Annotated in this window: 50 protein-coding genes, 1 tRNA gene, 1 other RNA gene and 1 riboswitch (1 of these 53 only partly in view); of the genes, 26 read left to right on the forward strand and 26 right to left on the reverse strand. The window is 60.4% G+C overall.

Translation table 11 applies throughout. The features are described from left to right. Positions 1 to 203: 203 nt before the first annotated feature. From CDA63_RS14580 to CDA63_RS14595, 4 genes are all read right to left on the reverse strand, one after another. The gene (locus CDA63_RS14580) at positions 204 to 746 is read right to left on the reverse strand and encodes a YfiT family bacillithiol transferase (protein WP_088465197.1); all 543 of its coding nucleotides are present in this window, start codon (positions 744 to 746) and stop codon (positions 204 to 206) included. Between the two features lie 131 nt (positions 747 to 877). Next, positions 878 to 1,498 carry a bifunctional nuclease family protein gene (locus CDA63_RS14585; protein WP_088465198.1) on the reverse strand — a complete coding sequence of 207 codons (621 nt, stop codon included), beginning with the start codon at positions 1,496 to 1,498 and terminating at the stop codon, positions 878 to 880. A gap of 112 nt (positions 1,499 to 1,610) precedes the next feature. Continuing rightward, a complete protein-coding gene (locus tag CDA63_RS14590; protein WP_088465199.1) occupies positions 1,611 to 2,588 on the reverse strand; it encodes an electron transfer flavoprotein subunit alpha/FixB family protein in 978 nt (325 codons plus the stop codon). 114 nt (positions 2,589 to 2,702) lie between these two features. Continuing rightward, a complete protein-coding gene (locus CDA63_RS14595; protein WP_088465200.1) occupies positions 2,703 to 3,443 on the reverse strand; it encodes an electron transfer flavoprotein subunit beta/FixA family protein in 741 nt (246 codons plus the stop codon). A 72-nt stretch (positions 3,444 to 3,515) separates the two neighbouring features. On the opposite strand from CDA63_RS14595, the gene CDA63_RS14600 reads away from it, so the two are divergent. Then, positions 3,516 to 3,854 (forward strand): tetratricopeptide repeat protein, encoded by a 339-nt coding sequence (locus CDA63_RS14600; RefSeq protein ID WP_088465201.1) that lies wholly within the window; start codon positions 3,516 to 3,518, stop codon positions 3,852 to 3,854. Between the two features lie 199 nt (positions 3,855 to 4,053). Here the strand turns inward: CDA63_RS14600 and CDA63_RS14605 are convergent, their stop codons facing one another. After that, positions 4,054 to 4,935 (reverse strand): alpha/beta hydrolase, encoded by an 882-nt coding sequence (locus CDA63_RS14605; RefSeq protein WP_088465202.1) that lies wholly within the window; start codon positions 4,933 to 4,935, stop codon positions 4,054 to 4,056. Between the two features lie 62 nt (positions 4,936 to 4,997). Between CDA63_RS14605 and CDA63_RS14610 the strand changes: the two genes are divergently transcribed. From CDA63_RS14610 to CDA63_RS14620, 3 genes are all read left to right on the forward strand, one after another. Next, a complete protein-coding gene (locus CDA63_RS14610; protein WP_088465203.1) occupies positions 4,998 to 5,897 on the forward strand; it encodes a DUF5996 family protein in 900 nt (299 codons plus the stop codon). A gap of 114 nt (positions 5,898 to 6,011) precedes the next feature. Then, positions 6,012 to 8,480 carry a M1 family aminopeptidase gene (locus tag CDA63_RS14615; protein ID WP_088465204.1) on the forward strand — a complete coding sequence of 823 codons (2,469 nt, stop codon included), beginning with the start codon at positions 6,012 to 6,014 and terminating at the stop codon, positions 8,478 to 8,480. A 228-nt stretch (positions 8,481 to 8,708) separates the two neighbouring features. Next, positions 8,709 to 9,572 carry a transporter gene (locus CDA63_RS14620; RefSeq protein ID WP_165768308.1) on the forward strand — a complete coding sequence of 288 codons (864 nt, stop codon included), beginning with the start codon at positions 8,709 to 8,711 and terminating at the stop codon, positions 9,570 to 9,572. A gap of 209 nt (positions 9,573 to 9,781) precedes the next feature. Here CDA63_RS14620 and CDA63_RS14625 read toward each other — a convergent pair whose 3' ends face one another. Further along, positions 9,782 to 11,122: a M20/M25/M40 family metallo-hydrolase gene (locus CDA63_RS14625; RefSeq protein WP_088465206.1), complete on the reverse strand. Its 1,341-nt coding sequence runs from the start codon at positions 11,120 to 11,122 to the stop codon at positions 9,782 to 9,784. Positions 11,123 to 11,222: 100 nt separating this feature from the next. Here CDA63_RS14625 and CDA63_RS20910 point away from each other — a divergent pair, with 100 nt between their 5' ends. Beyond that, on the forward strand, positions 11,223 to 11,681 hold the full coding sequence (locus tag CDA63_RS20910; RefSeq protein WP_165768309.1) for an META domain-containing protein: 459 nt from the start codon (positions 11,223 to 11,225) through the stop codon (positions 11,679 to 11,681). A gap of 39 nt (positions 11,682 to 11,720) precedes the next feature. Here CDA63_RS20910 and CDA63_RS14635 read toward each other — a convergent pair whose 3' ends face one another. The 3 genes from CDA63_RS14635 to CDA63_RS14645 form a co-directional block, all read right to left on the reverse strand. Then, positions 11,721 to 12,449: a hypothetical protein gene (locus CDA63_RS14635; protein ID WP_088465207.1), complete on the reverse strand. Its 729-nt coding sequence runs from the start codon at positions 12,447 to 12,449 to the stop codon at positions 11,721 to 11,723. Positions 12,450 to 12,625: 176 nt separating this feature from the next. Next, positions 12,626 to 13,579 (reverse strand): hypothetical protein, encoded by a 954-nt coding sequence (locus tag CDA63_RS14640; protein WP_088465208.1) that lies wholly within the window; start codon positions 13,577 to 13,579, stop codon positions 12,626 to 12,628. 214 nt (positions 13,580 to 13,793) lie between these two features. Further along, positions 13,794 to 17,243, reverse strand: coding sequence for a pyruvate carboxylase (locus CDA63_RS14645; protein WP_088465209.1), 3,450 nt, complete (start codon positions 17,241 to 17,243; stop codon positions 13,794 to 13,796). Positions 17,244 to 17,499: 256 nt separating this feature from the next. On the opposite strand from CDA63_RS14645, the gene CDA63_RS14650 reads away from it, so the two are divergent. From CDA63_RS14650 to CDA63_RS14675, 5 genes are all read left to right on the forward strand, one after another. Then, positions 17,500 to 18,213, forward strand: a complete 714-nt coding sequence (locus CDA63_RS14650; protein ID WP_088465210.1) for an SDR family NAD(P)-dependent oxidoreductase — start codon at positions 17,500 to 17,502, stop codon at positions 18,211 to 18,213. Between the two features lie 119 nt (positions 18,214 to 18,332). Next, positions 18,333 to 19,652, forward strand: a complete 1,320-nt coding sequence (locus CDA63_RS14655; protein WP_088465211.1) for a cryptochrome/photolyase family protein — start codon at positions 18,333 to 18,335, stop codon at positions 19,650 to 19,652. Positions 19,653 to 19,689: 37 nt separating this feature from the next. After that, positions 19,690 to 20,370: a TetR family transcriptional regulator C-terminal domain-containing protein gene (locus CDA63_RS14660; RefSeq protein WP_088465212.1), complete on the forward strand. Its 681-nt coding sequence runs from the start codon at positions 19,690 to 19,692 to the stop codon at positions 20,368 to 20,370. 374 nt (positions 20,371 to 20,744) lie between these two features. After that, entirely contained in the window at positions 20,745 to 20,942 is a 198-nt protein-coding gene (locus CDA63_RS14665; RefSeq protein WP_262490665.1) for a transposase, read from the forward strand. 696 nt (positions 20,943 to 21,638) lie between these two features. Then, positions 21,639 to 21,920: an Rpo12/RPC10 RNA polymerase subunit family protein gene (locus CDA63_RS14675; protein ID WP_206780463.1), complete on the forward strand. Its 282-nt coding sequence runs from the start codon at positions 21,639 to 21,641 to the stop codon at positions 21,918 to 21,920. Between the two features lie 145 nt (positions 21,921 to 22,065). On the opposite strand, the gene ffh is transcribed toward CDA63_RS14675, so the two are convergent. Continuing rightward, the gene (gene ffh, locus CDA63_RS14680) at positions 22,066 to 23,415 is read right to left on the reverse strand and encodes a signal recognition particle protein (RefSeq protein ID WP_088465216.1); all 1,350 of its coding nucleotides are present in this window, start codon (positions 23,413 to 23,415) and stop codon (positions 22,066 to 22,068) included. Positions 23,416 to 23,606: 191 nt separating this feature from the next. Between ffh and CDA63_RS14685 the strand changes: the two genes are divergently transcribed. Continuing rightward, entirely contained in the window at positions 23,607 to 24,932 is a 1,326-nt protein-coding gene (locus CDA63_RS14685) for a glycosyltransferase family 4 protein (RefSeq protein ID WP_242434683.1), read from the forward strand. A gap of 167 nt (positions 24,933 to 25,099) precedes the next feature. On the opposite strand, the gene CDA63_RS14690 is transcribed toward CDA63_RS14685, so the two are convergent. Then, complete coding sequence (locus CDA63_RS14690; RefSeq protein ID WP_088465217.1) at positions 25,100 to 26,926, reverse strand: hypothetical protein; 1,827 nt, start codon at positions 26,924 to 26,926, stop codon at positions 25,100 to 25,102. Positions 26,927 to 27,140: 214 nt separating this feature from the next. Here CDA63_RS14690 and pseB point away from each other — a divergent pair, with 214 nt between their 5' ends. From pseB to CDA63_RS14740, 10 genes are all read left to right on the forward strand, one after another. Beyond that, positions 27,141 to 28,160, forward strand: a complete 1,020-nt coding sequence (gene pseB, locus CDA63_RS14695; protein ID WP_088465218.1) for a UDP-N-acetylglucosamine 4,6-dehydratase (inverting) — start codon at positions 27,141 to 27,143, stop codon at positions 28,158 to 28,160. 159 nt (positions 28,161 to 28,319) lie between these two features. Then, positions 28,320 to 29,510 (forward strand): UDP-4-amino-4,6-dideoxy-N-acetyl-beta-L-altrosamine transaminase, encoded by a 1,191-nt coding sequence (gene pseC / locus CDA63_RS14700; protein WP_088465219.1) that lies wholly within the window; start codon positions 28,320 to 28,322, stop codon positions 29,508 to 29,510. Beyond that, positions 29,507 to 30,232, forward strand: a complete 726-nt coding sequence (locus tag CDA63_RS14705; RefSeq protein ID WP_088465220.1) for a cytidylyltransferase domain-containing protein — start codon at positions 29,507 to 29,509, stop codon at positions 30,230 to 30,232. The genes pseC and CDA63_RS14705 overlap by 4 nt, the downstream gene beginning before the upstream one ends. 51 nt (positions 30,233 to 30,283) lie before the next feature. Beyond that, positions 30,284 to 30,805 (forward strand): hypothetical protein, encoded by a 522-nt coding sequence (locus tag CDA63_RS14710; RefSeq protein ID WP_088465221.1) that lies wholly within the window; start codon positions 30,284 to 30,286, stop codon positions 30,803 to 30,805. Positions 30,806 to 30,815: 10 nt separating this feature from the next. Beyond that, positions 30,816 to 32,297, forward strand: a complete 1,482-nt coding sequence (gene pseG, locus CDA63_RS14715; protein WP_088465222.1) for a UDP-2,4-diacetamido-2,4,6-trideoxy-beta-L-altropyranose hydrolase — start codon at positions 30,816 to 30,818, stop codon at positions 32,295 to 32,297. Between the two features lie 33 nt (positions 32,298 to 32,330). Next, positions 32,331 to 33,041, forward strand: coding sequence for a DUF4328 domain-containing protein (locus CDA63_RS14720; protein WP_088465223.1), 711 nt, complete (start codon positions 32,331 to 32,333; stop codon positions 33,039 to 33,041). A 36-nt stretch (positions 33,042 to 33,077) separates the two neighbouring features. Beyond that, positions 33,078 to 34,118, forward strand: a complete 1,041-nt coding sequence (gene pseI, locus CDA63_RS14725) for a pseudaminic acid synthase (protein WP_088465224.1) — start codon at positions 33,078 to 33,080, stop codon at positions 34,116 to 34,118. Positions 34,119 to 34,311: 193 nt separating this feature from the next. After that, positions 34,312 to 35,664: a glycosyltransferase family protein gene (locus CDA63_RS14730; protein ID WP_242434684.1), complete on the forward strand. Its 1,353-nt coding sequence runs from the start codon at positions 34,312 to 34,314 to the stop codon at positions 35,662 to 35,664. Positions 35,665 to 35,708: 44 nt separating this feature from the next. After that, a complete protein-coding gene (locus tag CDA63_RS14735) occupies positions 35,709 to 37,085 on the forward strand; it encodes a DUF7033 domain-containing protein (protein WP_088465225.1) in 1,377 nt (458 codons plus the stop codon). Between the two features lie 133 nt (positions 37,086 to 37,218). Continuing rightward, positions 37,219 to 38,700 (forward strand): lipopolysaccharide biosynthesis protein, encoded by a 1,482-nt coding sequence (locus tag CDA63_RS14740; RefSeq protein WP_165768311.1) that lies wholly within the window; start codon positions 37,219 to 37,221, stop codon positions 38,698 to 38,700. Positions 38,701 to 38,830: 130 nt separating this feature from the next. On the opposite strand, the gene CDA63_RS14745 is transcribed toward CDA63_RS14740, so the two are convergent. The 3 genes from CDA63_RS14745 to CDA63_RS14755 form a co-directional block, all read right to left on the reverse strand. Beyond that, positions 38,831 to 40,297, reverse strand: coding sequence for an amino acid permease (locus tag CDA63_RS14745; RefSeq protein WP_088465227.1), 1,467 nt, complete (start codon positions 40,295 to 40,297; stop codon positions 38,831 to 38,833). 99 nt (positions 40,298 to 40,396) lie between these two features. Beyond that, positions 40,397 to 41,416: an LLM class flavin-dependent oxidoreductase gene (locus tag CDA63_RS14750; protein WP_088465228.1), complete on the reverse strand. Its 1,020-nt coding sequence runs from the start codon at positions 41,414 to 41,416 to the stop codon at positions 40,397 to 40,399. 55 nt (positions 41,417 to 41,471) lie between these two features. After that, positions 41,472 to 42,473: an ATP-grasp domain-containing protein gene (locus tag CDA63_RS14755; protein ID WP_088465229.1), complete on the reverse strand. Its 1,002-nt coding sequence runs from the start codon at positions 42,471 to 42,473 to the stop codon at positions 41,472 to 41,474. A gap of 416 nt (positions 42,474 to 42,889) precedes the next feature. Then, a riboswitch (SAM riboswitch) is annotated at positions 42,890 to 42,982 on the reverse strand. A 352-nt stretch (positions 42,983 to 43,334) separates the two neighbouring features. On the opposite strand from CDA63_RS14755, the gene CDA63_RS14760 reads away from it, so the two are divergent. After that, the gene (locus tag CDA63_RS14760; protein ID WP_088465230.1) at positions 43,335 to 43,802 is read left to right on the forward strand and encodes a DUF4890 domain-containing protein; all 468 of its coding nucleotides are present in this window, start codon (positions 43,335 to 43,337) and stop codon (positions 43,800 to 43,802) included. A gap of 99 nt (positions 43,803 to 43,901) precedes the next feature. Here the strand turns inward: CDA63_RS14760 and CDA63_RS14765 are convergent, their stop codons facing one another. Genes CDA63_RS14765 through CDA63_RS14775 form a run of 3 tightly spaced genes read right to left on the reverse strand, consistent with a single transcriptional unit; the run spans position 43,902 to position 46,197 of the window. Further along, positions 43,902 to 44,642 carry an EcsC family protein gene (locus tag CDA63_RS14765; protein ID WP_088465231.1) on the reverse strand — a complete coding sequence of 247 codons (741 nt, stop codon included), beginning with the start codon at positions 44,640 to 44,642 and terminating at the stop codon, positions 43,902 to 43,904. A gap of 41 nt (positions 44,643 to 44,683) precedes the next feature. Then, on the reverse strand, positions 44,684 to 45,157 hold the full coding sequence (locus CDA63_RS14770; RefSeq protein ID WP_088465232.1) for a hypothetical protein: 474 nt from the start codon (positions 45,155 to 45,157) through the stop codon (positions 44,684 to 44,686). Between the two features lie 14 nt (positions 45,158 to 45,171). Continuing rightward, positions 45,172 to 46,197, reverse strand: a complete 1,026-nt coding sequence (locus tag CDA63_RS14775) for a Gfo/Idh/MocA family protein (protein WP_242434685.1) — start codon at positions 46,195 to 46,197, stop codon at positions 45,172 to 45,174. Positions 46,198 to 46,345: 148 nt separating this feature from the next. Here CDA63_RS14775 and CDA63_RS14780 point away from each other — a divergent pair, with 148 nt between their 5' ends. After that, positions 46,346 to 47,068: a M48 family metallopeptidase gene (locus CDA63_RS14780; RefSeq protein WP_088465234.1), complete on the forward strand. Its 723-nt coding sequence runs from the start codon at positions 46,346 to 46,348 to the stop codon at positions 47,066 to 47,068. 232 nt (positions 47,069 to 47,300) lie between these two features. On the opposite strand, the gene CDA63_RS14785 is transcribed toward CDA63_RS14780, so the two are convergent. Beyond that, positions 47,301 to 48,110 (reverse strand): M48 family metalloprotease, encoded by an 810-nt coding sequence (locus CDA63_RS14785; RefSeq protein ID WP_088465235.1) that lies wholly within the window; start codon positions 48,108 to 48,110, stop codon positions 47,301 to 47,303. Between the two features lie 66 nt (positions 48,111 to 48,176). After that, positions 48,177 to 49,337 (reverse strand): DegT/DnrJ/EryC1/StrS family aminotransferase, encoded by a 1,161-nt coding sequence (locus tag CDA63_RS14790; protein WP_242434686.1) that lies wholly within the window; start codon positions 49,335 to 49,337, stop codon positions 48,177 to 48,179. A 179-nt stretch (positions 49,338 to 49,516) separates the two neighbouring features. Here CDA63_RS14790 and CDA63_RS14795 point away from each other — a divergent pair, with 179 nt between their 5' ends. Next, positions 49,517 to 50,410 carry a DUF6565 domain-containing protein gene (locus CDA63_RS14795; RefSeq protein ID WP_088465237.1) on the forward strand — a complete coding sequence of 298 codons (894 nt, stop codon included), beginning with the start codon at positions 49,517 to 49,519 and terminating at the stop codon, positions 50,408 to 50,410. A gap of 72 nt (positions 50,411 to 50,482) precedes the next feature. Here CDA63_RS14795 and CDA63_RS14800 read toward each other — a convergent pair whose 3' ends face one another. The 5 genes from CDA63_RS14800 to ffs form a co-directional block, all read right to left on the reverse strand. Then, a complete protein-coding gene (locus tag CDA63_RS14800) occupies positions 50,483 to 51,373 on the reverse strand; it encodes a glycosyltransferase family 2 protein (protein WP_088465238.1) in 891 nt (296 codons plus the stop codon). Positions 51,374 to 51,505: 132 nt separating this feature from the next. Then, the gene (locus tag CDA63_RS14805) at positions 51,506 to 52,195 is read right to left on the reverse strand and encodes a cell division ATP-binding protein FtsE (RefSeq protein WP_088465239.1); all 690 of its coding nucleotides are present in this window, start codon (positions 52,193 to 52,195) and stop codon (positions 51,506 to 51,508) included. Between the two features lie 71 nt (positions 52,196 to 52,266). Further along, entirely contained in the window at positions 52,267 to 52,470 is a 204-nt protein-coding gene (locus tag CDA63_RS14810) for a fructose-6-phosphate aldolase (protein ID WP_088465240.1), read from the reverse strand. Between the two features lie 91 nt (positions 52,471 to 52,561). Continuing rightward, on the reverse strand, positions 52,562 to 53,218 hold the full coding sequence (gene fsa / locus CDA63_RS14815) for a fructose-6-phosphate aldolase (protein ID WP_088465241.1): 657 nt from the start codon (positions 53,216 to 53,218) through the stop codon (positions 52,562 to 52,564). Between the two features lie 245 nt (positions 53,219 to 53,463). Continuing rightward, positions 53,464 to 53,560, reverse strand: an RNA gene (ffs, locus tag CDA63_RS14820) — signal recognition particle sRNA small type. Between the two features lie 527 nt (positions 53,561 to 54,087). Between ffs and guaA the strand changes: the two genes are divergently transcribed. Then, positions 54,088 to 55,620 carry a glutamine-hydrolyzing GMP synthase gene (guaA, locus tag CDA63_RS14825; RefSeq protein ID WP_088465242.1) on the forward strand — a complete coding sequence of 511 codons (1,533 nt, stop codon included), beginning with the start codon at positions 54,088 to 54,090 and terminating at the stop codon, positions 55,618 to 55,620. A gap of 159 nt (positions 55,621 to 55,779) precedes the next feature. On the opposite strand, the gene CDA63_RS14830 is transcribed toward guaA, so the two are convergent. Then, positions 55,780 to 55,861: transfer RNA gene (locus CDA63_RS14830), tRNA-Leu, on the reverse strand. 259 nt (positions 55,862 to 56,120) lie between these two features. Between CDA63_RS14830 and CDA63_RS14835 the strand changes: the two genes are divergently transcribed. Next, complete coding sequence (locus CDA63_RS14835) at positions 56,121 to 56,624, forward strand: low affinity iron permease family protein (RefSeq protein WP_088465243.1); 504 nt, start codon at positions 56,121 to 56,123, stop codon at positions 56,622 to 56,624. 53 nt (positions 56,625 to 56,677) lie between these two features. Here CDA63_RS14835 and CDA63_RS14840 read toward each other — a convergent pair whose 3' ends face one another. Further along, positions 56,678 to 56,913: the 3' portion of a Dps family protein gene (locus tag CDA63_RS14840; protein WP_242434687.1), read on the reverse strand. It continues 400 nt past the right edge of the window; 236 of the gene's 636 nt are visible here — the last part of the coding sequence; its start codon lies beyond the right edge, outside the window — the gene reads right to left on this strand; its stop codon occupies positions 56,678 to 56,680.

The raw sequence follows: 56,913 nt of genomic DNA on the forward strand, positions 1-56,913 counted from the left end.
GCGTCAGACCAGCCAGGTGCTCGGCCAGGTAAGTGCCGGTGTAATTGACGTGGCTGCTGAGCAGAAATTGGCCGTAAAGCTGCACCGTGACTTTCATGCCTTTTTACTTCAATTTAACCCTTTTGCGTAAGTCCTAGACAAATTAGCTACGCGGTCCTTCCAATACGTTGTCGTACCGCCACACCACCACCACTCATTCACGGTTACCAGCCTTCGCGGCGTCGCAGTTCTGTGAGGTGGGCTAGGTGGTGGCGGCTGTGCCAGGAGTAAAGTACCAGGGTTTGGTCGAGGGTGAATGTTTTGCCGGTGCCCGGGTGGAAGAATGTGCGCTGCCACTGCGCGTCACTCAAGTTGCGCAGCAGTTGTACCCACCGGATATGCAGGGCCTCCAGCAGCGCCAACGATACGGCCGGGGGCGTGGTAGCATCGGGCAACTCGGCCCAGGCGGCTTCATCGTAGGGTTTGATAGTGGGGTTGTCCTCGGTGAGGGCAAATTTGAAGCGCGCGTAAGCGTTCAGGTGCGAGTCGGGCAAATGGTGCACGAGTTGGCGCACGGTCCAGCCTCCAGGACGGTAGGGCGTATCGAGTTGGGCAGCCGAAAGTCCGGTTATGGCCGCCCGCACCTGATCGGGCAAGGTGGCTAAGTGGGCCATGTAGGCCGTGCGGCTTCCCCGGTCGAGGGGCTCGTCGGGCAGTACGGGCTGCCCAATGGGGTAGCGCAGATCGGGTGTAGTAGATTCGGGCATGGAATAGAATTTAAGCCAAAATGGAGGCGGGCAGCAAGGTACGTCGCAAACCAAAACCCCGGCCGGGCACAGGGCCCAGCCGGGGTTTTGGTTTGGTGAAGAAAGCTAGCAGCTAAAATCTCATCAGAGTTCTAACCGTCGCGCTTGTTGAGTTCATCGCGAATTTTGGCGGCTTTCTCATAATCTTCGCGTTCCAGTGCCTGGGCCAGCATTTTGGTCAGTTCATCGAGCGAAACCTGGCCGCTGGGGTCGCGGGGCTCCGGCGTGGGCCGGGGCTGATCGGAGTCGGTATCGTCATCATCATCCTCGTCGTCGTCCGCATCGTCCGCGTTTTCATCAAGGTCGGAAAGAATGATTCCGGCCTCGCTCAGCACGCTTTCAACCGTGAAGATGGACACCCCGAACCGCAGGCCGATGGCAATGGCATCCGACGGGCGCGCATCGAGCTCGAAGGTGCTGGCCCCATCGGAGCACACAATTTTGGAGTAGAACACGCCTTCTTTGAGGTCGGAAATTACCACTTCCAGTACCACTACGTGCACCTGCTCAGCAAACGAGCGGAACAGGTCGTGGGTTAGGGGCCGGTTCGGGCTGATTTTTTCAATCTGGATGGCAATACTCTGCGCCTCGAACATGCCGATGATAATGGGCAGGCGGCGGTTGCCGGTCTTCTCGCCCAAAATAAGCGCGAAGGAACCCGACTGCGACTGGCTGGACGAAAGGCCCAGAATTTCGAGCGGTATTTTTTTCACAAGCGGATTCTTGGAGAATGTACTAATGTGTTAAATGCGAAAATGGGTTGATGCGCTGAATAGCAGAAGATAATTCGATTTCCGCGTTCGGCGCATCAACCCATTTACTACATTAGTTTAATTCCTTTACGGCCTGGGTCAGCTTGGGCAGCACGTCGAACACGTCGCCCACGATGCCGTAATCAGCAGCCTTGAAGAAGGGAGCCTCAGGGTCTTTGTTGATGACCACGATGACCTTGCTGGAGTTCACGCCGGCCAAGTGCTGGATGGCACCCGAAATGCCGCAGGCGATGTACAGGTTCGGCGACACCGTGATACCGGTCTGGCCTACGTGCTCGTGGTGAGGGCGCCAATCGACGTCGGACACTGGCTTGGAGCAGGCCGTAGCCGCGCCCAGCGCCTTGGCCAAGTCTTCGATGAGGTTCCAGTTCTCGGGGCCTTTCATGCCGCGGCCACCCGAAACAACGAGGTCGGCCTCGGGCAGCAGTACGCCGCCGGCCTGGTCCTGCATCACTACTTCCTTGGGCGCGTCGGCGAAATCGGCGTCCGTAAGTTGGGCCGAGAACGACTCCACTTGGGCCGTCTTGCCTTCCTCATGCAACGCCTCAATGGAGTTTTTCTTAACGGCAATGATCTTCCGGTCACCCTCCAGCATCACGTCGGCAAAGGCTTTACCCGAGAACACACCGCGCTTCACCACGAACGAGCCGCCCTCCGTCTGGGGTAGGGCTACTACGTTGGTAGCGAGGCTCGCTTCTAGGCGAATCGAGAGGCGCGAGCCCACGGCCGCACCAATGTTGGAGTTGGCCAGCACGATGAGCTTGGAATCTTCTTTCTGCGCGGCGGTGGCAATCAGCTTGGTGTAGGCACCGTTCACGAACTCCTTCAGGCGGGGCTCCGAATCGTAGAGCACCTTCGTGATGCCCTGCTCGCCGAGCTTGGCCAAGTTGGCTTCGGTGGCCTCGCCCACGGCTACGGCCGTAGCCGTGGTACCCAGCATCTGGGCCACCTGGCTACCGTAAGAAGCCACTTCCAGCGAGGACTTCTTTACCTCGCCGCCGTCACATTCAACAACTACTAATACAGACATTTTTTCAGATATGAGATGTGAGAAATGAGATGTGAGACCTTTGGCAGAAACGAAGTAAATACAGACCCGGCAGTATGGGGTCTCACTTCTCGCCTCTCGGTACTCACTTCTGCATTAAATTACCTTGGCCTCGTTACGAAGCAGCTTAATCAGTTCACCGGCATTTTCGGCCGGAATGAGCTTAACGCCCTGCTTGGCAGGTGGTAGCGCGAAGGTTTCCACCTCAGTGCGGGGAGCATCGGTGGTGGGCTCCACTACTTTCAAGGGCTTGGTGCGGGCCGTCATGATGCCGCGCATGTTGGGGATGCGGGGCTCGCACATCGGCTGCTGGCAGGAAGCCACGAAAGGCGTATTCACCTCCACGATTTCCTTACCGCCTTCGATTTCACGCTCCAATGTGGCCGTGTTGCCGCTCATGTCGAGCTTCATGGCCGGGGCTACGGTCGGGATACTGAGCAACTCGCCCACCATGCCGTGCACCTGAAAACCGTTGTAGTCGATGCTTTCCTTGCCCATTAGAATAACGTCGTAGCCACCTTCTTTGGCTACGCTGGCAATCTGCTTAGCCACGAAAAACGCGTCTTTAGGATGGGCGTTGATGCGGATAGCATCGTCGGCACCAATGGCCAGGGCCTTGCGGATATTGGGCTCGGTATCGGCTTCGCCGACGTTGAGCACCGTAACGGTGCCGGCGCCCTGGGCCTCTTTGAGCTCAATGGCGCGGGTGAGGGCGTACTCATCCCAAGGGTTAATAACGAACTGCACCCCGGCCTTATTAAACTCCTTATTATCGGGCGTGAAGGTGATTTTGGTGGTCGTGTCGGGTACGTTGCTGATGCAAACGAGAAACTTCATCTACCGCTGCTTATATGGAAGAAACTAAAGAAAGTGTCAAATTTGGGCGAAGATACTCAAAACTCCTGCCCTATGGAAACCGCGCCCAGCCGTTTACAACAACTCCTGGCCTTCTACGAAGACGACCCTACTGACGCGTTTACCATTTACGCGCTGGCCACCGAATACCGCGAAACAGAACCCGAAACAGCCATGCGCTACTACCGGATACTGCTTGACCAACACCCGGATTATGTGGGTACGTACTATCATGCCGGCAAGATGCTCCAGCACCTTCAAAAGCCAGATGAAGCCGAAAAAGTTTATCAAAAAGGCCTCCGCGTAGCCCGTAAAGACGGCCAAATGCACGCCGCCAGCGAAATCCAGCAAGCCCTAAATCAACTGTTGGGCTTGGATTACGAGGACGATTGATTGGTATTTAATTGATTGGTGATTTAAGTAAGCATATCGCGCCGAGTACAGCCGCTACGGCGACGACGCTGAGTTGTAGCCAGAGCAGCAACTAGAGCCGGTACTGGTGGGCTAGGGTGGCAGAATTATGAAAGAAGGGGTAAGTTGCCCGGCAGTTTGCCAAACGTCCTGTCCCTTCTTCTTTGGAAGACGCTGGTTACTACTTTACCGCTACGCCCCCGGCTTCCAGCACTTTCTGAAAGAACAGCAGATGATACGGCAGCGCGTTCTGCCAGTATTCCCAGGTGTGGGCGCCGGGCCGCTCGGTGTAGTCGTGGGGCGTGTGGTTGTAGACGAGGCGGCGGTGGACTTCGCGGTTGATGTCGATGAGGAAATCGTCCACGCCGCAGTCAATAATAAGGGGCAACCTGTTGCCGTAGAGCGCATCGGTCATGTTGACCACTGAGTTCGTGCTGTACACATTGGGCGCGGGGCCTTCCGGGCCGAGGATGGGGTTGAACCGGCTCTGGCGCTGCTGGGCTTCCTGGGGGTTGAGCTTACGGTTGGTGATGCTCAGGTCTAGCGCCCCGCTCATGCTGCCGGCTGCCGCAAACAGCTCCGGGTGCCGCCCCGAGAGGTACAGCGCCCCGTGCCCGCCCATCGAAAGGCCCGTAATGACACGGCCTTCCTTGCGGGCCACGGTGCGGTAGGTCTGGTCTATTTTGCCGATGACGTCCTGTGTGATGTAGGTTTCGAACTGGCTGACCTTGTTCACCGGCGAGTCGAGGTAGAAGCTGAACGTTTCGCCCTCGGGCGTTACAATCAGCAGGTTGTACTGGTCGGCGAGGCGGTGGAGCAGGGTTTTGTCGGGCGTTTTGCTGGTCCAGTCGGCGAAGTGGCCGTAGGCGCCGTGCAGCAGGTAGAGCACCGGGTAGCGGGCCTTTTTGTTTTTGGCGTAGGAGGCCGGCACCACCACGGCCGCCCGGTAAGTGCGCTGCATAGCGGCGCTCGGAATGTCGAGCGTATCGACGCGGGCGGCCTGGGCCAGCGGGGCGGCCGACAGGCTCAGTAGCAGTAGCACCAGAAGGCGGAGAGTTTTCATACTTTCAGGAACGGTTTGTCTTTTGCCGGAAAGTACGGATTCCTTCCTAACCCCTCCTGCCCATGCCTACGCCTACGCCCGCTTCCGCCTGGCCCGCTTTGCCCCTGGCCGACTGGGCCGACACCTTCGCCACCCTGCACATGTGGACCCAGGTGGTGGGCAAAATCCGGCTGGCCTGCACGCCCCTCATCAACCAGTTCTGGAACGTGCCGCTCTACGTCTCGGCCCGGGGCCTGACTACCTCGGCCATGCCCCACGGGCACCGCAGCTTCGAAATCGAGTTTGACTTTGTTGACCACCAACTGCATATAAGGTGCTCCGATGGGGCCAGCCGCCAGTTAGTGTTGCGGCCGCGCTCCGTGGCCGCGTTTTACCGAGAAGTGTTGGGCCTACTCTCGGAACTGGGCATCGAGGTGAAAATCTGGCCGGTGCCGGTGGAAGTGGAGCACCCCATTCCGTTTGCCCAGGACGAGCAGCACGCCAGCTACGACCCGAAGGCCGCCCACCGGTTCTGGCGCGCCCTCACCTTAATGACGCCGGTGCTGGAGCAGTTCCGGGCTGGTTTCGTAGGCAAGTGCAGCCCGGTGCACTTCTTCTGGGGCTCGTTCGATCTGGCCGTTACGCGCTTTTCGGGCCGCCCCGCCCCCGTAAAGCCCGAGGCGGACTTTATCACGCAGGAAGCCTACTCCCAGGAAGTCATCAGCCACGGATTCTGGCCGGGTGGCAACGGGCAGGAGGCGGCCTTTTACGCCTACTGCGTACCGGCCCCCGCGGGCTTTGCCGAAGCCACAGTGCAGCCGGAGGAAGCATTTTATAGCACCGAACTGAGCGAATTCCTGCTGCCTTACGAAGCCGTTCGGACTGCCCCCGACCCGGCCGCCGCCCTGCGTGCATTCCTGACCAGCACCTACGAAGCCGGAGCTACTCTCGCCGGCTGGGACCGGGAGGCCCTGGAACGGTAACTTGGCGGGGCAACCCTGGCGGCGGTTCGTGCATCCTTACCCCACACCGACAGCGTTGCTTTCCCGAAAAGTTTGCAACTAGCACCCTGAATTTCCCCTCCTCCTTTATTCCTTATGACCAACGCCCTGTTACTCGGCCTCGGCCTGCTGGGGGCCGCGCCGGCCTTCGCCCAGAACGCGCCCACCCGCCCCGATTCGGTAGCCACCCTCCCCTACCGCGCCTCCCGCACCAAAACCAACGACTTGGTGCATACCAAGCTCGATGTACGTTTCGATTACGCTAAGCGCCAACTATTGGGCAAGGAGTGGATTACGCTTCAGCCCCACGGCTACCCCACCGACTCGCTGCGCCTCGATGCCAAAGGCATGGACATCAAATCGGTGACGATGCTGGACAAGGACGTGGCGAAAACCCTCACGTTTGGCTACGACGGTGAGCAGCTCAATATTAAACTCGACAAAACCTATGCCCCGGGCCAGGCCTACACGGTTTACCTGGAGTACGTGGCCAAGCCCGACGAGCTGAAGGTCAAGGGCAGCGCCGCCATCACTGATGCCAAGGGTCTGTATTTCATCAACCCCGACAGCAGTGTGGCCGGCAAGCCCCGCCAGATCTGGACCCAGGGCGAGACGGAGGCTTCATCGGCTTGGTTCCCAACCATCGACTCGCCCAACCAGAAAACGACCCAGGAAATTGCCATGACCGTGCCCGCGCGCTACGTGACGCTGAGCAACGGCCGCCTGGATACGCAGAAAAACAACGCCGACGGCACCCGCACCGACACCTGGAAGATGGAGCTGCCTCACTCGCCTTACCTGTTTATGATGGCGGTGGGCGACTTCAAAATCACGAAGGAAACCTGGCGCGGCAAGGAGGTTAACTATTACCTCGAACCCAAGTACGCGCCCTTCGCCAAGCAGATCTTCGGCAATACGCCCGAAATGCTGGAGTTCTTTTCCACTAAGCTCGGGGTGGAATATCCGTGGAATAAATACTCGCAGATTGTGGTGCGCGACTACGTGAGCGGGGCCATGGAAAACACCTCGGCCACGCTGCACGGCGAGTTTCTGCAGAAGGACGCCCGTGAGGCGCTGGACGCCGAGTACGACCGGGGCGAGTCGGTAATTGCCCACGAGCTGTTTCACCAATGGTTTGGCGACTACGTGACGGCCGAAAGCTGGAGCAACCTGACGGTGAACGAGTCGTTTGCCGACTTCTCGGAGGCGCTCTGGGCTGAGCACAAGTACGGCCAGGAGGCCGGCGACGCCCACGCTTACCAGAACATGCGCAACTACCTGCGCAGCCCCCGCGACGCCCAGAAAAACCTGGTGCGCTTCCACTACGCCGACAAGGAGGACATGTTTGATTTGGTCAGCTACCAGAAGGGCGGCCAGATCCTGAACATGCTGCGTAATTACCTCGGCGAGGAAGTCTTCTTCAAGGGTCTGCAGAAATACCTCACCGACAACAAGTTCAACAACGGCGAAGCCCACCAGCTGCGCCTGGCCATGGAAGCCGTGTCGGGCCAGGATTTGAACTGGTTCTTCAACCAGTGGTACTTCGGCGCGGGCCACCCCGTCGTGACTATCGACTACAACTACGACCAGCTCAACAAGCAGCAGCTCGTGACCATCAAGCAGACCCAGCCCGGCCAGGTATTCGAGCTACCGATGGCCATCGACGTGTACCAGAATGGTAAGCCCGTCCGCCACCGCGTAACCATGACCCAGGCCACCCAGACGTTCCGGCTGCCCGCTGCCAGCAAGCCTGAGCTGGTGAACGTGGACGCCGATAAGGTGCTGCTCTGGCAGAAAAAGGACAACAAGCCCTTCTCAGAATTCGCCTACCAGTACCGGACCGCCCCGCGTTACGTGGACCGACGTGAGGCCGTGGCCGCCGCCGCCCAGCTGCCCACCGATGCCGCCGCCCGCCAGTTGCTGCTCACGGCCCTGAGCGACAAGAGCGAACTGATGCGCCGCGCAGCCCTCTCGTCGCTCAAGCTCGATGACAAATCGGTGGCTAAGTCGGCTTCCTTGGTTATCCGCAAGCAGTTGGCCCAGGAGAAGAACAATAACAATCGGGCGGCCCTGCTCCAGGCCTTGGCCGTCATCAACGACAAAAAGGATGAAAAGACGTTTGTAAAAGCGCTTAACAGCCAGTCGTACGCGGTGCAGGGCGCCGCCCTCGAAGGATTGGCTGCTGTGCAGCCAAAGCAGGCTTTGGCCCGGGCCAAAGCCCTGGAACCTGGGGCCAAGGGCGACATATCGGCCGCCATTGCCAACGTGTATGCCACGGCCGGCGACGCCAGCACCTGGCCCTACGTGCGCGACCAGTTCGACGCCGCCGGTCCCCAGGGCAAGTTCCAGATGCTGGAGAGCTTGGTGGGTTTAATGGCCCGCCTCGACGACGCTACAGTGTTGCGCGAAGGCGTGGACCGGCTCCAGAAAACGGCCATCCAGTACAAGCAGTACGGTGCGGCTCAGCCTATCCTCGGGATGCTCGAAAAGGTAAAACAGAGCAAGCCTGCCGACCAGCAAGCCACGGTGCAGGCCGCTGAAGACGCCATTAAGGCCGCTCTGTAAACTGTTAGCTGTTAGCTGTTAGCTGTTAGCTGTTAGCTGTTAGCTGTTAGCTGAAGAACGTCATTGCGAGTGCAGCGAAGAATCTCGCGTGCTAATCGTTGGAGTAATCCTTAACGACAGCACGCGAGATTCTTCGCTGCACTCGCAATGACGTTCTTTCGTTGGCCACTGTTCCCCCTACCAGTACCGAAACTGAACTTTTCCGGGATACCGAACGTCGTGGCAGCCATGCGTACGACCACTCTGCTGACTGCCGGGGCGCTGCTACTCGCTGCTGCCCCCACCCGCACCCTGGCCCAATCTGCCGCCGCCGATGCCGCTAATTCCAACGGCGAGTCGCCCTTCGTGCGCCTCATCCGCCCCGACCGGCCCGGGCAAACCATCACCACCAACATGCTATACCCTGGCCAGTTTCAGCTCGAAACTGGCCTGACGAGCTTCGATGCGGGTAGCAGCGTGGGCTACGCGGGCCGCACGGCCTGGGGCAATACGCTGCGGATAGGCTTTTTCAACCACATTGAATTGCGCGCTACCCAGCAGTACCTGCTGAGTCCGGTGAGCCGGCCGGTGCTCGGGTCCGAGGGCCGGCCGACGGCATTTGCCGGGCCGGCCGGCTTCGCGCCTCTGAACGTAGGCGCCAAGTTTCTGGCCTCCACCGTCCAGAATGCCCGCTCGCAAGTAGTGGTGCTGCTGGATATGAACTTGGGCAACGGCGACGCCAGTTTTGGCGCTAAGCAGTTGGAACCCGGTGGCCGGGTGCTAGTGTCGCAGCAGCTGGGCCAGCGGTTCGGGCTCGAAGGCAACTTCGGTTTCCGCCAGCAGGGCTTCAAGGCCGAAGGCACCAAGCAGGGCCGCTACCTCACCACGCTGGCCCTCAATGGCCCGTTGGGCCCCGGCACCCACCTCGGTTTTCTGGCCGAGACTTACGCCACCTGGCAGCGCCAGCAGGGCTGGCTCCCGGGCCTCACCTCCGGCCTCTACTACCGCCCCCTGCCTGGCCTGCGCTTCGATGTAACCGCCGGCCACGGTCTTACGCCCGCTGCGGGCGGCTTCAACGTCGGGGCCGGCATCAGCGCCCGGCTAGGAAAATAGTGGCTTCGGGTGAATGAGTGCCGATTTGGTTGTGGATTGGAGCCGCAACGGTTTTCAATCCAGCAGTCAAGCTCCAAATAATCACGAAGGCCCTGATGTATGCACGTCAGGGCCTTTTGAATGAGCGAAAGTTGAGAAGAGATTAACCGAGCTTCCTTGCGGTTACGCTGTCCTCCTGACGACGACGACGACGGCACCACTGCACGGAGCTACTGCTTTACGGTTTCGGGCGCAATGCGGGCGGGGGTTTGCTTGCCGCTGATGATGGGGGCGGCCGCCCGGCCGATGGCCGTGATAACGGCCGTCATGTTGGGCAGGTCGAGGCTCTCCACTTCATCATCGACGGAATGGTAGCGTTTGTCGGTCGGAATCTGGTCGGTGCTGATGGTGTGGGCCGGCACGCCCAGGCGGGCCAGCGTAGCATTGTCGGAGCGGTAGAACAGGTTCTGCCCGGGATACGGGTCGGGCTCGAAGCGGAAGATGGAGCCCTTGGCATTCTGCTGAAGCATGGCCCCGAAATCCGATTTATCGAAGCCCGTAATGAAGGCGGTGTTTGGGCCAAACTTCGCCTGCTTGCCAATCATTTCAATGTTGAACATCGCCACTACTTCCTGCGGGTTGAGCTGACGCGAGAAGTGCCGGGCCCCGAAGCCCCCGATTTCCTCGGCCGCGAAGGCCACGAACACCAGCGGCCGGGCGTTGTCGTGCTGCTTCTGGAAATACTCGGCCAGCGCCACCACGGCCGTCGTGCCACTGGCATCGTCGTCGGCTCCGTTGGCGATGGAGTCGCCGGCCACGGCGGGCAGGATCCCGATATGGTCGTAATGGCCGCTGAACACGACCTGCTCCTTGGCCCGGGCCTCCTCCAGGCCCGGTAGCATCCCCACCACGTTGCGCAGCTCCACGGTCCGGATGGTGGTGGTAGCGGCCACCTGAAATTTAAGCGGCACGGCCGGGGCGCGACCCAACACCAGCAGCGTGGTGAAGGGCGCCGGCTTATCGGCGCGCAGGCCGCCTCGCTTTACCACGCCGGCCACCCGCTTGAACATAGCCGCCTGGGCCGAATCGACGAACACAATGGTGTTGGCCTGGGGGTCGAGCAACGGCCGGATTTCCCGCATCAGGTTGTCTTTAGGCCCAATGGAAACCACCCGGGCAGCAGGCTCATCGAACTGCGTCCAGTTGAGGTGGGGCTGCCCCGAGATAAGCACGAACCGCTCGGGCTTGAGTGGGGCACCATTGAGAGCAACGAATGCGGCAGCCGTACGGGCTTCGTAGGCCGGAAAAGACTGGGTGAAATCGACCAGCCCGGGCAGGGGCTGCAGACCAATGCGCCGGAATTCAGCGGCCAGGAAATCGGCCGCTTTCACGCTGCCGGGTTGCCCCGAAGCCCGGCCCTGCATATCGTCGGCGGCCAGCGTGCGCACAATCCGCTCGACGGTGGCAGTGGCCACGCCGGGTTCGGTGGGCTGCTTGATAAGCTTTTTCTGCGCAAAGGCCGAACTAGCTGCCAGCAAGAGGAAGAGAACGAAGGAGGGAATTTTTCGCATAGCGCAAAATAACCCTTTTGTGCTGGATTTAGTGCAACTTTTCCAGCCAGTTTCGTTTAAGACGCACACCTATTTTTCCGCCTCCGGTAGCATTTCCCTCATGCGTCGTTTTTTCCCCTTGTTCCTGCTGCTGGCGGCCTGCCAAGCCTCCGCGCCCGCCGAGAATTCAGTGGGCGCGGTAGTCATCGCCGCGCCAGATACTATAGCCCCCCAACCTGACCTGCTAGGGCCGCAGTGGCAGCTGTTCCAGCTCGGCTGGCAACCCATTACCTTGTCGGGCCGTCAGCCGGTGTATCTGCAACTGAGCGCCACCGAAAGCCAGGTTACTGGCCACGCTGGCTGCAACCGTTTTCGGGGCACCTTCGAGCAGGCCGCCGCCGATAGCCTCCGCTTCGGCCCGCTGCTAACCACCCGCATGAGCTGCCCCGAACAACCAGCTGAAGGCAGATTCCTGGCCGCCTTGGAAGCCACCCGCTCCTACCAGGTAGTTGCCGATACGCTCCGACTCTACGGGGCTACAGGCAGCATTCCGCTGGCCGAACTACTGCGGCGCCAGTAGAAGCTTAGGTTGCTGTTACGGGCACGAATTATCGGGGTTCTACCGGGCGTCCACGGTATCCAGCACTGCCCCCCACTCTACGTCGGTTCGCGCCCGCGCAACGGCGGGTGCCGCCTTAAGGGCAGCGGCCAGTTCGGGGGCGGCGGCCTCCAGCATTTTTAGCGTCAGCTTCAAGGGCACCAGCTTCTGGTCGGGACGCAACAGGAAGTACTGGTCTTTGTCCTCAATTTCGTCGTAACGCTGATCAGTATTGTAGGCTTGCTGGAAATTGGCTTTGGTGATGGACTTGGCGTAGCGTTTGAGCAGCGTGTAGCGCCCCTCATGCAGCACTTCCACGTACTCGGCCCGTTGCTGGTAAATCGGCGCCTCGGCAAACCGACGGAAACGGCGGGTGCGCGCCGCAGCGAGGGACGTTGCGGGCTGGTCGAGGTCGAAGCTCACCACTAATTGGTCGCTGAGTTGCAGCGAGTCGTTGGGCCGGTTGAGCGGTTTCATCAGTAGGTGCCGGTTCAGTACATCGTACTTGAGCGGCATGGGTGCCAGCACAACGTTGTTGCGCAGGTGAAGGCGGGCCATCAGCCAGCGGTCATCGGCGTAGGGCGAGCCTTTCAATCCTTCGGTGTTGCCAGTAGGAACTACCGTCGGCAAACCCTGCACCAGTGCGTTCAGGTTGGCCTGGGCGGCCGCGCCCGAAAACCCGGGCGGCGCCTGCTGGGCCTGCGCGGCTCTAACTCCCAGAATGGCAACGAGTAGCAGTTGCTTACGCATAACAATCAAGTTAATGTATTGAAATTCGAAAGTACTGGTTTTCAGTTAACTCCCTGCCAATCAATCTACCTTCATGCAACATCCGGCCATCGGCCTGCTGGTGCAGGTTAATGGCCGGATGTTGCACGAAGGTGCTAGGCTGAACTTGTTCGGCGCTGCCTACGCACCAGCTGTGTCTACTTGCCGCGGGCGCAGTCGGCGAAATCCTTGAGATTGTTCTTGCCGATGTTCTGCCCTCCCCCGATGCCGGCGACGCGCACCATGTTGGGTTTCGACATGGCCAGCATCGTTCCGTCTTTGGCATCCATGGCCACCTGCACCATAATGCTTTCGGTGGCTGGCAGCAGCCGGATGCAGGCGTAGCGCGCGTCGCCGCTGCTTACAGCCTCCTCAATTTTACTACGCGGCACCACCTCGTACGGGAAAGGGTACGACTGCTTGATATCGGCGGCGGTCAGCTTGCCTTTGATGTCCTCCTCGTCAATGAGCAGGATTTTCTTGCGCAGCAGCTTGCCGTTCTGCGCTATTTCGGCCCGGATATTGGACCCGGCCCGCCCCTTGGAACGGGCATCGAGGTACTGCTGCAGATTGTGAATGCTGAAAATAAGGTCGCTGGTGTAGATCGGACCCGGGGCCAGCAGCATCTGAGCTACCCGGTCTTTGTCGCCCTTGCCCACCAGGTACACCGCCATAGCCGATACCTTTTCCGCGTTATGATAATATCTAGCCTGCGCTCCAGTAGTAGGCGTGCCGGCTACGTGGTTGCGCGGCCCGGTCAGGTACACCTCCTGGTGCTGGAGTACGCCACGGGCAGCACCCTTGGCTTTGCGCAAGGCCTCCAACTCCGACTCCGGGCGAAATTCTACGCTCGGCGAGAACTTCCATAGCTTGGTGGCCAATTCCTGAATCTGGGTGTTGTAATCGGCGATGTAGCTTTTGTAGTCAGCCAGTTCCTCCGGCTTCTTAGCCAGCTTTTTTAGGGTGCCGGGGTCTTCGTCGCGTAGCAATACCACGAGCGGCTGGCTTTTCACCTGAGCTACTTGCTTAGGGTTGCCTAGCCCCAGTTGGGCCCACGCACCATTCAGGCTCAATAGCAGCGCCAGGGCCAGAAAGAATAGTTTTTTGGTCATAAAAAAGAGATTGATATGAAGCTGCAACCTACGTCTTCGCGACAGCATATTTTCAGCCCTTTATATATATGTACTATAAATTATTTGAGATACTATTGCTCCATTTATTCTCACCCGACTGGATAGCGAGTATGTATTTCAGCCAAGCGAAAAAGCGGAAGCCCGCGCCTGTAAGGCCCAGCCTTCCGCTTTAGTTTCGCAGCACCTGCTACCGCTAGCCGAGCGTGAGCACTAAGTCGTCGGCGTTTACCAGCGTGCCCTCGGCCAGGTTTACGGTGCCGATGGTCGTGTCGTCGGGGGCAGTGATGGTGGTTTCCATCTTCATGGCTTCGATGATGAACAGGGGCGTGTTTTTGCGCACCTGCTCGCCGCTTTTCACCAGCACCCGGCTCAACAAACCCTGCAGCGGCGCACCCAGCTGGCGGGGGTTAGCCTTATCGGCCTTGGTGTTCATAATCCGCTTCACCTCCACCGAATTGTCACGGATTTTGAGGTTGCGGGTCTGACCGTTGAGGGAGAAAAATAACGTCCGATTGCCGTCCTTATCGACTGGCCCGATGCTTTGCAGGCCCACGATGATGCTCTTGCCGCGGGCAATTTCGATGAGCGTTTCCTCGCCCGACTTCAGCCCGTAGTAGAACACCGGCGTCGATACCACCGACACGTCGCCGTAATCCTGGCGGAAAGCCCAGTACTGCTCGAACACTTTGGGGTAGAGCAGCCACGAAAGCACGTCGGTAAACTTACCTTCGGTTTCAAACTTCTCCTGGAAATTGCGCTGCTCCTGCTCGAAATCAATCGGGGCCAAGTGCTCGTTGGGCCGGTCGGTAAAGGGTACTTCATCTTTAAGGATGATACGCTGCACGTCTTTGGGCCAGCCGCCTTCGGGCTGCCCGATTTCGCCCCGGAACAACTGGCGCACCGACTCGGGGAAGCTCAGCGACTCGCCCTTTTCGAGCACGTCGCGGGTCGTGAGGTCGTTGGATACCAGATACAGCGCCATGTCGCCGACCACCTTCGAGGAGGGCGTCACCTTCACGATGTCGCCGAAGAGCTGGTTGACGTCGGCGAAGGTCGTTTTCACGGTTTCGAACTTATCGAGCAAACCCAGCGCGGCCGCCTGGGGGCGCAGGTTGGAGTACTGCCCACCCGGAATCTCGTGCTGGAACACCTCCGAAGTGCCCGCTTTCAGGCCCGACTCAAACGGGTAATAGTACTCGCGCACGGCCTCCCAGTAGGTCGAGAATTCGTTGAGCGACTTCTGGTCGTACTCGCGGTGGCGGGGCTGGCCGCGCAGCATTTCCACCACCGAGTTGAAGTTGGGCTGCGAGGTGAGGCCCGAGAGCGAGCCAAGGGCCACGTCGATTACATCAACGCCCGCTTCTACCGCTTTAAGATAAGTAGCGGGTTGCAGGCTGCTCGTGTCGTGGGTGTGCAGGTGAATGGGCAGGCTGATGGTGTCGCGCAGGGCCGTAATGAGCTCCTGGGCGGCGTAGGGCTTGAGCAGGCCAGCCATGTCCTTGATGCAGAGGATGTGCGCCCCGGCGTCCTCAATCTGGCGGGCCAGGCGCAGGTAATACTCCAGGTTGTATTTCTGGTGGCGGCTTACGTCGAGCAAATCGCCGGTGTAGCAGATGCTGGCTTCGGCGAGGCGGTCGGTCTTGGTGCGCACGAAGTTGATGCAGGCCTCCATGCCCGGCATCCAGTTCAGCGAATCGAAAATGCGGAACACGTCGATGCCCGTTTCGGCCGCCTGCTGCACAAACCGCTCGGTCAGGTTGTCGGGGTAGGCTTTGTAGCCCACGCCGTTGGCCCCCCGAATCAGCATCTGGAGCAGAATATTGGGCACGGCGGCGCGCAGCTTGGCCAGCCGCTCCCAGGGGTCTTCGTGCAGGAAGCGTAAGGCTACATCGAACGTGGCACCGCCCCAGCATTCGAGCGAGAAGGTTTGGGGGTGCTGGTGCGCGTAGCGGTTAGCCACTTTCAGCATGTCGGTGGTACGCATGCGGGTAGCCAGCAAACTCTGGTGGGCGTCGCGCAGCGTGGTATCGGTGTAGTGGATCTGGGGGTCGGCCCGCAGCCACTTGGCGAAGCCCTCGGGGCCCAGCTCCATCAGTTTCTGCTTGGTGCCGGCCGGGGGCGGGTTGGTGGGGTCGTAGTCGGGCAGCAGAGGCTTGCGCAGCTCCTTTTTAGGGTCCACGTTGCCGGCCACGTCGGGGTGGCCGTTCACAATCACGTCGCCCAGAAACCGCAGCATCCGGGTGGCCCGGTCGCGGCGCTGCTCGAAACGGAACAGCTCGGGGTGGTCTTTGATGAAGTCAACTGTGGCCTCGCCGGCCATGAAAACGGGGTGGGCAATGATGTTCTGCAGAAACTGGATGTTGGTGCTCACCCCGCGCACCCGGAACTCGTCCAGGGTCCGGGCCATTTTCTGGGCCGCATCGGCCAAGGAGGAAGAGTGGGCCGACACCTTCACGAGCAGCGAGTCGAAAAACGGCGACACCCGCACGCCGCTGTACACCGAACCCTGGTCGAGGCGGATACCGAAACCACCCGCCGAGCGGTAGGCCGTAATGGTGCCGTAATCAGGTTTAAAGTCGAGCTCAGGGTTTTCGGTGGTGATACGGCACTGGATGGCGTATCCGTTTTTCATGGGCGTCACGTCGGGCCCCAGGTTGATTTCGGGGTCGGTGAGCCGGTAGCCGGCTGCCACGTGGAGCTGGGTTTTAATCAGGTCGATGCCCGTAATCATCTCCGTGACGGTGTGCTCGACCTGGATGCGCGGGTTCACCTCGATGAAGTAGATGCGGTCGAGCTCGGGGTTCACTAGAAACTCGACCGTGCCCACGTTATTATACTCCACCGACCGGCCCAGCTTAAGCGCGTACTCGTAGAGCCGCTCGCGCATATCGGCCGTCAGGTGCAGGGAGGGCGCTACTTCCACCACTTTCTGGTAGCGGCGCTGCACCGAGCAGTCGCGCTCGTAGAGGTGGGTGAGGCCGCCGTAGTTGTCGGCTACCAGCTGCACCTCGATGTGCTTGGGGTTCTCCACGAACTTCTCCAGAAACACCGTATCGTCGCCAAACGCCTTCAGCGCCTCGTTGCGGGCCTCGAAGAAGCCGCGCTCCAGCTGCTCATCGTCGCGGATGACGCGCATGCCACGCCCGCCGCCGCCGCTGGCCGCCTTGAGCATCACGGGGTAGCCGATGCGGTGGGCCTCGGTCAGAGCCACGTCGAGGTCGGTCAGATCGGCTTCGCTGCTCTCGATGATGGGCACGCCGCAGGCCACGGCCACGCGCTTGGCGGCTACCTTGTCGCCGAGCGCCTCCATCACTTCAGGTCGGGGCCCCACGAAAATAATGCCTTCCTCACGGCAGCGTCGGGCCAGGGTGGCATTTTCACTCAGGAAGCCATAGCCCGGATGAATGGCGTCGACGTCGTTTTCCTTGGCCGTACGAATCAGGCCCTCAATGTCGAGGTAGGGTTTGAGCGGGTCGTCGTCGCGGCCCACCTGGTAGGCTTCGTCGGCCTTGTAACGGTGCAGCGAGTACCGGTCTTCGTAGGTATAGATGGCCACGGTGCGGATGCCCAGCTCGGTGGCAGCGCGGAGCACGCGGATGGCAATTTCGCCGCGGTTAGCGACCAGCAGTCTGCGAATATTCATCGGGAAACGGGAGAAGGAGGGAAAGGTGCTGCAAGCTACGGAACGGCTGGCAAAGGGTTAGCGAATTTTTGCTAGAGCGCCTATTTTCGCCGCGAGAATCGATTAGGTCTGAGCAAGCTATCAGTTTTCCTGATTGATAAATTATAGGCTCAAGATATCACAGCAGCCAACATGTCGGGGCCGATTTGAAAAACCTTACCTGCGCGGGCAGGTTCTCCAGAAACGCCTATCACTCCCCCCTACTTTACCCCCACGCATGGAATTTGCCGACAAAAACATCCTCCTCATCGGAGCCTCCTCGGGTATCGGTCTGGCTACGGCCCAGCTGATGAGCAAGCTCAACGCCCACCTCTATACGGCCTCGCGCACCCACTCGCCCGAGCTGGCCGAGCTTAACACCAAATTTATCGAACTCGACGTGACCCAGCCCCTGGGCACAGCCCTCGACGGCCTGCCCGAGGTGCTGCACGGCGTGGTCTACTGCCCTGGCTCCATCAAGCTGCGCCCCTTCGAGCGGATTCCGGTAGCCGATTTCCAGGCCGATTTCCAGCTCAATGTGCTGGGGGCGGTGCAGGTGCTGCAGGCCTGCATGAAACGGCTCAAAAAAGCCAATGGCGCTTCGGTAGTGCTTTTCAGCACGGTGGCCGCCGATACGGGCATGTCCTTCCACGCCAGCATCGCCACGGCCAAGGCCGCCGTAGAGGGCCTCACCCGTGCGCTGGCCGCCGAGTACGCCGGCAGCAATATCCGCGTCAACTGCGTGGCCCCTTCCCTTACTGATACGCCCCTGGCCGCCGCGTTGCTCAACAGCCCCGAAAAGCAGGAGGCCGGCGCCAAGCGTCACCCCTTGCAGCGCATCGGTCAGCCCCAGGATCTGGCCTACATGACGTCTTTTTTGCTCTCCGACCACAGCTCCTTCATCACCGGCCAGGTTATGCCCGTCGATGGCGGCATGGGCCGGCTGAAGTAAGCGTTTGGCAGCTATTTGTCGAACTTCTGCGGTTGAACCACGTGCTTAGCTGAGCGCCGGGGATAGTAACCCCATTCTTCCCAACATCCGGCGCTCATCCAAGCCCTCACGACTCTCCTATGAAAATCGTTCTGTTCTGGCACCGGCGCGACCTGCGGACCCACGACAACGCGGGCCTGGCAGCGGCCCTGCAAAGCGGCCATCCGGTGGTGCCGCTGTTCATCTACGACCGTGAAATTCTAGATCTGCTGCCCACTCGCCACGATGCGCGCGTCACGTTCATCTACGACCAAGTGGAGCGGCTGGGCGCTGCAACCACAGCGGCCGGCGGTAGCTTTCTGGCCTTTTACGGCCGGCCACTAGATGTTTTCGAGCAGCTGCTGACTCAGCACGAGGTGGCTGCCATCTACACCAACGAGGACTACGAACCCTACGCCGCCGAGCGCGACGGAGCGATGGCAGCGCTGGCCCAACGGCACGGAGCCGGATTTCACGCACTCAAAGACCAGGTGATATTTGCCAAAAGCGAGCTGCTAGGCAAGTCGGGCAAGCCGGCGCGCACCTTCGGCTCCTACCGCAAGGCTTGGCTGGAGAAGGTGCAGGACGCGGACTTGCAGGCGCATCCGTCGGCCGAACTGTTTACGGCCGCAAACCTGGCTTTTCTGCCCGACACCCCGGCCCGGCCCACGCTGGCCGAGATGGGTTTCGAGCGGCACGAACAGTTCGTGCCCGCCGCCGAGCTGCCCGCCGAAAGTTTGGTGCGCGACTACCACAATACGCGCAACCGGCCGGGCCTTGTCAACAGCAGCACCCGCCGCTCGGTACACCTGCGCTTCGGCACGCTGAGCGTGCGCGAACTCATGCGCCAGGCCCAGGAGCTCAATCCCAAGCTGCTGGCCGAGCTCATCTGGCGCGACTACTTCATGATGCTGCTCTGGCACTACCCCGGCACGGCCACCGAGAGCTTCGACCCGCGCCTGCGCCAAGTGCCCTACCGCAATAATGAGGACGAATTTGCGGCCTGGTGCGCGGGCCAAACTGGTTATCCGCTCGTTGATGCCGGTATGCGCGAGCTTAACGCCACCGGCTACCTGCCCAACCGCGCCCGCATCGCCACGGCCGGCTTCCTGGTGAAGCACCTACTAATAGACTGGCGCTGGGGCGACCGGTATTTCGCCGATACCCTGCTCGACTACGACATGAGCCAGAACGTAGGCAACTGGCAGTGGATGGCCGGCACCGGCGTAGTAGCCGCTCCCTGGTTCCGGGTCTACAGCCCGCAAAGTCAGCTCGAAACCTACGACCCCGACCTAACCTACGTGAAGCAGTGGGTGCCCGAATACGGCACCGCCGCCTACCCCGCCCCCATCGTCGACCACAAATTCGCCCGGCAGCGGGCCATCGATACGCTACGCGCCGCCTACCGGGCGGAGGTTTAGCACGAAACACTGCACGAAACCCCGTTGTTATAGCCCTATGAAGCAGCCCACTACCGCCGCGCCCGAAGCGGCCACCCCCAAAATTCGCATCAAGCAGGCTTATTTCGATTACGTGCTCAAGAAGGGGCACCCACCGATGTCGGTCTATAAGCTCACCCAGAAGCTGGGCCTGCCCGAGCAGGAGTTCTACCGGGTATATGCCAACTTCGACGCCATCGACCGCGAAATATGGGCGGATTTCGGCCGCGAGGCCCGCGAAACGGCTGCCCGCGAGCCTGTCTGGGAGCAATATGGGGCCCGCGAGAAGCTGCTGGGCTTCTATTACACGCTTATCGAAATCCTGAAGCGAAACCGCAGCTACGCCCTACAAAGCCTACGCCACTCCTTTGAGCGCCGCCCCATGCCCGGCCTCACGCCCCGCGTACTCGACGATTTCCGCCAGGATTTTGAGGAGTTCGTAGGGGAGATTCTGCGCGAGGGCCGCCGCACCGAGGAAGTAGCCGACCGCCGCCTCATCCAGGATGGTTACCCGCGTTTCTTCTGGCAGCAACTGTTGTTCGTGCTCGGCTTCTTTGCCAAAGACGACACCATCGACTTCGAACGCACCGATGCCGCCATCGAAAAGGCCGTCACGCTCAGCTTCGACCTCGTGGGCCGCAACACGCTGGACTCGGCCGTAGATTTCGTAAGGTTTCTGCTGCACAGCCGGCGGCGGTAGATTATCATTTGCCAGTTTCTAGTTACTAGAGCTTTTTCTACACTTTTGATGGAATTTGGGGTGTGGTAATCCATCGCAATTACCCCAACGATGTAAAGGAGGAAGAGTGGGCTTTTGCCGCCTAGTATCTGACGCTGATGAGCGAATCGGCTCCTTAATAAGCGTATCCGTTGCTCACTTTATTCAACACCTTGCGCTACCTGGCCCACACTGGCTGCCCCTAGCGGTACCTCTTCCATGGTCTGCGCCCTTGATCCACGATCTACCAACAGTGGACACGCGGGTGCGATGCGCAGTTTTTTGAGGCTATTGTGCATGAATTGAACGAGTTGCAGCCCATGTTATTGGGTAGAGCCCCGACGCCAACCACCATTATGCTCGATGGGCCTATGCTGCAAAACACCCCCAAAAGTGGGCAGCGGACAGGCTATAACGGAGCCAGAAAGCACAAGGACAGCAAGGCATACATTGCCGTCGATATGCTGGGCCATCTGCTGAGCGTATTGTTCACCCCAGCCAACGAGCAGGAGCGGGCCCAGGTCGGGGACGGTGCCGACATGTGCAGGAAATAATGGACCAAAGTGTGCTGGGCTTTGGCGATAAAGACTACACGGACGAGGCAACCGAATATGCCGCTGCGATTCATGCGATTCATGATACTGGTCTACAGGTAATTAATAAGCCAGAGGGGCAAACCGGGTTTGTGTTCCTGCTCCAACGCTATGTAGTGGAACGTAGTTTTGCTTAGCTCAGTCGTTCTCGCCGCCTGGGCCGCAATTACGAATACCTGAGTAACACCTTGTAGCAGCTCCACTTTCTCTACTTTGACTGTATTAGGCTCATCAAGCATGCGACAAGTAAATAACGGGCTCTAGACCAACTTAGACTGAGGTGGCCCGACAGAAGCAACGAAGAAGTACTGGGAATTAAAGTCCCATAAAATCGGCAACGTGGCAACAGATGACAAAGTATTTGGCGGTTCGTTTGCTTACTGAATCGGGCTTTGCATATAGGTGTATAATTTTGAAGGCATTGCACAACAGGAAGATCTGCCAACAGAATATTCTACAAAGCCAGCCGGAGTACTATCGACTTAGGAGCTAATTGGTATATTTTACTGTTGGATTGAATATTTTTATAAATAGTTGCGTTATGTCGGGGCCTAGTTATCGGTTTCCGACGAATTAGCCCTGTATTATGAACGAGTTGCGGCCGGTTGCTTATACCTGTTTTAGCCGTTGCAGCTTTCCTTTTTAGCACCTGCTTTCATGTCTGTTCCACTGCCTCTTCATCGCCATTGGCTTTGTCTCGAATGCCACCGCGAATTTAATTTGCCCACCACCAACGTACTACCCGACGTGTTGCGCTGCCCTCACTGCCAGGGCCTGACGGTGTACCGCAGCCTCAACACGGCCCGAGCGCTATCCGAAGGCTGGCCCATGCAGGCCGTGTTGGCGCTGATTTCGGCCGGCACTGGTCTGTTGCGCCCCGAACAGCCCCCGTACGCTATGGAACCGTCCCAAATCCGGTGCCTGACTGCGGCAGCATAAGGGTCTGCCGTATCCCTGATTCCCCTTAATGGGTGCTCCCCGTAGCATAGGTCGATTAAAAATCAGAAAAGCCACCTCAATTGAGGTGGCTTTTCTGATTTTCAATCGACCTATAAAATTCGTCCAATCCGAGCTAATCCGGGATCTAGCGAAGCGGGCCTTTCATGCCCATCATTTTGGCCATCTGGGCCATGCCGCCCTTGGTGCTGCTCATTTTGTTCATGGTGCGCATCACTTTGCGCATATCCTCGAACTGCTTCATGAGGGCATTTACCTGCTGGATATCGGTGCCGGAGCCCAGGGCCAAACGGCGACGGCGTGAGCCGTTGAGCAACTCGGGCTGGGCCCGCTCTTTGGGCGTCATGCTCTTGATGATGGCCTCAATAGGCTTGAAGGCGTTGTCGTCGATTTCTACATCCTTCATGGCCTTACCCATGCCCGGAATCATGCCCACCAAGTCCTTTAGGTTGCCCATCTTCTTGATCTGCTCCAACTGGGAGAGGAAGTCGTCGAAGTTGAACTGGTTTTTGCGGATCTTCTGGTTGATGCGCTTGGCTTCCTCCTCGTCGAACTGCATCTGCGCCCGCTCCACCAGCGAAATCACGTCGCCCATGCCCAGGATGCGCTGGGCCATGCGGTCGGGGTAGAACAGGTCGAGGGCTTCCATCTTCTCGCCCGTCGAGATGAACTTGATGGGCTTTTCTACCACGGCCCGGATGCTCAGAGCAGCACCACCGCGCGAGTCTCCGTCGAGCTTGGTAAGCACTACGCCGTCGAAGTTGAGGCGGTCGTTGAAGGTTTTGGCCGTGTTCACGGCGTCCTGGCCCGTCATCGAGTCCACCACGAACAGGGTTTCGCTCGGGTTCACGGCCCGCTTCACCTGCTCGATTTCGGCCATCATCTGCTCATCGACGGCCAGGCGGCCGGCGGTGTCGATGATGACAACCTTCTTGTTATTTTTGCGGGCAAACTCGATGGCATTGCGCGAAATGTCCACCGGGTTCTTGTTCTCGGGCTCCGAGTACACGTCCACGCCCACCTGCTCGGCCAGCACTTTCAGCTGGTCGATGGCGGCAGGGCGGTACACGTCGCAGGCCACGAGCAGCACGTTGCGGCCCTGCTTTTTAAGGTGGGCGGCCAGCTTGCCAGCGAAGGTAGTTTTACCCGAGCCCTGCAGGCCCGAGAGCAGAATCACGGCCGGATCACCCTTCACCTGGATGTCCTGCTTTTCGCCGCCCATGAGCTGGGTAAGCTCATCATAGACGATTTTGGTCATCAGCTGACCCGGCGACACGGCCACGAGCACGTCGCGGCCCATGGCCTCATCCTTAATTTTATCGGTGACTTCCTTGGCCACCTTGTAGTTCACGTCGGCGTCCACGAGGGCCCGGCGAATTTCCTTCACCGTGGCGGCGACGTTGATTTCGGTGATGCTGCCCTGGCCTTTGAGGGTTTTAAAGGCTTTGTCGAGCTTGGTGGAGAGATTATCGAACATGAATCGCTGATTTGCGCTGGTTGAATCGCTGATTTACGTTGATTAACCGTGATTTCGCTGATTATGACGGTCTGACGTCTGCAATCAGCGAAATCACGGTTAATCAACGTAAATCAGCGATTCAAAAGTAACCAGAAAAGCCCGAAAGGCCGCCAGCGCGTACCTTCGCTGCGCTGTTATTTCCCTGTTCCGTGCCCGAATCTACCGCCCGTCCGCTCCGCCTGCTCGTTATCACCTATTACTGGCCGCCTTCGGGGGGCGCAGGCGTGCAACGCAGCCTCAAATTCGTGAAGCACCTGCCCGAGTTCGGAATCGAGCCCACCGTGCTTACCGTGGATGCGGCGCAGGCGGCGTATCCGGTGCTCGACGAGAGCCTGGCGGCCGATATACCGGCCGGCGTGCGCGTCATCCGCACCGGCACCTTCGAGCCCTTCGACAGCTACAAGCGCCTTACGGGCCGCCAGCAGGTGCCCTACGGCGGGTTCGTGGGCGAAAGCAAGACGAGCCGGGTGCAGCAACTGTTCAAGTTCGTGCGCGGCAACCTGTTCATTCCCGATGCGCGGCGGGGTTGGAACCGCTATGTGCTAGAGGCCGTGGCCAAATTGGTGGCCGCCGGCGAGCAGTTCGACGCCGTGCTCACCAGCTCGCCCCCCCACTCCACCCAGCTCATCGGCCTGGAGCTCAAAAAACGCTACAGCCTGCGCTGGCTGGCCGATTTGCGCGACCCCTGGACCGATATTTATTACTACCAGGACCTCAACCACACGCCCCCGGCCCGCTGGCTCGATGCCCGCTACGAGCGGCAGGTGCTGGAACAGGCCGACGTGGTGCTGGTAACCAGCCCCCACACCAAGCGGATTTTCGCGGGGAAATCGACTAAAATTGACCCAGCCAAAATCGAAGTACTGCCTAACGGCTACGATGAAGCCGACTTTCGGGAGCCTAGCCAGCCGCCCCAGGATGCGCTGGTGGTCACGCATACCGGCACCATTTCGGAAACCTACCGCATCGACCAGTTTCTGGGCGCGGCCGCCGAATGCGCCCGCCGCCACCCCGACGTGCCGCTGCGGCTGCGCTTCGTGGGCAAGGTTTCCGACGGCATCCGCCAGCAGGTGGCCGCGGCCGGACTAGCCGAGCGCACCGAGTTCGTACCCTTCGTGCCCCACGCCGAATCGGTGGGTTACCTGCTGCGCAGCACGGCTTTGCTACTGGCCCTGCCCGACGTGGCCAACAACCGGGGTATTCTGCCGGGCAAGGTATTCGAGTATCTGGCCGCCAACAAACCCATTCTGTGCGTGGGCCCCGTGGGCTCGGATGCCGACCTGCTGTTGCGCGAAACCGGCGCCGGCCGCACACTACCCCCCGATGCCACCGCCGACCTGCTCGACGCCTTCGAGGGCCTGGTAGCCCGCTGGCGCATCAACCCCAACCTCGACCTACCCGGCCCCCGCCCGACCCGCTACTCCCGCCGCGCCTTAACGGAACGGCTGGCGGGGCTAGTTGCGGTGAATCAGTGATTCGGTGAATGAGCGAATGGCAGTGGAAAACACGGTCGTGCTGAGCGCAGCGGAGCGGAGTTGAAGCATCTCTACCACTTCGTTGCCAAACTAACCAGTTGACAGGATTAACGCTGCGGTAGAGATGCTTCGAATCCGCTCAGCATGACACCGTTTTGTTCACTCCCTCACCGCTCCAGTAGCCCGCGCAACTTGGCCGGCACCAACCCCCAGGCGCGGGCCTTCAAATCCGTCCACGACGAATGAGCAAGCTGCTGCCCCTGCCACTCGCCGATGGCCTGGGCCAGGCGCTGGGCCAGGGTGCGGTAGTGCTGGCGGTGGTAGTGGCGCAGGTTATTACTGACGTCGGCGGGCGTTTGCACAAAGTCGCGCACATCGAGCAGGAAGCAGTTTTCGGCCGATGCCACGAACTCGGCCAAGGCGTGGTTCATGGTTTCGTGGCGCTGCCGGGCCCCGGTTTCGCCCGAACCGGGCACTTCTATTTCGGCCCCGTTGAGCAGGAAAATGGGCACGGTGGCCGGCACCTGGGCCCGCAGCCAGCGCAGGTTCTGCTTAAATTCAGCGGGCGAAATCTGGCCTTCGTGCTCGAAATCCTCCGCGAAGCGGCGCAGGAAGACTTCATCCAGCCCCTGAAACCGGCGCTGGGCGTAGCGGGCAGCCTGGGCGGCGGGCGGTTGGGCCGTGAGGTCTTGGTAGGCGCCGAAGGGCACACGGCGGCCGGTAGCCCGCTCGCGGTAGAGGTTCTGGGTGAAATCCATCAGGGGGCTGTACACCAGCACGTCGTAATCGGGCCGCCAAAGATGCGTTTCGAAGGCTTCGCGGCCTAAAAAGGGCAGTCGGGCAGCCAGACGCTGCTGCTCTGCGGCGGGCCACTCGCGGGTGGCCCGCAACAGGGCCGTATGCTCCAGGTGGACCGGAATCTGGTGCTCGTTGTTGAAGTTAAACTCCTCGGCTACGCGCAGGTCGAAGGCCTGCAGAAAGGGCGTGAGTTGGCCCAGGTCGCAGCCGCCTTTCAGCAGCACCCGGAGTTGGCTAGTTGCCGATACGACTTCGGGCTCTGGGGCGGCGGAAGCTGCCTGCAGGGTAATCCAGTCGGGTTTCTCCGCTTGATTTAATGCTGTGGCCACGTCGCCCTGCACTTCCAGCTCCGGAAAACCAAGGTGCGCGTAGGTGAACTGCTCGATGCCCAGGTGCAGGATGCGGCAGGAAAACACGAACTGTTCCAGGCGGTTTTCGGCCGAGTTCAGGCAGTAGATTCCTACCAGCCCGTAGTCGCCGAACCGGTCCTGGACCCGCACGGTACCCCAGCGGCGGGCCGGGTCGTGTAGGCTGGCGTCCAACTCGGGTAGCGTAGTGCGGCGCTTGGTGAAATTGAGCTGGTTGGAGCGGTTGATGAGTTCTTCGAGCCGGCCCGCGTCGGGCAGTACGGCCGCCAGCCCTTCGCGCAGCTCAATGCGCACCTGGGCATCGCGCAGGAAGGCCAGGTTGTCGTTGTACGCGGTGCGGGCCTGCTGCTGGCGCTCCAGCAAGCGGTACTGTTCGAGACGCGCAAACGTAAGGTCGGGCTTGCCAGCAGCCTGCAGCAGCGGGGCCAGGTAGGGCAGGTCGGCGGGGTCGGCCACCTGCAGCTCAGGGTTGTAGAACTGCGCCTCGGCCCGGTTGATGGGGTTATCGTCGAGGAACAGGGCGTTAGGGGCCCGCAGCTGCATCTGTTCCAGCAGCTCCCTGATAACCGGCCCTTTCGGCTGCCAGCTGATGCGCGCAAACACGAACAGCTCCCAGATGCCCAGTTCCCGCAGCTTCGCCTCAGCGGGGGCAAAATCGTTCTTGCTGACGATGGTATGCACGATACCGCGGGCGGCCGTGTCGCGCACCAGTTGCAGGTTTTCGGCCAGCGCCTCCACTGCGCCTTCCGAGAGCGTACCCCGCCAAAACGTGTCGTCGAGGTCCCAGATGACGAGCTTGATGGGGTGGGGAAAAGCGCTGGTGGACATGGCAAAGGGTAAATCAGCTGTCATCCTGCACAGCGCGAAGGACCTGTGCAGAGGCTATAGCCTTTGATTGACTTCTGCAAAGGTCCTTCGCGCTGTGCAGGATGACAGGTTTGGGCGTGGCACAAAACTACGCAACCTGCCGCCGGAATGCCTACTTTTGCCCTCCCCCGCCCTTCCCGACGGCTCCTGTCACCTTTTCTCCTTCTCACCCGCAATGGCTCTCGACCTCAATCATAAATCCATTCTGGTAACCGGCGGTACCGGCTCATTCGGCAAGCAATTCGTCGAAACCGTGTTCAAGCTCTACCCGCAGGTCAAGCGCCTGGTGGTGTACTCGCGCGATGAGCTCAAGCAGTACGAGATGTCGCAGATATTCCCGCACAGCGAGTTCCCAGCCATCCGTTATTTCATCGGTGATGTGCGCGACGCCGACCGGCTCAAGCGGGCCTGCGAGGGCATCGACATTATTGTGCATGCCGCTGCCCTTAAACAGGTGCCCGCCGCCGAGTACAATCCGATGGAATGCATCAAAACCAACATTTTCGGGGCCGAAAACGTGATTAACGCCGCCCTCGACTGCGGTATAACCGATGTCGTAGCGCTGAGCACCGACAAGGCCGCCGCCCCCATCAACCTCTACGGTGCCACCAAGCTCTGCTCCGATAAGCTGTTTGTGGCTGCCAACAATATGAAGGGCTCGCGCGATTTGCGCTTTTCGGTGGTGCGCTACGGAAACGTAATTGGCTCGCGGGGCTCGGTAGTACCGTTTTTCCTGCAACGCCGCGAGTCGGGCGTACTGCCCATTACCCATCCCGACATGACGCGCTTTCATATCTCGCTCGATGAGGGCGTGGATTTGGTGCTTTATGCGCTGGAGCACAGCTGGGGCGGCGAGATATTCGTGCCCAAAATTCCGAGCTACAAAATCACGGAAGTAGCCGAGGCCATCGGCCCCGACTGCCAGCAGGAAATCGTGGGCATCCGCCCTGGCGAGAAGTTGCACGAGGAGATGATTACCGAAACCGACGCCCTCAGCACCGTCGAGTTGGACAAATATTACGTTATCCTGCCCTTCACCCCGCGCTGGGACGTGGATGAGTTCATCCGTCACTTCCACGGCCGCCGCGTGGAGGCCGGCTTCCACTACGATTCCAGCAACAACACCGACTGGCTCACGGCCGAGCAGATACGCGAGGAAATCCGCCAGCACGTCGACGCAGGGTTTGTAGTGTAGGGGCTCGCCCCCGCTCGCCGCGAAAACAATGCGTTGCGGGCCTCTAGCTACCGGGCGAGGGGTCCGTTTAATGGCGGGCGGGGGCAAGCCCCGCCACTACAGTGCACCCCGCCACTTGAGTTAGCCAAACAACTACTCCGCCGCCATACTTTTGGGTTTATGAACGCCTCTGATTTCCAGCCCACCCGCCCCATCGCCTACGGTCGTCAGCACATCACCGAGGCCGACGAGCTGGCCGTGCTCACGGCCCTGCGCTCCGATTATCTCACGCAGGGGCCACTGGTGGCGGAGTTTGAAGAGAAATTCGCGGCTTACGTAGGGGCCGACTACGCCGTGGCCGTGAGCAACGGCACGGCGGCGCTGCACCTGTGCGCGCTGGCGCTGGGCGTGCAACCCGGCCAGCGCGTCATCACCACTCCCATCACCTTTGCCGCCTCGGCCAATTGCGTGCGCTACTGCGGCGGCGAGGTCCACTTCGTCGACATCGACCCTGCCACGGCCCTGATTGACCTCGCGGCCGTGCGCCGGCTGCTCGAAAGCCACTCCAAAGGTTATTTCCACGGCCTGATTCCGGTGGATTTCGCGGGCCTGCCCGTGAACCTGGAGCAGGCGCGGCAGCTCTGCGACGAGTTTGGTCTGTGGCTGCTCGAAGACAGCTGCCACGCACCCGGCGGCTCGTTTATCGACCAGCAAGGACAGTCGCAGAACTGCGGCAACGGGCAGTTTGCCGATCTGGCTATTTTCAGCTTTCACCCCGTCAAGCACATTGCAACCGGCGAGGGCGGCATGATCACCACTAACCGCCGCGACCTGTACGAGCACCTGCTGCGCCTGCGCACCCACGGCATTACCAAAGACCCCACCCAACTCAGTCGCCCCGACGAAGGCGGCTGGTACATGGAAATGCAGGAACTGGGCTACAACTACCGCCTGCCCGATATGCTTTGCGCCCTGGGCATCAGCCAACTCACCCGTGCCGATGCGGGCTTGGCCCGCCGCCGTATGCTGGCCGCCCACTACGACGCGGCCTTTGCCGAAATGCCCGCCGTGCAGCCCTTGGCCGGTGCGTTGGGCCACGCCTACCATTTGTATGTGATTCAGGTAGAAGACCGCCGGGGCCTGTACGAGGCGTTGCGCGAGAAGCAGATTTTTACGCAGGTACACTACATTCCGGTGCATCGTATGCCTTATTACCAGGGCCTGGGCTGGCTGGAGGGTGACTTTCCGCTGGCTGAAGCCTACTACGACCACTGCCTGAGCATCCCGCTGTTTCCGAGCCTGACCGATGAGGAGCAGCAGTATGTGATTGATTGCATCCAGGAGTTCGTTTTGCCGAACGAGGTGCTGTGAAAAAGGTCGGCATCATTTCCCAGGCCCGCATGACCAGCACCCGCCTGCCCGGCAAAGTGCTACGGCCGGTTGGCGGCCGGCCATTGCTCGACTATCACGTAGCCCGGCTGCAAGCCAGCGGACTTCCCCTATACCTGGCCACCACCACTAACGCCACCGACGACCCACTGGCCGCCTTCGGTGCGGCCCACCAACTGCCCGTCTGGCGCGGCCCCGAAGACGATGTACTAGCCCGCTACCACCAGTGCGCCGCCGCCCACGCCCTCGACGTTATCGTGCGCGTCACCTCCGACTGCCCGCTGCTTGATGGTTCGCTGCTGGCAGCGGCCGTAGCGCAGTACCTGGCCGCCGACAACCCGCGCCTGTACCTTTCCAACGTGCTGGAGCGCACCTACCCACGCGGCTTCGACTTTGAAATATTCTCGCGGGAGCTGCTCAACGAAGCCTTTCAGCACGCCACTACCGCCTCCGACCGGGAGCACGTGACGCCTTACATCCACCAGAACCGCTCGGGCCAGGTACAGTTTGCCCACGTAACCCGCCCCACCGACCGCAGCGCCTACCGCCTCACGGTAGATACCGCCGAGGACTTCGAGCTGATTCGGCGGCTGCTGGAGGAGTATCAGGCCGATACACTGGGAGCCGAGGAGCTGATTACGCTACTTGAGGAACGTCCGGAACTAGCGGCGCTTAACGCGCATATCGAGCAGAAGAAGCTGTAGAGTTAAATTACGTTTATCATCTGTTCCAGAAGTCTTATAATACACTGTCGCATGCGTCAACAGAAGCGCGTAACACGCCATCTTTTTTATTTCACTAAGCTGAAGGCTTGGGATACCATTACGATTACAGCATACCTATTTTTATCGCTACTACTTTGGCAATATTCTAAAATAAGTGAATACAGTGAAGCAGGAGATGCTATTTTCTGTTACGGAATTTTCACCCAACTATTCCTTTATTTCATGAATTATAAATCACTTCGCAATGCCTCCGTGTATTTTTTCTGGGTTTTGGTAGGCTTTATACACTTCGTAGTGTATTTCTACTTAAAGGACAATCCAGCACTACAGATAGCCAACAAACATCCTGTAACTATATTAAGAAATACTATTTTTCTTTTGCTATTATTTCAAATTTTGCGTTTTATCAGCCTAAAATTCCAAGCAATGGAATTGGTAGCCGTGGGCCGAGGGCCGATTGACGCATTTGATGGAAGGAAAATAACTATAATAGATTCAATATCTACTATTTTTTATTCGGCATCTACGATAATATTATCACTCATTGATTAGCGAAAGTCCCATGCGCCTCCTCCTCCGAGCCGATGGAAACGCCCGCATTGGCCTGGGCCACGTGATGCGCCTGCTGGCGCTGGCCGAAATCCTGCGGCCCGATTTCGCGGAGCAGGTTTTCCTTATTCGCGAACCCGATGATGCCTTAGCGAAACAGTTGGCGGTGGCGGGCGTGGCGGTGCTGGCCCTGCCCATTCGCACCCTGCCCGAAGAAGCCGCCGACCTCGCCGCCCGCGTGCTCCGGCCCACCGACGTGCTGGTGCTCGACGGCTACGATTTCCGCTACGATTACCAGAACACCATGCGCGGGGCCGTGCACCGCCTCATCTGCCTTGACGATTTGCACGCCTTCCCGCTGGCCGCCGACCTGGTGCTCAACCCCGCTGGCGGCCCCACGGCGGCCGATTACGAGCTACGCCAGCCCGGGGCCCGTCTGCTTAGCGGCCCCGCCTACGCCCCGCTGCGGGCCGCGTTCCGCGAGGCTGATCCGGGCGAAGATGCCGCGGCGGCCCCCGACCCGTTTACCGTGTTCGTGTGCCTGGGCGGTGCCGACCCTACCCACCAGACCCGGCGCGTGGCCACCGAGCTGCTAGCCCTACCGATGGTGGCGCAGGTGCATGCGGTAGTCGGCAGCGCCTACCAGGGCTGGGAGGCGCTGCACGCCTGGGCCGCCGGCCAGCCCAACCTCTCGCTGCACCGCCACCTGGGCGCTGCGGAGCTGGCCGCGCTTATGCGCCGCTGCGGCGCGGCCGTGTGTTCGGCCAGCACTATCAGCTACGAGTACTGTGCGGCCGGCGGCGGCCTGCTGCTGCTGCTGCCCACCGCCGAAAACCAGCACGACCTCGACCACTACCTGCGCGCCGCCGGCCTGGCCCGGCCCTTCACCGCGGCCCCCAACATCCTCACCTCGCCCGAAGTCGGCCGGTTGGCCGCGCAGTTGCGGGCCGCCCAGCGCCGGGTGTTCGACGGGCAGGCCCCAATGCGCCTGCGCCAAGAGCTGCGGGCCCTGCTGCTGCCCCCGCCGCCTTTTGCCCTGCGCCCTGCCACGGCCACCGACTCGGCCCAACTGCTGGCCTGGACCAACGAGCCGGCCGTGCGACGGTTTTCTTTCAATGCTGAGCCCGTGGCCGAAGCCGACCATGAGCGGTGGTTTGCGGCCCGACTAGCCGACGACCACGCCCTGCTGCTGCTGGCCCAGGATGCCGCCACGGGCCGTTCAGCCGGCCTCATTAGGTTTGCGGTGGAAGCCGAAACTGCCACGCTTAGTTACCTGCTTGACCCCGATTTCCGAGGCCGGGGTTTGGCACCGCTGTTGTTGCTGGCCGGCACCCGGCGGCTGTTGGCGCAATTTGCGCAGGTGCGCCGGGTGCTGGGCCACGTGCAGGCTGCCAACGCCGCCTCGGTGCACGCCTTCGAGCGGGCGGGTTTTCAGCGGCAAACTATGGTGAGTCCGGCTAATTCACTTATGTTTACCTGGCTGGGACCGGGGTGATTTCACCTACTATTTTTAGGACGACTATTGTATATGACCGCTATTACGTCGCCGCGCGATAATTCGCAGCGGGCCTCTCAGAGCCGCCTCTTATTCCAGCTTACCATCGCCCTTAGCGCCGTTGGGCTGGTAGCCGACGTATTGTTTATGGATCTGCCGGCCGATTATCCGCTGGAGAATCCATCCGGATTCGGGCAGACGCTGCTGCTGGCGCAAAGCGGGCTGGCTTTTTTACAGATTCCGGTACGGGTGCTGACGATTGTGTTTTTCCTGCAATGGTTCCGGCGGGCTTACTTTAACCTGCGCCTGCTGGGCCAACGGCCCGACCATTCGGACAGCTGGGCAGTTATCTGCTGGTTTATTCCAATTCTGAGCCTGTTCCGACCCTACTCCATCATGAAAGAAATCTGGTACGGTACTGGGGCTACCACCGGGGCAGGTACCGATTCGCGGACCGTGTTGCGCTGGTGGTGGCTGGCCTACATTGTTCATTATGGATTGGGGCAGATGGCCGGAAAAGCCCAAATGAAGGCCGAAACGATGGCGCAGCTCCAGAGTGCCTCCTCGCTGAGCATCATTTCCAGTTTAGCTGATATGGCCTCAGCGGCCCTTTCCATCCTGGTTATCGGGCATGTGCACCGGGCCGAGCAGCGGCTTCAATTGCGGAGCCAGATTGCCGGATTGGGTGGTCCGGCTCCTGAGCCTGAGTCGCTGCTACCTACCGAGGAGGAAAGCTACGGCTAGAGCCCGGGCTAGCAACGGACTGCGTATTTTTGCTCCATGACGATTTCCTTTGGCTCCCGCCTCGTAGGCCCCGACCAGCCCCCGTTCATCATTGCCGAGCTCAGCGGCAACCACAACCAGGACCTCAGCCGGGGCTTGGCCATTGTGGATGCCGTGGCCGCCGCCGGGGCCCACGCCATCAAGCTCCAGACCTACACCGCCGATACCATGACCCTGCCCGGGGCCTACCGCATCGACGACCCCACCTCGCTCTGGTACGGCCGCGAGCTGCACGAGCTCTACCAGCAGGCCCACACGCCCTGGGAGTGGCACAAGCCGCTGTTCGATAGAGCCCGGGAGCACGGCATGGTGGCCTTCAGCTCGCCGTTTGATGAAACGGCCGTCGATTTTCTGGAAACTCTCGAAGTGCCGGCCTACAAAATCGCCTCCTTCGAGAACACCGACTGGCCGCTGCTCCGGAAAGTGGCCGCCACCGGCAAGCCCGTTATTATGAGCACTGGGGCCAGCACCCTGGCCGAAGTAGCCGAGGCCATGGACGTGCTGCGTGAAGCCGGCTGCCGCGAGCTGGTGCTGCTCAAGTGTACCAGCACCTACCCCGCCACGCCCCAGAACACCAACCTCCGTACCCTGCCCCACTTCCAGCAGCTCTTCCCCGATGCGCTGGTGGGCCTCTCCGACCATACCATGGGCGTGGGCGCCTCGGTGGCCGCCGTGGCCCTCGGCGCCTGCGTCATCGAGAAGCACGTCACCCTACGCCGCGCCGATGGCGGCGTGGATTCGGCCTTTTCGCTGGAGCCCGAGGAAGTGGCCCTGCTGGTCACCGAAACCGAGCGGGCCTGGCAGGCCCTGGGTCAGGTACAGTATGGCGTGCAACGGGCCGAAGAAAAAAGCCGCCTCTACAAACGCTCGCTATACGTGGCCCAAAACGTGCAGGCCGGCGAAGTTTTTACCCGCGAAAACCTGCGCGTAGTGCGCCCCGGCGACGGCCTGCCGCCCCGCTACTTCGACCAGATTCTAGGCAAACCCAGCCGCCAGGCCCTCTCAGCCGGCACTCCTCTCACTTGGGAAGCCTTGTAATGATTATGGCGAATGTGTGAACCGTATTTCGCAATATGAACCATAGAACGACTGTGGCGCAAAGCTCCAGCTTCGCGTATCGTTGAACATACTCGTCTGGCAGTCAGCAACGACACGCGAAGCTGGAGCTTCGCGCTACGGCCGTTCTGCCGTTCGTGCTACAAGCTTTTGTCACATTCCACCCGTTCAATAGATGTCCCATTCCCCACCCCCACCCAAATCGTCAGGCTCCCCCCTCTCCGGCGGAGAGGGGGGCCGGGGGGGTGAGGTGGACCGCCTGTGCGATATTCTGCAACTGCGCTTCACCGACCTGTTTGCCTCGCTGCCCCCCCACACCCTGGAGCCGATTTCGCCAGCCAGCCCCTGGAAACGGCTGCTGAAAGTGCTGGGCTACGCTGGGCTGCGGCTGGTGGGCAACATGTTCCAAAAAGTGCGCAACCCGGAGCAGCTGGGCGGCAAGGTGTGGCTCTACGTGGTGAGCCAGAACAACTACGACTCCCTACACTTTCTGCGCGAAGCCCTGCCGGATGCCGTAATGGTGGCTGGCCAAAACAAGCAAATCGGGCGCTATAACGGGCAAGTGAACCGGCTGTCGTTACGGCGCAAGCTGCTCTACTACGGCCAGCTGCCAGGCGTGTACCAGTCGTTGCGGCGCACGGAGGGCCAGCGGGCCTGGCGGTTTTTCGATCTGATTTTCAACGCCGTCGGCTACTACGAAGTGTACCGGCGGGCGTTGCGCCATTACCGACCCCGGGCCGTGGTGTTTGCCAACGACCACAACGACGACGCCCGCGCTCTGCTGCTGGCCTGCCAGGCCGAGGGCGTGCCCACCGCCTACGTGCAGCATGCCAGCGTGAGCACCAACTTCCCGCCGCTGGGTTTCGATCTGAGCCTGCTGGAAGGCCAGGACGCGCTGGACAAGTACCGCCAATGCGGCCCCATAGCCGGCCGGGTGGAATTGGTGGGCATGCCCAAGGCCGATGCCTTTCTGGTCCGCCGCAACCGCGCGCCCGCCGTGCGTCGGGTGGCGGTGGCCTGCAACACCCTCGACGACACGGCCGCCATCACGTCCGCCCTCGACTACCTACTGGCTCAGTTCCCCGACCTCACCTTCACCCTCCGCCCCCACCCTGGCGACACCCGCGACTTCTCGTTTCTGGACACCAGACACCCGGCGCTGCAGTTTTCCGATGCCCGCCAGCAAAACGTATTCGAGTTTTTGAGTGAGCACGATGCGCTGATTGCCGCCGACACTAGCACCCACCTCGAAGCCACGCTGCTCAATCTGGCCAGCGTATATTTCCGCTTCGGCACCCACGGCCTGACCAAGGACTACTACGGCTACGTGGCCCACGGCCTGATAGAGCGGGCCAATTCGCTGCCGGCCTTAGGTGAGTGGCTGCGGCAGGTGCAGTTGGCCAAGCCGGCCGATTTATACCAGCGGGCCGCCTACTACAACGCCACCCTGGGCACCCCCGACGAAGGCTACAGCCAGCAGCGGGCGGCGCGGGTACTGCAGGAGTGGCTGGCCGAAGTTCGGGCATAACCTGGCGCAGCGGTTCGCCGAGCTGTTCTGATTTACTTTGTGGCATGATTCCCCTGCTCCCCGCCATTGCGCCCGTTACCGCCGAAGTCCGGTTAGCTTACGTGCTGCGGCATTTCCGGGCGGCGTATGCGCAGATGACAGCGGTCAGTATCGGCTATGCCGGGACCCAGCCGCAGGTGGAAGTTGTGGCCGTGGAGCACGCGTTTTTCGCTGCCACCAACCCCTACCCTCCCGAACCGAACTGGCGGGAGTGGGGTGGGCAGCGGCTGCCGTTTTTCTTTGATGGCAGCTTGGCGTTGCCCCTGCTGGAACTATTGCCGGAAGGTAGAGCACGCATCAACGCCGATATAGTTTCGGCCGCATTCTACTTGCTAAGTGGCTGGCAGGAGTTCTTCTCGGAGGAGCGCGACCAGCATGGGCGATTTCCGTATGCGGCCAGCGTGCAGGCCCGCTACGGTTTCGTGGCGGTGCCGGTCGTCAACTACTACTTCGACATCCTGAAAACGGCCGTCGAGCACGTAACCGGCCAGGTGTTGCGCCCGCCTCGCTGGGCCGGCGGGGCCAGTTGGGCCGCCTGCATCACCCACGACATCGACAACCTGCGCAGCGCCTGGAAAGAGCCTGCCAAAGCAGCTCTGCGGCGCGGCGACCTGCTTGGTCTCGGGCAGCAGCTGTGGCAGCATTTCACTCAAGCCGGTGCCTGGGACAATTTGGAGCTGGTGCAGCAGACCGTGGCCGGCTACGGTGCTAAAAGCACGTTCTTCTTCCTGCCCGAGCACCGCAAAGCACCCAACGGCACTCCGAATGCCGATTACCAGATGCAATCTATCGGCCCCCGCATCAAAGAACTGGAAGCGGCCGGGGCTGAAATCTGCCTGCACGCCAGCATCGGCACGGCCACTAGCCTCGACCAATTGACCCAGGAGGCGATGGTAGCACTGGGCACCCCCACAAACGTTCCTGGCATCCGCTTTCACTACCTGCAATGGGAACCACGGATTACCCCCGAACTATTGGATGATTTGGCTTTTGAATACGATTCGACGCTGGGATTCGCCGAGCACTACGGCTTCCGCAACTCCTACTGCCTGCCGTTTCAGCCTTTTAATTTCCGGACTAGCAAGGCCTACGACTTCCTCGAAATCCCGCTCAACGTGATGGACGCTACCCTACACCATCCCCGGTACCTGCAACTGGCCCCCGACGAAATTCTGCCGGTCCTCACGCCGATGTTCCAGGAAATCGAGCGGTTCGGGGGCGTTTGCACGGTGCTTTGGCACAACGAAAACTTCGATGCGGCCAACCAGCGCAACGGCCCCGCGCAGTTCTGCGCCATCGTGGAGTACCTTCGCGGCCGAAACGTGGCCTTCGTCAACGGCGAAGAAATCTGGCAGCAGACGTATAATCCGCCGTCATCCTGAGCAGCGCGAAGTATGGTATTCGTTTCGTTGCACTCAACAGGATTAGCCTAGCGGTAGAGATGCTTCGGCTGCGCTCAGCATGACGGCCTGTTTCGCCCCAACCTACTCATTCACTCATTCACTCATTCACAGCTTGGGTATCGTTCAGCGGCAGGGGCTGCGCAACACTGTCATTTCTTACCTGGGGCTGGCGCTGGGCTTCGTGAGTACCACGCTGGTGCTGCCGCGGTTTTTTGCGCCTGGGCAGCTGGGTCTGACGGGCACGCTGGCCTCGTTGGCGACGCTGTTTGCGCAAGTCGCGGCGTTTGGGTTTGCCAGCGTCGGCATCCGGTTTTTTCCCTACTTCCGCAACCGCGAAAACGGCCACCACGGCTTTTTGCCCTTCCTGCTAGGCATACCGCTGCTGGGCTTCGCGGTGATGACGGTGCTATACCTGGCGGGGCGGCCGCTGGTGCTGGGGTTCTACAATGCGCCCGACGCGGCCCTGCTGGACACGTATTACGTCTGGGGCGCGGTTTTCGCGCTCTTCACGCTGCTCTACTCCCTGCTCGATGCCTACCTGAAAGCGCTTTACCACACCGCTTTTTCGTCGTTTTTGCAGGACATTCTACTGCGGCTGCTTATTCTGGGTGGGGCCTTGCTGTTTGCCCAGGGGCTGCTCTCGTTCCACGGCTACGTGCTCTGGTATATCGGCGTGAATGGGGTGCTGGTACTGGTGCTGGCGGGCTATTTGCTGCATATCGGGGAGCTGCACTGGCGGCCCCAGCGGGCGGTACTCGCCGTGCGGCCGGTGCGCGAACTGTTCAGTATGGGCGCGTTCACGCTATTGGGCTCACTGGCCGGCTCCATCATCATGTATATTGATACCATCATGGTGGGCTCGCAGGTGAATCTGGCGGCGGCTGGCATTTATGGCATTGCCTTCAACATCAGCACGGCGCTGGCCATTCCGGCCCGCTCGCTCAACAAAATTGCCTTCCCGCTGCTGGCCGACTACTGGAAAGAGCAGAACCTGACGGGCATGGCCGATTTCTACCGGCGCACCACCCGCCTCAACGCCCTTATCGGTTGCTTTCTGGCCCTGGGCATCGGCCTCAACCTCGACTTCATCTACTCCCTCATGCGGGCCGAATACGCCCAGGGCACGCTGGTGGTGCTGCTGCTGCTGGGCAGCCGACTCTTCGATGGCATCACGGGCCTCAACGGCCTCATCCTGATTACCTCGCCCCGCTACCGCTTCGATCTGGTGTTCAATGTGTCGCTGGCCCTGCTTATCGTGGGGCTAAACCTGCTGCTGATTCCGCGCCTGGGCATGGTGGGAGCGGCCGTGGCGGCGGTGGCCGCGCAGGTCAGCATCAACCTGGCCCGAACCTGGTTCGTGTGGCGCAGCTTCCAGATGCAGCCCTTTACTTGGCGGATTCCGCTGATTCTGGCCATCACGGCGGCGGCGGGCGCGGCGGGGTATCTGGTACCGGCCGTGGGCTCGCCCATGCTCACGATGCTGGTGCGCTCCACGGTCATCACGGCCGTGTACGGAGGGCTGGTGCTGGCCACTGGCACCGCCCCGGAAGCCGGCGCACTGCTGGCCACTCTGCGTAAACGATTGGGCTGGTAGCCTCATCCACTTACCTCTCAAACGCAAACTGCCGGCTCTTTTAGGGTCAACAGTTTGCGTTGTGAACAGGATTTACGACTGCTCGATGTAGCGCGAACCCCACGGCTCCTTCTATGTAAGTCCTGGTGAACTACGCTACCTGCTTTTGCGCCTCAGCGCGGGCCTGCTGGCCCAGCTTGCTGTGCCGGCGGCCGTAGCCAAAGTAAATAGCCAGCCCGATAGCCAGCCAAACGGCCAGCCGCAGCCAGGTTTCCCAGGGCAGCGACACCATCATGGCCACGCAGGTGAGAATGCCCAGAATCGGTACCACCGGTACCCAGGGCGTGCGGAAAGCCCGGGGCGCGTTGGGCTCGCGCTTGCGCATGATGAGCACGCCCGCGCACACCATCACGAAGGCCAGCAGCGTGCCAATGCTTGTCATTTCGCCCACCACCGCAATGGGCACGAAACCGGCGAATAAGGCAATGAACAGGCCCAGCAATAAGTTGGACTGCATCGGGGTGCGAAACCGCGCATGAATGCGGGCAAACACTGGGGGCAGCAGCCCATCCTTGGCCATGCTGAAAAACACCCGGCTCTGGCCCAGCAAATCGACCAAAATCACGGAGGTATAGCCGATAATGATGGCCAGAATAACGGCCCCCGACAGCCAGGCATAAGGCGTTTTTTCGATGGCAATGGCCACCGGGGCGGCGCTGTCCTTGAATTCGGTGTAGTTGGCCAGGCCCGTCATCACGTAGCCGAACAGCACGAACAGCACGGTGCAAACCGCCAGCGAACCGAGGATACCAATGGGCAGGTTGCGCTGCGGATTCTTGGTTTCCTGGGCCATAGTGGCCACGATGTCGAAGCCGATAAACACAAAAAACACTACGCCCGCCCCGCGCAGCACCCCGCTCCAGCCGAACTCGCCGAACGTGCCGGTGTTAGCCGGAATATAGGGGTGGTAGTTGGCGGGGTCGATGTACTGCCAGCCCAGGGCGATGAACACCAGCACCACGGCCACTTTCAGCGTAACCACCAGCGCATTGAACCACGCCGAGCCAGCCGTGCCCCGGATGATGATGAGCGTAATGGCCAGCACGATGAGCATGGCCGGCACATTCACCAGCCCGCGCACCTCAGCCCCACTGGCCAGCGTGGCCGTTTCAAACGGCGACATCACCAGCTGGGGCGGCAGATGCAGGCCATACTTGCCCAGAAATTTAAGCAGGTACTGCGACCAGCTGATGGCCACCGTAGCCGCGCCTACCGAGTATTCAAGAATCAAATCCCAACCGATAATCCAAGCAAACAGCTCGCCCATGGTGGCATAGGCGTAGGTGTAGGCCGAGCCCGAAACAGGCACCAGGGAGGCAAACTCAGCATAGCACAAAGCAGAAAACGCGCAGCCTACGGCCGCTACAATAAACGAGAGCGTAATGGCCGGCCCGGCGTTGTTGGCGGCGGCAATGCCGGTGAGCGAGAACAGCCCGGCCCCGATGATTACACCGACGCCAATGGTGATGAGGTTGAAACCATTAAGGCTTCGTTTGAGGGTGTTGCTACCTGTTTCGGCCGCTTCCTGCCGGAGCAGCTCCAATGATTTTTTGAGCATAAAACAAGGAAGAATGGGCCCCGCTTGCTGCGAAGCCCATTCGGGTAAGAGTAAACCGGGCCGGTAGCGGCCCACGGGGATATTAAATCAGTCCAGCACTCAAGCCAGCACCCGGATAACCGATTCCGAGAAGCGCTCCATTTCTTCGAGCTGCGGACTGGCCTGCAACAGGAAAAAATCGACCCCCACCCGCTCGAACTCGCCGATGCGGTCCTGGAGCTGGGCGGGCGTGCCGGTGAGGCCCGTGCGCAGGCCCCGGTTGGAAACGGAGTAGTCCTGCAACGACACCTGCTGCTCGAGCTGGGTGCCGGCCAGCCACTGCTGGTAGTTACCGAAGCCCGCGGCCGTGGCTTTCACGTCCGTGATGCGGGCCAGCTCCCGGCTTACGGCCTGCTCGGTTTCGCGCACGATGGTGTAGCCGGCCACCCCAAATTTCATCGGCGGCAACCCCTTCTGCTCGCGGCGGCGGCGCATATCGGCAATGCGGGCCCCTATTTGGGTGGGTGAGTCGCCGTGCATTACGTAGCCGTCGCACTGGCTCGTAATCAGGTCTTTGGCCGCCTCCGACTCGCCCCCAGCATACAGAAACGGGGCCTTGGCGGGCTTGGGCTGCAGCACGTTGTCAGTGAGCTGGTAGTACTTACCCTCGTAGCTGAAGTGGTCGTGCTCCCACACGTTTTTCACCACGTCGAGCCACTCCCGGGTGCGGGCGTAGCGGTCGTCGTGCTGCTCGAAGTGCAGGCCGTACTTGGTGGCCTCGTCGCGCCACCAGCTCGACACCACGTTCAGCGAAAGGCGGCCGGGCGCAATCAGGTCGATGTTGGCGGCCTGCTTGGCCAGCAGCGCCGGCTGGTGAAACGTGGGCCGCACGGCTACCATAATTTCGAGCTGCTCGGTGACGGCAGCCAGCGCGGCGGCCGTACTCCAAGCCTCCAGCGCGGGTGCCTCAGGGCCCTTGATATCGTTGAGGTAGAGCTCGGCAATGAGGGTAAGGTCGTAGCCCAGCGCCTCGCTGCGGCGGGCCAGCTCCTTCACGTAGGTCCAGTCGGTAGGCATCTGCTCGTCGGCGACGTTGCGCAGCCAGCCCCCGAAAACGGGCATCCAATAGCCAAATTTCATAGTTGCAGGGTGTTTGAGAAGCCCTGGGGCTTCGGGTTTTTCGGAAAAGAAGGAATCAAACCGCCACCTCGGCTTGCGGTACGGCTGTCGGCGCGCCGGCCGGGGCCGGCAACTGGCCTTCGAGGTAGTCCACGAAGCGGGCATAAGCGTCGAAACCGACCACGTTCACGGCATCGGCCACGAAGTTGGACAGGGCGTTGATGTCGTAGAACAGCACCTGCCCGGTGCGCTCGTCAATCAGGTACTCCACGCCGCCCACGTCGATGCTGGCGGCGGCCACGATGCGTTCCACCGCTTCTATTACCTCGGCCGGGGGCGTGAAAGCCTCCACCTGAATACCCTTTTTAGGCGCTTCGGTCAGGCAAAACTCGGCCGACTGCTCCTCCGGAATCTGGCAGATTTCGGCCGGGCACAGGTTGAAGCTTTCGCCGGTGGTATACACTTTCATGGCGTAGAGGAACTTGCCATCGAGCGTCTCGACCCGGTGAATGTGGCCCCCGCGGGGCGTCACGTACTCCTGCACCAGCGCCGTTTGATCGAGGCCCAGGTCCAGCTGATTGGCCTCCACGGCGGCTTGCAGGCCCGCCAGCGTATCGAAGCGGATGATGCCCGCGCCGCTGCCCCCGATGTTCACCTTAACCACCACCGGAAAGCGCAGTTCGCGGGCGGCCTCCACGGCCCGGCTGGCATGGTTTATCACCCGCGCAGCCGGATAGCCCAGCCCCAATGCCTCGAACAAGGAAAGCTGCCTGGCCTTGTTGGTTTCGATGGCTGTAGCCGCCGAGCCGTTGATGATGCGCGTGCCGATGCGCTCGAGGTGCGTAGCGTAGCCGGCCGTATGGAAAATACCCTGGCCGTGGCCGCGCAGGTAGGCCGAAGAGCTCATTCGGTTCACCACCAGACTGTAGGGGCTTTCCTGCTCGGCTGGGTTGAAGAGGTGGTGGGCAGCGTCGATTTTCTCGTAGGCCAGCCCGCGCCGGTCGAGCTCGGCAAAAAGGGGCTTGAACCAGTCGGGGTGCTCGAAATAGATGCCAATAGGCTTGGTGGCAGCAGTCATATCCAAGAAAAAAAGAGAGTGAAAAAGCGGAAGAAAAACCACCGAGCGTAACCAGTCCCCTTCCCTCAAGTCTGCAGCCGGGCACCAGCGGGCCGGCCGGGCGCGGCGGAACCACCAACGAACCCGGCCCGCGCTGCAGCACCGGACGAACCTAACGGTCCGGCCAGACCTAAGCAGGCCCACGGATAATTGAGTCAGAAAACAGGAGGGGGAAACCGGCGGAGCAGTGGGCAATGAGCCCACGCTTACTCAGCGGCTAGGCGGGCTCGACGGCCCGCAACGGGTACTTATGCCCGGCTACAACAGCAACAACAGCCCCGACAGCATAAGCCGGCCCGGTGCCGGAACACGACGGGCGCGGCAGTAAGGGCGGTAGCGGAAAGCAGGGCGTTGTTGGAGGCGTCCACGGTAACTTGTTTTTATATGGTCAGGACTTGGCACCGTGCCCGCGGTTGCGGATGGTTGCCGGCGCTTCATTGAGCCTGTCTCTCAGCGCCTCTTTATAAAAACAATCCTTCGGGGAAGAAAGAATTGATGCGACAAAGGTAAAACCGGATTGCTGCCCCGGCAACTCTTCCCCTGCCCGCGCCGCCTTTTTCAGCCGGCACTAGCCGCGCGCAACCACCGCTGGCAAACGCAAATAAACAAGTTAATGTATTGATTTTCAATTAATTATTTAGATGACATATTTTTCAACGGATAGTTTAATACGAAAATTTAAATCTTTTAAGCTGGCTAATTCAGCCGTTGGCACACAAAACTGGCACCGGAGTTGCAAATACCCTTCTCAGAAGCCCGCATGCTAGTCTGGACGGCAAACGCGCTTCTTTCCTTCGAACATAAACTTTCCCATAAATCACCATGAAAAAGTTCCTCTTCATCCTCGCTGCTTTCTCGTTCTCCGCCGCTGCCGCTTCGGCCCAAACGGCCCCTGCCAAAGTCGCCCACGGCCAGCATCACAAAGGTGAGCACAAAGGCGACCACGCCAACCTTACTCCCGAGCAGCGCGCCGACCGCTCGGCCCAACACATGAGCCGGAAGCTCAGCCTTTCCGCCGCCCAGACCCAGCAGGTTCGCCAGCTCCACCTGAGCCGGGCCCAGGCTATGCAGGCCCACAAAAATCAGGCCGGCACCGCTGTTGCCAAAGCCGATAAGAAGCAGCATCATGTGGCCATGAAGGCCGAAAAAGAGCGTTACAACGCGCAACTGAAGCAGATTCTGAGCAACGACCAGTACGCTAAGTACACCCAACTGCAGGCCGAAAAAATGGCCAAGCGCAAAACCCACCAGGGCCAGGGTCGTCAGGAGGGAAAACAGGGCAAGAGTTAAGGCCTTCCCCTTCCGCTAAAAACTAAAAGAGTCCCGGCACCATGGCCGGGACTCTTTTTTTATGCCCGCTGGGGCCCAGTTACCACAAATACCCGCTCGTTAGGCTGGGTCTGGCTTGGGGTTCAGGGACGGCGACTCGCTGAACCAGCGGAGGCGGTAGCACATGATGGCCGTTTCGCCGAGCTGCGCCAGCAGCCGGTAGTTGGCCACCGCCCCTACGGCCGCGCCCACCACGGGCAGCAGCTGGGCCATTTTAGCCAGGTCGATATAGTCACGGTACTCCTGCTGGAATGTGCGCCAGTCGAAGGCATCGGCCGTAGTAGGGGCTTCGGCAACGGGCCAGGCAGCCAGCTGGCGGTAGGTTTCGCGGCGGGTATGCTGGCTGCTGAAGGCCAGCTGGAAGATGTACAGCAGGTAAAGCCGCTCCGAAAAGGTGCGCACATCGTGGCCGTAGAGGGCGGCAATATCGAAGAGTAGCTTAAGCTTGATGCCCAGCAGCAGCGGAAAATCGGCCAGGCTCAGCAAGAAGCCCCCGGCCCCCGTGGCGCCGCCCTCCACGGCCGCCGTGTTGCGGTAGGCCCGAATGCGCGCCCGAACCCGCGCCTCGCGCTCAGCCAAGGTGCCCTCCTGCACCGGCTGGCGGGTGGTATGCGTGGAGCCGAACAACACGCCCTGCACCATTTTCTGGATGGCCACCGTGAGGGCGCGGTGCAGCTTTTCGGGCAGCAAAGCGTTCAGGCGGGCCTGCACGAGCCGCGTGAAGCGGTTGAGCAGGCTCGGCTTGCGCTGCATCCGTTGCTGCCAGGTACGGAGGTCGGTTAGGGCTTGCTGGTCAGTCATAACTAAACATACGGCCCAATGAGGTGTTGCGCTGCCCTGACTTACGGCTTGGCCTTAATGTAGAGGACTTCCCGTACCATAAACACGGTATCGGGGCCGGGGTGGTGGGCGTTGAAATCCACGGCCATTTGGTACACCCATTCGTGTGCCTTCACTTCGCCGGAACGGAGGGCTCCAACCTGCGGGGTAAACCGCACAACACCCGTATCGCCCATCAACACTGCCGTATCGAACCGGGCTTGTTGCAGGTTCGGGTTGTAGGTAATGAGGAATTGCGGGCGCTTGGTTTTGGCGGCCATAATGCCGGCCTGCCGCGCTTGGTTAAGGTACACACGGGTGACGAACTCCTGCCCCGCAGTGATGGTGTCGCGCCCCCGGGAGCTTACCGCGTTGCTCAGCTTCGCGGCTTTCGATTCTGCAGGCAACGCCACTCCTCCGGTAGAATTCTGCTCCGCATCCGTCGAACAGCCGGCCAGGGCCAGCGCGCTCAGAAGCACGATAACGATATATTTCATGACTTTCGGGTTACTTATTTTAAGCTGTAAATCCGTTCTATTATCTCCACCACTTTCAGCCCCTCCAGCGCATTGGTGGTGGCGAAACCACGCTTTTGAATGGTGGCCACTACGTTATCGATGACGTGGACGTGGTTGGCGGCCGAGCCTTGGTAGGCCCCGTACTGGTTGGCGGGGTTGGTGGGTGGCAGCGTGGGCAGCGTGTAGTCCTGGAGGTGGCAATAGTCTACCTTATCCATGTACTGGCCGCCGAGGCGGATGCTGCCTCGCTCGGCCACTACTGTGAGGGAGCTTTCCAGGTTCCGGTCCCAGACGGCGGTGCTGTACTGGAGCGTGCCACTGCCACCGCGCAGCAAATCGAAGGTGACCAGGCCGCTGTCCTCGAACTCGGTGAGGTGGGCGTGGGTGAAGTCGCGGAAGCGGGCCGAGATGTTGGTGATGTCGCCGAACACCCAGTAGAGCAAATCCACGAAGTGGCTGAACTGGGTGAAGAGCGTGCCTCCGTCGTTGGCGCGGGTACCGTGCCAGCTGCCGGGCGTGTAGTACCGCTCGTCGCGGTTCCAGAAGCAGTTAAGCTGCACCAAAAACACTTGGCCCAGGCGGCCTTCGTCCACCACCTGCTTGAGCCAGGCGGCGGGCGGCGAGTAGCGGTTCTGCATCACTCCGAACACGAAGCGGCCGGTTTGCAGCGCCGTGTGCACAATGTCCTCGGCGTCGGATTTGCGCAGGGCCAGTGGCTTTTCGACTACCACATGCAGGCCTGCCCGTAGGCCCCGAATGGCCTGCTGGGCGTGCTGGCCGTTGGGCGTAGCCACCGTCAGCACGTCGGCGGCGGGGCCGTGGGCGAGGTAGTCGTCGAGGGAACTGAAGAACGGTACGCCGGGAAATTCGGCACCCAGCCCGGCAGCCAGCTCCGGCTGGCTATCGATGAGGGCCACCAACTCCGCGCCGGGGTGGCGGGCTACTAATGCCGCGTGACGGCGGCCGATATGGCCCACGCCGCAGATAACGAAACGAACTGCCGCAAGCGAATCAGCCACTGAAACCAGAATAAATAAAGCAGAAAAAGAAAAGCCCCGCAAGCTGCGAAAAAACGGGCGTTTCCTCAGCTTCTCCGGTTTTCTCACCCGCCCAATGCCCTGAAAACGTTTTGGCGGGCCAACTTTGTACCCCATCCCCTACCACACCATGCCTCAAACTCAGATTGCCGGCCTGCAAATTGACCTCGTCCGTAAGCGCATGCGCAGCCTGCGCCTGACGGTGTACGCCGGGGGCCGTATCCGCGTATCGGTACCGCTACAAACACCCACAGCGGCCATCGAAGAGTTCGTGCAGGCCCGCCGGGGCTGGATTGAAAAGCATCAGCAGCGCTTCGCTGCCCGTGAACCGGCCCCGCAACCGCGCTATGAATCGGGTGAAACGGTGCCGTACCTGGGCCAGGCGTACGAATTACTGGTGAGCCCGACAATGGGGCGGGCCAGCGTGGTTTTGCTGCCTGAAAACGGCCAGCTGCACCTACGCGTACCCGAGGGCAGCACCGCCGCCCAGCGGGAAGCCGTGCTCACGGCCTGGTACCGGCAGCAGCTCAAGCAGATGTTGCCCACACTTTTTACCCGCTGGGAGCTGGTAGTAGGCCGTACGGCGGTGGCCTGGGGCGTGAAGCAGATGCGCACCCGCTGGGGCACCTGCAACATCGGGGCCCGCCGCGTCTGGCTGAACCTGGAGCTCGTCAAGCGCCCCTTGCCCTGCCTCGAATACGTGCTGGTCCATGAGCTGACCCACCTGCACGAACGCCTCCACAATGCCCGGTTCTGGGGCCTGATGGATCAGTTCATGCCCGACTGGCGGCTCCATAAAGCGGAGCTCAACCGCGTACTACTAGCTCCCACCGCGTCGCCTGACGCAGATTAATAGGGTGAGAAGTGAGAAGTGAGAAGTGAGAAGTGAGAGACGGTACGCGAAACGGTTCTTAACAGAACGTCATGCTGAGCAATGGCGGAGCCACAGCCGAAGAATCTCGCGTGCTGACGTTGGATAACACATCAGCGAAGCGGTAGAGATTCTTCGATTGCGGCTCCGCACCCTGGCTCAATCCGCCACATGCTCAGCATGACGTTCCTTCTCCAACCTGCACTTGCAAAAGTTACAGCAACCGCTTCAGCTCGTTGAAATTGGTATTGCTGACCGTTTTGCCGGTGCAGCCTAACTGCTGGGCACTACGCTGGATGTTCTGGACGCGGGAGCCAGGGTTGGGGTGGGTGCTCATGAACTCGGGCGCACCGGCCCCACCTTCTTTTTCGGCCTTAATGAAGAAGCCGGCAGCTCCGTCGCATGCGTAATACCGGGTGCCGTTGAGGTAAATAGTGGAGTACTTGTCGGCCTCGGTTTCGTAGGCGCGGCTGAACTTGAGCTGACCCAGGCCGGCGGCAATCTGCACGAGTTGGCCGTTGGCGCGGTTACCTAGCAGCAGCCCCAGCAGCATACTGGTACCATATTGCTTCTGCATGGTTTGGGTGCTGTGGCGGCGGTCGGCGTGGGCAATTTCGTGGCCCAGCACCCCGGCCAGCTCGTTCTCGTTGTCGAGATACTTGATCAGGCCCGAAAACACGTAAATATGGCCCCCGGGCGTGGCAAAGGCATTCTGCGTCTTGTCGTCCTTGATAATCTGCACATCCCAAGGGAACTGGGTGCGGTACTTGAGCTGGCCGTTATCGAGTACGCGCTTCACCACGCCATCGAGCAGTTGGTAGGCGCGGGCATTACCGGAACGGCTCAGCAGCTGGCCCTTGGCCCGGTAAAGCGAATCGGTCTGCCGGGCCACCTGGGCGCCCAGTTCGATATCCTGTTGGACGGAAAAAATATTAAAGCCCTGGGCCGGCTTGGTTACAGCGGCACTGGTAAGGGCCACTACCCCAGCCAGGGGCAGTACGAGGGTCAGCAAAGAACGGCGCATAGTCTTGAGCAGAGAAGGGAGTCGGAAATCAGAGTTATCGGGGCGAAAAGAAAAAACCGGGCCAACCTACGCCAGTCCTGCCCGCACCACGGCCGCTGCGTACGCTACCTGCTCGGGGGTCAGGGTCGGATGGATGGGCAGCGAGAGCACCGTGCGCCCCAGTTGCTCGGCCACTGGAAACTGGCCCGCCTGGTAGCCCAAATATGCGTAGGCAGGTTGCAGGTGGTTGGGTAGGGGGTAGTACACGGCGCTCGGCACGCCGTGGGCAGCCAAAAAAGCCTGGAGCGCGTCGCGGCGACCCGGCTCAGTTAGCGTAATGGTGTACTGGTGAAACACATGGGTACTGCGCGGGTCGCGGGCCGGGATGCGCAGGCCGGGCAGGCCACCGAGCAACTCGTCGTAGTGGGCAGCCACGCGCTGGCGGGCGACCGTCCAGGCGGGCAGGTGGGGCAGCTTCACGCGCAACAGGGCCGCTTGCAGGGTATCGAGGCGGGAATTGAGGCCGATGTGCTGATGGTGGTACTTGCGGGTCTGGCCGTGGTTGGCGAGCTGGCGCAGGTAAGCGGCCCGGTTTTCGTCGCGGGTAAACAATGCCCCCCCGTCGCCGAAGCCGCCCAGGTTTTTGCTCGGGAAGAACGACGTGGTGCCCACCTCCCCCACCGTCCCAGCCACCCAGGTGGGGCCGGTTTCGGGCTGAAACGTGGCCCCGATGGCCTGGGCATTGTCTTCAATCAGAGCCACGCCATGCTGGTCGGCCAGTTGGCGCAACGCCTGCAAATCGGCGCACTGCCCAAATAAATGCACGGCCACTATGGCCCCGGTCTGGGGCGTTAAAGCGGCGGCCACGGCCTGCGGGTCGAGATTGAACGTACCGGCCAGCACGTCGGCGGGCACGGGGCGCAGGCCCAACACGGCGGCAGCTTCCAGCGTGGCCACGTAGGTAAAGGCCGGCACAATCACCTCGGCCCCGGCCGGCAGCCGCAGGCTCATCAGGGCCAACTGCAGGGCATCGGTGCCGTTGGCGCAGGGCACCACGTGGCAGTCGCCCAGGTACTGGCTCAGCTCCCGGGAAAAGGCCTCCACGGCCGGCCCCTGAATAAAGGCGGCCTGATGCAGGCAAGTGGCGGCGGCCGTTTCCAGAGCCGCCCGAATGGGTGCATGTTGGGCCGGTAAATCGAGCAGGTGGATGGGTGCGGGCGGCGCGGCAGGCAAGCGAAGAGACGACACGGCAGGGGTAATAAAACGGAGCGGACATGGCAAAGGTAACCGGCCCGGGGCCGAGGCTAGTCTGCTGGTGCTAGCGCCGCCGCGTAACCAGCGGCGCGCTGCTTGCGTTAACCCCAGAAGGCTTCGGCCTTGGCTCTCTCCCAGCCATTTTCCCTTTCCTAATTTAAAATCTACTTACCATGTTACGTAAAACACTCACCATAAATGCCCTGTCGGCCGCCCTTCTGCTTAGCGGGGCTGCTTTCACTACCAGCTGCACCAACGCGCAGCAAAACGAAATGTCGTCGGAAAGCGACCAGGCTTACAACGATTTCCAGACGTTCGTATCGGACACCGAAGCGCGTGCCGATGCCGTAGCCAGCGAAACTGAAGAGGACTACAACCGCGAAACGGCTCAGCTCAAATCCGACTTCGACGCCAAAGTAGCCTCGGTAGATAAGTACGCCGACAAGTACGACGACAGCCGTCGCCAGGAAATCGAGCAACTCCGCAACCGCTACACCACCGCTTACGATAAGCGCGAAATGGCGTGGACCAACCGCTCCGGCAGTACGTCGGCCGGTTCGATGACGATGGGTAAGTATTATAAGCCCACTTCGCCTGCCAGCCGCGTAACGGCCGCCAACGCCCGCCAGACCTACGAGTCGTTTATTAATGAGGTCAAGCAAAACCAGGATAAGTACGATATCAACGACTGGAACAATATCAATGCTGAGTGGCGTGCTCTGGACGAGGCATATGACAAAATCAAAGGTGATATTCCCGTTAACGACTTAGCTGAGATCCAGAAGGAGAAGCTGAAGTATGCCGCCTTCAAATCCTATGACAAAACTGGTATTCGCGGCGGGCAGGCAGTTGATGCCGTAACTGGCAAAGCCGAAGACGTGGCCGATGACACCCAGGATGAGCGTTCGGCCGTAGGTAACGCGGTCAGCAATACCGCTTCCGACGTGAAAGAAGTCGGTAAAGATGTGGGCCAGGGTGCCGCTAAAGTTGGCAAGAAAGTAGGCGGAGCCGTAAAAGGGGCCTACAAGGAAGTGAAGTCGGAAGTAAAGAACACCGACAACGACTAACTTTTAGTTTTTCAGTCTAAGTGCGAAAGCGCCGGTTCTTCTTCGGAAGGGCCGGCGCTTTTGCGTGGTCTCTCAGCGCAGCTCACTCAGTAGCCAGTACAGCTTCAGGGCATCGAATTGGCGCAGACTAGGGTGGCCCGAGAGTAGGTTGCGGCGTACCTGTTCGCGGCGTAGTCCAAAGGCCGTGCGCACCGCCTCGCTCAAGCCCCACCGCTGGAGGCGCAGCCCCGCCTGGAGCAGGCGAGTATCGGCCCCGAGGCCCTCGGCGCGGTAGAGCTGCACGAGGTTACGCACGGCGTCGTGGGTTTTCTGCAAGAAGATGGGAGCCTCCTCCAGTCCGTCGTGCAGTACCGGGTTGTCGAGGTGGAGCACTTGCACCTCAGCCTGGCGCAGCAACCAGCCGAATTTAGTGTCCTCGTGCCCGTAGCGGGTCAGGCTTTCATCGAGGCCCAGGTCGCGGAATATGCTGGTCCGGATGAGCAGGTTGTTGAGCGTGAGCTGGCCGTGGGGGCAGCGCTGGCGCACGGCAGCCGGGCGGGCCTCGCGGTGGCAGCCGTAGAGCCAGCGCAGCCGCAGGGCTACTTCGGACGGCGGCAGCGTTTCGTAGCTGGTACCGCCCGCCAGCACCGAAGCCCGGTAGCACGCGGCCCGGTAGCGCGCCAAGAATTGTTGGTCGGGCAGGCGGCTATCGTTGTCGAGCAGCAGGAGCCAAGCGTAACGGGCACCGGCGGCCAGCTGGTTACGGATGGCCGACCGACCCACGTTACAGTCCAGCTCGCGGTAAACCACCCCAGGCAGCTGGGCCAGTTCGCGGTTGAGCACCCGAAAAGCCTCATCCGAGCCATCATCGAGACATTGAATCTCTACCGGGCCGCGCCAGTCGGTGGCCTGCGCCCGCAACGCGTACACCAGCGGGCGCACGTCGTAGTTGAACACCGGAATCAGCACGGAAAGCCCTGACATAGATTGCGAAAGCAGCTAACGGGTGGGAGGCGGAAACGGCGCGGCGGCGGAGGTTGGCACGACACGGCACTACCTACGAGGAGCCCGGCTTGCGCAGATTGGTTGCCAGGAGTCGCACATTTTCTTCCGGACTTAGCTTAACTCAAACGGGCTCACGGCCGAGTCGATCAGGTGGCCCTGCTCGCACTTGAGTACCCGGCGCGGGTACTGCTGAATGATTTGGTAGTTGTGGGTGGCCATGAGCACGGCCGTACCGGCGTTATTGATTTCTACGAACAGCTGCATAATACTGTCGGCTACGTCGGGGTCGAGGTTGCCGGTGGGCTCGTCGGCTAGTAGCAGCAAGGGCTCGTTAAGCAAAGCGCGGGCAATAACCACGCGCTGCTGCTCGCCGCCCGAAAGCTGGTGGGGCATTTTGCCGGCCACGCTGGCCAGCCCCACGCGCATGAGCACCTCCGAAATTCGCTGCTGCTTGCGGGCCTTACCCGTCCACCCAGTGGCGTTAAGCACGAACAGCATGTTATCGGCCACCGAACGGTCAAAGAGCAGCTGAAAATCCTGGAAGATAATGCCCAGCTTACGCCGCAGGTAAGGCACCTTACTACTGCTGCCACTGCGCGGCAGCGCAAAACCCACCACCGAACCCGTGCCAGCCGGCAGGGGTAAATCGGCGTACAGGGTTTTAAGCAGCGAGCTTTTGCCCGAACCCGTGCGGCCCACCAGGTAAGCAAATTCGCCCTTTTCGAGCGCAAACGTCACCTTTTGCAGCACCGTGTTCACGTCCTGCATAATGTAGGCGTCGTGCAGCTCAATTACGGTCATGGGGTTACGGACTTGGGTTGTGAATGGCAGAAGAACCGGGGCCGCCAGTACCTGGCAGCACGCCTGATGCGCTAAACCTCCAGTTTCTGGAGCTTACCGAATTCGAGGCCACTGATGACACCGGCCAGCTCGGTTTCCTTGCCGGCCAAGCCGTAGCGGTGCAAATCCTTCAGCGGGCGGTCGGCCCGGAAGTAGGCAATGAGCACAAACTCCTCGTCCCGCAACTGAATGTAATCGGGAATTTTGGCTTTGCCCTTTACTTTGATGATGTACATGGCGCTGATGCGGCAAATGTGAAAATGCGAAAAATGCGAAAACGACTATTCAGCCCGTTAGTCGCACTTTTCACATTTCATACATTAAGAATTAGCCATTCACTTTCTTGTGGTCGGCCAGGAAAGTGGCCAACCCTTTGTCGGTGAGGGGGTGGTTGAGCAGGCCGGTGATGACGTTGAGCGGGCAGGTTACCACGTCGGCGCCCAGCTCGGCGCACTGGAGCAGGTGCGGCACGTGGCGTACCGAGGCGGCCAGCACTTGGGTAGCGTAGCCATAATTGCTGAAAATATCCACGATTTGCTGCACCAGCTGCAGGCCGTCGTGCCCGATATCATCTAACCGGCCCACAAAAGGCGACACGTAAGTAGCGCCGGCCTTGGCGGCCAGCAGGGCCTGCCCGGCCGAGAAAATCAGCGTGCAGTTAGTTTTGATACCCTTATCGGAGAAGTAGCGGATGGCCTTCACGCCGTCGCGGATCATGGGCACTTTCACCACGATGTTGGGGTGCAGCTCGGCTAGGGCCTCACCTTCGCGGATGATGTTCTCGTAGTCGGTGGCAATAACTTCGGCCGATACGTCGCCGTCCACCATTTCGCAGATTTGCTTGTAGTGGGCCATCACGGCATCGGTGCCTTTGATACCCTCTTTCGCCATCAGCGAAGGGTTGGTGGTTACGCCATCGAGCACACCGAGCTCCACGGCTTCCTGAATCTCCTTCAGGTTGGCAGTATCAATGAAAAACTTCACAGGATCACGAATTAGCAGGGATTAGCACGGATTTCACAGGTTTCGCAGACGCTTGTCCACGGGCCCGCTACGCGTCCGGGGCTGGCAATGGCCGGCCCCGCAAAGTACGCAAAAACAAAAAGGCGGCCCAAATAGGCCGCCTTTTCTGTTTTACTGAAATTATATCGTCAGGTCAACTACGGTTGGATTGGTCCGGCTACAAAATCCGTGCAATCCATTAAAATCCGCGTTAATCCGTGATGCAAAAAAAAGCGAGCCAAAATCGCACCGCTCAACCACCTACCCTTGCTACCTTCCGGTCCTGGGGGAATTCAGCAGGAGCTGGTCGTTCTGACTCGCCGGGAACAAAGGTAAGCAGCAATTCAGCGGATTCCGTGCAAGCGTTGGCATTTTTCTTTCCGCAAGCGGTATCAGCAAGTAAATCAGGTGCTTCTTTTTTCAGGACATCCGATTAGCCGCCGTGGGCGTGGGGCTGGATTGCTGGAAGTGGGCAATGGCAGGGCTCCTAACAGAGACAGGGCGAGTAGCGGAAGCGAAGAATGCATCGGAGCAGGCGAAGAAAGACGGCAATAATAACCTACAGCAGGCACTACAAAGGTGCGGCACCAGAGCGGGGTATGGAAGGCGCCATAGACCACCTTTGTGACTGGCATTCGCAGCTCATAAGCATTGAATTATATTGCTAAAACTATTTTTTAGGAACTGGAACAGCCCTTTACCGCACGTTGCTGCGCTGCTTTAGCCCGTCGGGCGTGACTTAGCTTAGGAGAGGCAGAACTGATGGGGGAAGACTATCGGAGCCAACCTGCTGGCGCGAGAAAAAATAGGCCGCGTGCGGCAGGTCTGAACTCTGTGCGCTAATTTTGCTTATGCCTGAACAAATTCTGATTCTCGACTTCGGTTCGCAGTACACGCAGCTTATTGCCCGGCGCATCCGGGAGCTGAATATCTACTGCGAGATTCACCCGTTCACGCACGCCCCGGACCTCACGGAGGACATCCGGGGCGTGGTGCTTTCGGGCTCTCCCTGCTCGGTGCGCGACGCTGGCTCGCCCAACCCCGACCTGAGCCGTTACCTGGGCCAGGTACCGGTACTGGGCGTTTGCTACGGCGCCCAGCTGCTGGCCCACCAGCAGGGCGGCGAGGTGCTGCCGGCCACCATCCGCGAGTACGGTCGGGCCCGCCTCACCCATCTCAACCAGCACCACCCACTGCTGCAGGGTCTGGAGCCTGGCTCCCAGGTCTGGATGTCACACGGCGACACCATCAAGGAGCTGCCGGCGGGTTTCCTGGCTATTGCCGGCACGCCCGACGTGCAGGTGGCCGCCTATGAAATCGAAGGCCAGGCCACCTACGGCATCCAGTTTCACCCCGAAGTCACGCACTCCACCGACGGCAAGCAGCTCATGCGCAACTTCGCGGTGGGCATATGCGGCTGCGCTCAGGACTGGACGCCCGAACACTTCGTGGATGGAATGGTGGCCACGCTACAAGCCACCATCGGCGAGCAGGACCAAGTGATTCTGGGCCTCTCGGGCGGCGTCGATTCGAGCGTGGCGGCGCTGTTGCTGCACCGGGCCATCGGGCCGCGGCTGCACGGCATCTTCGTGAACAACGGGCTGCTACGCCTGAACGAGTTCGAGGAAGTGCTCCACTCCTACCGCGACCTAGGCCTGAACGTGCGCGGCGTAGACGCCAGCGCCGAATTCTACCAAGCCCTCGAAGGCCTCACCGACCCCGAGCAGAAGCGCAAAGCCATCGGGCGCACCTTCATTGAGGTATTCGACCGCGAAGCTCAGCGCGTAGATGGGGCCCGCTGGCTGGCCCAGGGCACCATTTACCCCGACGTAATTGAGTCGGTATCGGTAAACGGGCCGGCCGTGACCATCAAGAGCCACCACAACGTGGGCGGGCTGCCCGAGAAGATGAACCTGAAAATCGTGGAGCCGCTCCGGGCCTTGTTCAAGGATGAGGTACGCGAAGTGGGCGCGGCGCTGGGACTGCCCACCAATATTCTGCACCGCCACCCCTTCCCCGGCCCCGGCCTGGGCATCCGCATTCTGGGCGACATCACGCCCCACAAAGTAGACTTGCTCCAACGGGCCGACGCCATCTTCATCAACGGCCTCAAAGAGCACGGCCTCTACGACGAAGTATGGCAAGCCGGTGTGATGCTGCTGCCAATCCAGAGCGTGGGCGTGATGGGCGACGAGCGCACCTACGAGCAGGTAGTAGCCCTGCGCGCTGTAACTAGCGTTGATGGCATGACGGCCGACTGGTCGCACCTGCCCTACGATTTCCTGGCCACGGTCAGCAACCGCATCATCAACCAGGTTCGCGGCATCAACCGCGTCGTCTACGACATCAGCTCTAAACCGCCCGCAACGATTGAGTGGGAATAGCAAGGTGAGCTAGCGAATTGGTAAAGTGGGGAGTTGCTGTTTTGGGGCCTTGCTGCGCTGTACGCGCCATTGGGTTCCGAAACAGCAACTTCCCATTATATCTTTAAGCCAAACAAAAAACCCGCTCCGGCCAAAGCCAGAGCGGGTTTTTTATTGAAGTGCGCGCGGGGAGATTCGAACTCCCACACCCGAAGGCACCACCCCCTCAAGATGGCGTGTCTACCAGTTTCACCACGTGCGCAGATGACGGCTAGCACTCCTTTTTAAAGCGAAAGCCAGTGCTTTCGGACTCGCTGAGGCGGCGAATCGATGACAAAAGTAGGGGGTCGAAAGTCAGGGTGCAAGTATACCACGTGTTTTTCGGCGATATTATAAGTCAAACGACGGTTTCTTGCTCATTGTCAGCCTCAAAAATTTCACTGCCCGTTCATTTGGGTACGCGTTATTTGGCACATCAACCCCTAAACGGCCCTACTCCCACCCTCACTTACTAAATAGCCATGACGACTCCTACTCATTTGCCTATAGCCCCGAAGCCTTCCAGCCTGTTTGCCCGCATCGCCGGGAAGGTCACCATTTGGTCGGGCTCGACGGCCGCTTTTTGCCTGGCGCTGGGCATCGTGCTGGTGTGGAGCCTGACTGGTCCGGTGTTTCACTACTCCCAAACCTGGCAGTTGATCATCAACACGGGCACTACTATCGTCACGTTTCTAATGGTTTTCCTGATTCAGCGGGCCCAGAATAAGGACTCGCTTGTGCTGCATCTCAAGCTCAACGAACTGCTGGCGGCTCAGCAAGGGGCCAGCAACCGCCTCATCAACGCCCAGGACTTCACGGAGGAAGAAATTGATATGCTCCACAATTACTTCTGCCTGCTGGCTGCCAAGGCCAAGCAAGACCACAACCTGGGCCGCACGCATTCGGTGGAGGAAGCCGAGGAAAACCACCAGCGGAAACGCAGAATCAATCGGCAGCCAAGCACTTTTGGCCATTGGAAGCAATAAAAAAAGCTTCCTCCCGTGGCGGGAAGAAGCTTCTTCTGTGGAGTTGGCCCAGCCTATTCGGCCCGCACCAAAGGCGTGTCAACGACGTGCTCCGACACAAACCACACCTGCAGTTCGTTGGTGCGCATCACGTCGCTTACTACCACGTCGTTGGTACCGTCGTCGCCGGCATCGTCGGCGGCTTTAGCGTACTCGTGGCAGTTTTTAAGGATGATCTGGTGGGCTTCGAGCAGGCGCGAAACCTGTACCGGCGCTTCCTCCCGGTCGCGGGGCGGACGCGGAATGGTGG

This window comes from Hymenobacter amundsenii (genome assembly GCF_002204745.1).
In the GTDB taxonomy this organism is placed as follows: domain Bacteria; phylum Bacteroidota; class Bacteroidia; order Cytophagales; family Hymenobacteraceae; genus Hymenobacter; species Hymenobacter amundsenii.

Excerpts from the sequence above, each read along its gene's own strand:
- CDA63_RS14780 (WP_088465234.1), top strand. The coding sequence starts at position 46,346 with ATGCCTCAAACTCAGATTGCCGGCCTGCAAATTGACCTCGTCCGTAAG.
- CDA63_RS14620 (WP_165768308.1), top strand. The coding sequence starts at position 8,709 with ATGCGTACGACCACTCTGCTGACTGCCGGGGCGCTGCTACTCGCTGCT.
- pseB (WP_088465218.1), top strand. The coding sequence starts at position 27,141 with ATGGCTCTCGACCTCAATCATAAATCCATTCTGGTAACCGGCGGTACC.
- CDA63_RS14665 (WP_262490665.1), top strand. The coding sequence starts at position 20,745 with ATGCTCGATGGGCCTATGCTGCAAAACACCCCCAAAAGTGGGCAGCGG.
- CDA63_RS14810 (WP_088465240.1), bottom strand. The coding sequence starts at position 52,470 with ATGTACATCATCAAAGTAAAGGGCAAAGCCAAAATTCCCGATTACATT.
- CDA63_RS14770 (WP_088465232.1), bottom strand. The coding sequence starts at position 45,157 with ATGAAATATATCGTTATCGTGCTTCTGAGCGCGCTGGCCCTGGCCGGC.
- CDA63_RS14805 (WP_088465239.1), bottom strand. The coding sequence starts at position 52,195 with ATGACCGTAATTGAGCTGCACGACGCCTACATTATGCAGGACGTGAAC.
- CDA63_RS14835 (WP_088465243.1), top strand. The coding sequence starts at position 56,121 with ATGACGACTCCTACTCATTTGCCTATAGCCCCGAAGCCTTCCAGCCTG.
- CDA63_RS14580 (WP_088465197.1), bottom strand. The coding sequence starts at position 746 with ATGCCCGAATCTACTACACCCGATCTGCGCTACCCCATTGGGCAGCCC.
- CDA63_RS14720 (WP_088465223.1), top strand. The coding sequence starts at position 32,331 with ATGACCGCTATTACGTCGCCGCGCGATAATTCGCAGCGGGCCTCTCAG.
- pseC (WP_088465219.1), top strand. The coding sequence starts at position 28,320 with ATGAACGCCTCTGATTTCCAGCCCACCCGCCCCATCGCCTACGGTCGT.
- CDA63_RS20910 (WP_165768309.1), top strand. The coding sequence starts at position 11,223 with ATGCGTCGTTTTTTCCCCTTGTTCCTGCTGCTGGCGGCCTGCCAAGCC.
- CDA63_RS14745 (WP_088465227.1), bottom strand. The coding sequence starts at position 40,297 with ATGCTCAAAAAATCATTGGAGCTGCTCCGGCAGGAAGCGGCCGAAACA.
- CDA63_RS14610 (WP_088465203.1), top strand. The coding sequence starts at position 4,998 with ATGCCTACGCCTACGCCCGCTTCCGCCTGGCCCGCTTTGCCCCTGGCC.
- CDA63_RS14730 (WP_242434684.1), top strand. The coding sequence starts at position 34,312 with ATGTCCCATTCCCCACCCCCACCCAAATCGTCAGGCTCCCCCCTCTCC.
- ffh (WP_088465216.1), bottom strand. The coding sequence starts at position 23,415 with ATGTTCGATAATCTCTCCACCAAGCTCGACAAAGCCTTTAAAACCCTC.
- CDA63_RS14650 (WP_088465210.1), top strand. The coding sequence starts at position 17,500 with ATGGAATTTGCCGACAAAAACATCCTCCTCATCGGAGCCTCCTCGGGT.
- CDA63_RS14645 (WP_088465209.1), bottom strand. The coding sequence starts at position 17,243 with ATGAATATTCGCAGACTGCTGGTCGCTAACCGCGGCGAAATTGCCATC.
- CDA63_RS14795 (WP_088465237.1), top strand. The coding sequence starts at position 49,517 with ATGTTACGTAAAACACTCACCATAAATGCCCTGTCGGCCGCCCTTCTG.
- CDA63_RS14760 (WP_088465230.1), top strand. The coding sequence starts at position 43,335 with ATGAAAAAGTTCCTCTTCATCCTCGCTGCTTTCTCGTTCTCCGCCGCT.
- CDA63_RS14595 (WP_088465200.1), bottom strand. The coding sequence starts at position 3,443 with ATGAAGTTTCTCGTTTGCATCAGCAACGTACCCGACACGACCACCAAA.
- guaA (WP_088465242.1), top strand. The coding sequence starts at position 54,088 with ATGCCTGAACAAATTCTGATTCTCGACTTCGGTTCGCAGTACACGCAG.
- CDA63_RS14785 (WP_088465235.1), bottom strand. The coding sequence starts at position 48,110 with ATGCGCCGTTCTTTGCTGACCCTCGTACTGCCCCTGGCTGGGGTAGTG.
- CDA63_RS14635 (WP_088465207.1), bottom strand. The coding sequence starts at position 12,449 with ATGCGTAAGCAACTGCTACTCGTTGCCATTCTGGGAGTTAGAGCCGCG.
- CDA63_RS14590 (WP_088465199.1), bottom strand. The coding sequence starts at position 2,588 with ATGTCTGTATTAGTAGTTGTTGAATGTGACGGCGGCGAGGTAAAGAAG.
- CDA63_RS14755 (WP_088465229.1), bottom strand. The coding sequence starts at position 42,473 with ATGACTGCTGCCACCAAGCCTATTGGCATCTATTTCGAGCACCCCGAC.
- CDA63_RS14750 (WP_088465228.1), bottom strand. The coding sequence starts at position 41,416 with ATGAAATTTGGCTATTGGATGCCCGTTTTCGGGGGCTGGCTGCGCAAC.
- CDA63_RS14660 (WP_088465212.1), top strand. The coding sequence starts at position 19,690 with ATGAAGCAGCCCACTACCGCCGCGCCCGAAGCGGCCACCCCCAAAATT.
- CDA63_RS14735 (WP_088465225.1), top strand. The coding sequence starts at position 35,709 with ATGATTCCCCTGCTCCCCGCCATTGCGCCCGTTACCGCCGAAGTCCGG.
- CDA63_RS14710 (WP_088465221.1), top strand. The coding sequence starts at position 30,284 with ATGCGTCAACAGAAGCGCGTAACACGCCATCTTTTTTATTTCACTAAG.
- pseG (WP_088465222.1), top strand. The coding sequence starts at position 30,816 with ATGCGCCTCCTCCTCCGAGCCGATGGAAACGCCCGCATTGGCCTGGGC.
- CDA63_RS14600 (WP_088465201.1), top strand. The coding sequence starts at position 3,516 with ATGGAAACCGCGCCCAGCCGTTTACAACAACTCCTGGCCTTCTACGAA.
- pseI (WP_088465224.1), top strand. The coding sequence starts at position 33,078 with ATGACGATTTCCTTTGGCTCCCGCCTCGTAGGCCCCGACCAGCCCCCG.
- CDA63_RS14655 (WP_088465211.1), top strand. The coding sequence starts at position 18,333 with ATGAAAATCGTTCTGTTCTGGCACCGGCGCGACCTGCGGACCCACGAC.
- CDA63_RS14605 (WP_088465202.1), bottom strand. The coding sequence starts at position 4,935 with ATGAAAACTCTCCGCCTTCTGGTGCTACTGCTACTGAGCCTGTCGGCC.
- CDA63_RS14615 (WP_088465204.1), top strand. The coding sequence starts at position 6,012 with ATGACCAACGCCCTGTTACTCGGCCTCGGCCTGCTGGGGGCCGCGCCG.
- CDA63_RS14675 (WP_206780463.1), top strand. The coding sequence starts at position 21,639 with ATGTCTGTTCCACTGCCTCTTCATCGCCATTGGCTTTGTCTCGAATGC.
- CDA63_RS14765 (WP_088465231.1), bottom strand. The coding sequence starts at position 44,642 with ATGACTGACCAGCAAGCCCTAACCGACCTCCGTACCTGGCAGCAACGG.
- CDA63_RS14800 (WP_088465238.1), bottom strand. The coding sequence starts at position 51,373 with ATGTCAGGGCTTTCCGTGCTGATTCCGGTGTTCAACTACGACGTGCGC.
- CDA63_RS14625 (WP_088465206.1), bottom strand. The coding sequence starts at position 11,122 with ATGCGAAAAATTCCCTCCTTCGTTCTCTTCCTCTTGCTGGCAGCTAGT.
- CDA63_RS14690 (WP_088465217.1), bottom strand. The coding sequence starts at position 26,926 with ATGTCCACCAGCGCTTTTCCCCACCCCATCAAGCTCGTCATCTGGGAC.
- CDA63_RS14640 (WP_088465208.1), bottom strand. The coding sequence starts at position 13,579 with ATGACCAAAAAACTATTCTTTCTGGCCCTGGCGCTGCTATTGAGCCTG.